The 54,011-nt window shown below is 66.3% G+C and carries 58 protein-coding genes and 1 pseudogene (1 of these 59 running past the window's edge); 18 read left to right on the top strand and 41 right to left on the bottom strand.

Features of this window, described 5'->3' with window-relative positions:
* Positions 1-195, top strand: partial view of a ferrochelatase gene (gene hemH / locus A6M56_RS15840; RefSeq protein WP_045787619.1) — the end only. The gene continues 921 nt to the left of window position 1, outside the view; only the last 195 of its 1,116 coding nucleotides appear in the window; the start codon falls outside the window, past its left edge; the stop codon is at positions 193-195.
* Positions 192-590 (top strand): RNA-binding S4 domain-containing protein, encoded by a 399-nt coding sequence (locus tag A6M56_RS15835; RefSeq protein ID WP_045787618.1) that lies wholly within the window; start codon positions 192-194, stop codon positions 588-590. The genes hemH and A6M56_RS15835 overlap by 4 nt, the downstream gene beginning before the upstream one ends.
* 21 nt (positions 591-611) lie before the next feature.
* On the opposite strand, the gene A6M56_RS15830 is transcribed toward A6M56_RS15835, so the two are convergent.
* Entirely contained in the window at positions 612-806 is a 195-nt protein-coding gene (locus A6M56_RS15830) for a hypothetical protein (protein WP_045787617.1), read from the bottom strand.
* A 261-nt stretch (positions 807-1,067) separates the two neighbouring features.
* On the opposite strand from A6M56_RS15830, the gene grpE reads away from it, so the two are divergent.
* The 3 genes from grpE to rnk all read left to right on the top strand — a co-directional run bounded on the left by grpE (position 1,068) and on the right by rnk (position 2,872).
* Positions 1,068-1,697, top strand: a complete 630-nt coding sequence (gene grpE, locus A6M56_RS15825) for a nucleotide exchange factor GrpE (RefSeq protein WP_062737915.1) — start codon at positions 1,068-1,070, stop codon at positions 1,695-1,697.
* A gap of 13 nt (positions 1,698-1,710) precedes the next feature.
* Positions 1,711-2,136: a thioredoxin family protein gene (locus tag A6M56_RS15820; protein ID WP_062737914.1), complete on the top strand. Its 426-nt coding sequence runs from the start codon at positions 1,711-1,713 to the stop codon at positions 2,134-2,136.
* Positions 2,137-2,464: 328 nt separating this feature from the next.
* Positions 2,465-2,872, top strand: coding sequence for a nucleoside diphosphate kinase regulator (gene rnk, locus A6M56_RS15815; protein WP_045787614.1), 408 nt, complete (start codon positions 2,465-2,467; stop codon positions 2,870-2,872).
* A gap of 16 nt (positions 2,873-2,888) precedes the next feature.
* On the opposite strand, the gene A6M56_RS15810 is transcribed toward rnk, so the two are convergent.
* Positions 2,889-4,184, bottom strand: coding sequence for a phospholipase A (locus A6M56_RS15810; protein ID WP_102080086.1), 1,296 nt, complete (start codon positions 4,182-4,184; stop codon positions 2,889-2,891).
* Positions 4,185-4,452: 268 nt separating this feature from the next.
* Between A6M56_RS15810 and dnaK the strand changes: the two genes are divergently transcribed.
* From dnaK to A6M56_RS15795, 3 genes are all read left to right on the top strand, one after another.
* Entirely contained in the window at positions 4,453-6,393 is a 1,941-nt protein-coding gene (dnaK, locus tag A6M56_RS15805) for a molecular chaperone DnaK (RefSeq protein ID WP_045787612.1), read from the top strand.
* Between the two features lie 140 nt (positions 6,394-6,533).
* On the top strand, positions 6,534-7,673 hold the full coding sequence (gene dnaJ, locus A6M56_RS15800) for a molecular chaperone DnaJ (protein ID WP_045787611.1): 1,140 nt from the start codon (positions 6,534-6,536) through the stop codon (positions 7,671-7,673).
* Between the two features lie 151 nt (positions 7,674-7,824).
* The gene (locus A6M56_RS15795; RefSeq protein WP_104610481.1) at positions 7,825-9,714 is read left to right on the top strand and encodes a bifunctional chorismate-binding protein/class IV aminotransferase; all 1,890 of its coding nucleotides are present in this window, start codon (positions 7,825-7,827) and stop codon (positions 9,712-9,714) included.
* Here the strand turns inward: A6M56_RS15795 and A6M56_RS15790 are convergent.
* The 9 genes from A6M56_RS15790 to A6M56_RS15750 form a co-directional block, all read right to left on the bottom strand.
* Complete coding sequence (locus A6M56_RS15790) at positions 9,658-10,344, bottom strand: ABC transporter ATP-binding protein (RefSeq protein WP_102080083.1); 687 nt, start codon at positions 10,342-10,344, stop codon at positions 9,658-9,660. The genes A6M56_RS15795 and A6M56_RS15790 overlap by 57 nt on opposite strands.
* Positions 10,341-11,048 (bottom strand): ABC transporter permease, encoded by a 708-nt coding sequence (locus A6M56_RS15785; protein WP_102080082.1) that lies wholly within the window; start codon positions 11,046-11,048, stop codon positions 10,341-10,343. Before A6M56_RS15785 ends, A6M56_RS15790 begins: the two co-directional genes overlap by 4 nt.
* Before the next feature lie 12 nt (positions 11,049-11,060).
* Positions 11,061-11,879, bottom strand: coding sequence for a 3-methyl-2-oxobutanoate hydroxymethyltransferase (gene panB, locus A6M56_RS15780; RefSeq protein WP_102080081.1), 819 nt, complete (start codon positions 11,877-11,879; stop codon positions 11,061-11,063).
* Positions 11,880-11,939: 60 nt separating this feature from the next.
* Positions 11,940-12,584 (bottom strand): deoxynucleoside kinase, encoded by a 645-nt coding sequence (locus A6M56_RS15775; protein WP_045787606.1) that lies wholly within the window; start codon positions 12,582-12,584, stop codon positions 11,940-11,942.
* 30 nt (positions 12,585-12,614) lie between these two features.
* Positions 12,615-13,130: a 2-amino-4-hydroxy-6-hydroxymethyldihydropteridine diphosphokinase gene (folK, locus tag A6M56_RS15770; protein WP_045787605.1), complete on the bottom strand. Its 516-nt coding sequence runs from the start codon at positions 13,128-13,130 to the stop codon at positions 12,615-12,617.
* On the bottom strand, positions 13,127-14,680 hold the full coding sequence (gene pcnB, locus A6M56_RS15765; protein ID WP_102080080.1) for a polynucleotide adenylyltransferase PcnB: 1,554 nt from the start codon (positions 14,678-14,680) through the stop codon (positions 13,127-13,129). Before pcnB ends, folK begins: the two co-directional genes overlap by 4 nt.
* Positions 14,681-14,691: 11 nt before the next feature.
* The gene (locus tag A6M56_RS15760; protein WP_045787603.1) at positions 14,692-15,366 is read right to left on the bottom strand and encodes a histidinol-phosphatase; all 675 of its coding nucleotides are present in this window, start codon (positions 15,364-15,366) and stop codon (positions 14,692-14,694) included.
* 71 nt (positions 15,367-15,437) lie between these two features.
* Entirely contained in the window at positions 15,438-16,139 is a 702-nt protein-coding gene (hda, locus tag A6M56_RS15755; protein WP_045787602.1) for a DnaA regulatory inactivator Hda, read from the bottom strand.
* Positions 16,140-16,182: 43 nt separating this feature from the next.
* Positions 16,183-17,253, bottom strand: coding sequence for an AI-2E family transporter (locus A6M56_RS15750; protein ID WP_045787601.1), 1,071 nt, complete (start codon positions 17,251-17,253; stop codon positions 16,183-16,185).
* A 164-nt stretch (positions 17,254-17,417) separates the two neighbouring features.
* Here A6M56_RS15750 and purM point away from each other — a divergent pair, with 164 nt between their 5' ends.
* Positions 17,418-18,473 (top strand): phosphoribosylformylglycinamidine cyclo-ligase, encoded by a 1,056-nt coding sequence (gene purM, locus A6M56_RS15745; RefSeq protein ID WP_045787600.1) that lies wholly within the window; start codon positions 17,418-17,420, stop codon positions 18,471-18,473.
* Between the two features lie 82 nt (positions 18,474-18,555).
* On the opposite strand, the pseudogene ada reads toward purM, so the two are convergent.
* The 7 genes and pseudogenes from ada to mutL all read right to left on the bottom strand — a co-directional run bounded on the left by ada (position 18,556) and on the right by mutL (position 25,270).
* A pseudogene (ada, locus tag A6M56_RS15740) lies at positions 18,556-19,631 on the bottom strand (bifunctional DNA-binding transcriptional regulator/O6-methylguanine-DNA methyltransferase Ada).
* 101 nt (positions 19,632-19,732) lie between these two features.
* A complete protein-coding gene (locus A6M56_RS15735; protein WP_045787598.1) occupies positions 19,733-20,377 on the bottom strand; it encodes a DNA-3-methyladenine glycosylase family protein in 645 nt (214 codons plus the stop codon).
* Position 20,378: 1 nt separating this feature from the next.
* The gene (alkB, locus tag A6M56_RS15730) at positions 20,379-21,035 is read right to left on the bottom strand and encodes a DNA oxidative demethylase AlkB (RefSeq protein ID WP_045787934.1); all 657 of its coding nucleotides are present in this window, start codon (positions 21,033-21,035) and stop codon (positions 20,379-20,381) included.
* 11 nt (positions 21,036-21,046) lie between these two features.
* Positions 21,047-21,787 (bottom strand): 2OG-Fe(II) oxygenase, encoded by a 741-nt coding sequence (locus A6M56_RS15725; protein WP_102080079.1) that lies wholly within the window; start codon positions 21,785-21,787, stop codon positions 21,047-21,049.
* A gap of 78 nt (positions 21,788-21,865) precedes the next feature.
* Positions 21,866-22,396, bottom strand: coding sequence for a GNAT family N-acetyltransferase (locus A6M56_RS15720; protein ID WP_045787596.1), 531 nt, complete (start codon positions 22,394-22,396; stop codon positions 21,866-21,868).
* Positions 22,393-23,364, bottom strand: coding sequence for a tRNA (adenosine(37)-N6)-dimethylallyltransferase MiaA (gene miaA, locus A6M56_RS15715; protein ID WP_045787595.1), 972 nt, complete (start codon positions 23,362-23,364; stop codon positions 22,393-22,395). Before miaA ends, A6M56_RS15720 begins: the two co-directional genes overlap by 4 nt.
* A 7-nt stretch (positions 23,365-23,371) precedes the next feature.
* Positions 23,372-25,270, bottom strand: coding sequence for a DNA mismatch repair endonuclease MutL (gene mutL, locus A6M56_RS15710; protein ID WP_045787594.1), 1,899 nt, complete (start codon positions 25,268-25,270; stop codon positions 23,372-23,374).
* 125 nt (positions 25,271-25,395) lie between these two features.
* Between mutL and A6M56_RS15705 the strand changes: the two genes are divergently transcribed.
* Positions 25,396-26,040 carry a VTT domain-containing protein gene (locus A6M56_RS15705; protein WP_102080078.1) on the top strand — a complete coding sequence of 215 codons (645 nt, stop codon included), beginning with the start codon at positions 25,396-25,398 and terminating at the stop codon, positions 26,038-26,040.
* A 3-nt stretch (positions 26,041-26,043) separates the two neighbouring features.
* On the opposite strand, the gene A6M56_RS15700 is transcribed toward A6M56_RS15705, so the two are convergent.
* Entirely contained in the window at positions 26,044-26,889 is an 846-nt protein-coding gene (locus A6M56_RS15700) for a SirB1 family protein (RefSeq protein WP_045787592.1), read from the bottom strand.
* Positions 26,889-28,442 carry a murein biosynthesis integral membrane protein MurJ gene (gene murJ / locus A6M56_RS15695; protein ID WP_045787933.1) on the bottom strand — a complete coding sequence of 518 codons (1,554 nt, stop codon included), beginning with the start codon at positions 28,440-28,442 and terminating at the stop codon, positions 26,889-26,891. Before murJ ends, A6M56_RS15700 begins: the two co-directional genes overlap by 1 nt.
* A 288-nt stretch (positions 28,443-28,730) precedes the next feature.
* On the opposite strand from murJ, the gene rpsT reads away from it, so the two are divergent.
* Complete coding sequence (gene rpsT / locus A6M56_RS15690) at positions 28,731-28,997, top strand: 30S ribosomal protein S20 (RefSeq protein ID WP_045787591.1); 267 nt, start codon at positions 28,731-28,733, stop codon at positions 28,995-28,997.
* A 143-nt stretch (positions 28,998-29,140) separates the two neighbouring features.
* Here the strand turns inward: rpsT and A6M56_RS15685 are convergent, their stop codons facing one another.
* Entirely contained in the window at positions 29,141-29,467 is a 327-nt protein-coding gene (locus A6M56_RS15685; protein WP_062737907.1) for a DUF3579 domain-containing protein, read from the bottom strand.
* A 368-nt stretch (positions 29,468-29,835) separates the two neighbouring features.
* Between A6M56_RS15685 and argF the strand changes: the two genes are divergently transcribed.
* Positions 29,836-30,762, top strand: coding sequence for an ornithine carbamoyltransferase (gene argF / locus A6M56_RS15680; RefSeq protein ID WP_045787589.1), 927 nt, complete (start codon positions 29,836-29,838; stop codon positions 30,760-30,762).
* A gap of 82 nt (positions 30,763-30,844) precedes the next feature.
* Here argF and argG read toward each other — a convergent pair whose 3' ends face one another.
* The 3 genes from argG to murB all read right to left on the bottom strand — a co-directional run bounded on the left by argG (position 30,845) and on the right by murB (position 33,829).
* Positions 30,845-32,182, bottom strand: a complete 1,338-nt coding sequence (gene argG / locus A6M56_RS15675) for an argininosuccinate synthase (RefSeq protein WP_045787588.1) — start codon at positions 32,180-32,182, stop codon at positions 30,845-30,847.
* Between the two features lie 152 nt (positions 32,183-32,334).
* Positions 32,335-32,652, bottom strand: a complete 318-nt coding sequence (gene ppnP / locus A6M56_RS15670; RefSeq protein ID WP_045787587.1) for a pyrimidine/purine nucleoside phosphorylase — start codon at positions 32,650-32,652, stop codon at positions 32,335-32,337.
* 148 nt (positions 32,653-32,800) lie between these two features.
* Positions 32,801-33,829, bottom strand: coding sequence for a UDP-N-acetylmuramate dehydrogenase (gene murB / locus A6M56_RS15665; RefSeq protein WP_286758240.1), 1,029 nt, complete (start codon positions 33,827-33,829; stop codon positions 32,801-32,803).
* Positions 33,830-33,934: 105 nt separating this feature from the next.
* Here murB and A6M56_RS15660 point away from each other — a divergent pair, with 105 nt between their 5' ends.
* Complete coding sequence (locus A6M56_RS15660) at positions 33,935-34,420, top strand: YajQ family cyclic di-GMP-binding protein (protein ID WP_045202696.1); 486 nt, start codon at positions 33,935-33,937, stop codon at positions 34,418-34,420.
* 93 nt (positions 34,421-34,513) lie between these two features.
* Here A6M56_RS15660 and A6M56_RS15655 read toward each other — a convergent pair whose 3' ends face one another.
* A complete protein-coding gene (locus tag A6M56_RS15655; RefSeq protein ID WP_145997199.1) occupies positions 34,514-37,357 on the bottom strand; it encodes a YadA-like family protein in 2,844 nt (947 codons plus the stop codon).
* Between the two features lie 56 nt (positions 37,358-37,413).
* Entirely contained in the window at positions 37,414-37,665 is a 252-nt protein-coding gene (locus tag A6M56_RS15650) for a hypothetical protein (RefSeq protein ID WP_045787585.1), read from the bottom strand.
* A gap of 684 nt (positions 37,666-38,349) precedes the next feature.
* On the opposite strand from A6M56_RS15650, the gene A6M56_RS15645 reads away from it, so the two are divergent.
* Positions 38,350-38,679 carry a helix-turn-helix domain-containing protein gene (locus A6M56_RS15645; protein ID WP_257984054.1) on the top strand — a complete coding sequence of 110 codons (330 nt, stop codon included), beginning with the start codon at positions 38,350-38,352 and terminating at the stop codon, positions 38,677-38,679.
* On the opposite strand, the gene plsY is transcribed toward A6M56_RS15645, so the two are convergent.
* The 7 genes from plsY to queG form a co-directional block, all read right to left on the bottom strand.
* Positions 38,676-39,299 (bottom strand): glycerol-3-phosphate 1-O-acyltransferase PlsY, encoded by a 624-nt coding sequence (gene plsY, locus A6M56_RS15640; protein ID WP_102080075.1) that lies wholly within the window; start codon positions 39,297-39,299, stop codon positions 38,676-38,678. The genes A6M56_RS15645 and plsY overlap by 4 nt on opposite strands.
* Before the next feature lie 70 nt (positions 39,300-39,369).
* Positions 39,370-39,861 carry a Cys-tRNA(Pro) deacylase gene (gene ybaK, locus A6M56_RS15635; protein WP_062737904.1) on the bottom strand — a complete coding sequence of 164 codons (492 nt, stop codon included), beginning with the start codon at positions 39,859-39,861 and terminating at the stop codon, positions 39,370-39,372.
* A gap of 20 nt (positions 39,862-39,881) precedes the next feature.
* Entirely contained in the window at positions 39,882-40,817 is a 936-nt protein-coding gene (gene xerD, locus A6M56_RS15630; RefSeq protein ID WP_045787582.1) for a site-specific tyrosine recombinase XerD, read from the bottom strand.
* Positions 40,814-41,290, bottom strand: a complete 477-nt coding sequence (locus A6M56_RS15625; protein ID WP_045787581.1) for a methylated-DNA--[protein]-cysteine S-methyltransferase — start codon at positions 41,288-41,290, stop codon at positions 40,814-40,816. The genes xerD and A6M56_RS15625 overlap by 4 nt, the downstream gene beginning before the upstream one ends.
* A gap of 58 nt (positions 41,291-41,348) precedes the next feature.
* The gene (locus A6M56_RS15620; protein ID WP_045787580.1) at positions 41,349-42,326 is read right to left on the bottom strand and encodes a tripartite tricarboxylate transporter substrate binding protein BugE; all 978 of its coding nucleotides are present in this window, start codon (positions 42,324-42,326) and stop codon (positions 41,349-41,351) included.
* Between the two features lie 105 nt (positions 42,327-42,431).
* Complete coding sequence (locus A6M56_RS15615; RefSeq protein ID WP_045787579.1) at positions 42,432-43,094, bottom strand: chalcone isomerase family protein; 663 nt, start codon at positions 43,092-43,094, stop codon at positions 42,432-42,434.
* A gap of 252 nt (positions 43,095-43,346) precedes the next feature.
* Positions 43,347-44,504 (bottom strand): tRNA epoxyqueuosine(34) reductase QueG, encoded by a 1,158-nt coding sequence (queG, locus tag A6M56_RS15610; protein WP_102080074.1) that lies wholly within the window; start codon positions 44,502-44,504, stop codon positions 43,347-43,349.
* Between the two features lie 16 nt (positions 44,505-44,520).
* Between queG and tsaE the strand changes: the two genes are divergently transcribed.
* From tsaE to A6M56_RS15595, 3 genes are read left to right on the top strand one after another with little or no spacing between them, the layout of a single operon-like run.
* The gene (tsaE, locus tag A6M56_RS15605; protein WP_045787577.1) at positions 44,521-45,099 is read left to right on the top strand and encodes a tRNA (adenosine(37)-N6)-threonylcarbamoyltransferase complex ATPase subunit type 1 TsaE; all 579 of its coding nucleotides are present in this window, start codon (positions 44,521-44,523) and stop codon (positions 45,097-45,099) included.
* Positions 45,093-46,613 (top strand): N-acetylmuramoyl-L-alanine amidase, encoded by a 1,521-nt coding sequence (locus tag A6M56_RS15600; protein ID WP_045787576.1) that lies wholly within the window; start codon positions 45,093-45,095, stop codon positions 46,611-46,613. Before tsaE ends, A6M56_RS15600 begins: the two co-directional genes overlap by 7 nt.
* A gap of 3 nt (positions 46,614-46,616) precedes the next feature.
* Positions 46,617-47,162, top strand: coding sequence for a GNAT family N-acetyltransferase (locus A6M56_RS15595; protein WP_045787575.1), 546 nt, complete (start codon positions 46,617-46,619; stop codon positions 47,160-47,162).
* A 13-nt stretch (positions 47,163-47,175) separates the two neighbouring features.
* Here the strand turns inward: A6M56_RS15595 and A6M56_RS15590 are convergent, their stop codons facing one another.
* On the bottom strand, positions 47,176-48,195 hold the full coding sequence (locus tag A6M56_RS15590; RefSeq protein WP_102080280.1) for a bile acid:sodium symporter family protein: 1,020 nt from the start codon (positions 48,193-48,195) through the stop codon (positions 47,176-47,178).
* Between the two features lie 120 nt (positions 48,196-48,315).
* Between A6M56_RS15590 and A6M56_RS15585 the strand changes: the two genes are divergently transcribed.
* Positions 48,316-49,209, top strand: a complete 894-nt coding sequence (locus tag A6M56_RS15585; RefSeq protein WP_102080073.1) for a LysR family transcriptional regulator — start codon at positions 48,316-48,318, stop codon at positions 49,207-49,209.
* Between the two features lie 14 nt (positions 49,210-49,223).
* Here the strand turns inward: A6M56_RS15585 and A6M56_RS15580 are convergent, their stop codons facing one another.
* The 7 genes from A6M56_RS15580 to A6M56_RS15550 form a co-directional block, all read right to left on the bottom strand.
* Positions 49,224-49,982: a 3-hydroxyacyl-CoA dehydrogenase gene (locus A6M56_RS15580; protein ID WP_045787572.1), complete on the bottom strand. Its 759-nt coding sequence runs from the start codon at positions 49,980-49,982 to the stop codon at positions 49,224-49,226.
* 161 nt (positions 49,983-50,143) lie between these two features.
* Entirely contained in the window at positions 50,144-50,812 is a 669-nt protein-coding gene (gene adk / locus A6M56_RS15575; RefSeq protein ID WP_045787571.1) for an adenylate kinase, read from the bottom strand.
* A gap of 325 nt (positions 50,813-51,137) precedes the next feature.
* Entirely contained in the window at positions 51,138-51,944 is an 807-nt protein-coding gene (kdsB, locus tag A6M56_RS15570) for a 3-deoxy-manno-octulosonate cytidylyltransferase (RefSeq protein ID WP_102080072.1), read from the bottom strand.
* A 16-nt stretch (positions 51,945-51,960) separates the two neighbouring features.
* The gene (locus A6M56_RS15565; protein WP_004631803.1) at positions 51,961-52,149 is read right to left on the bottom strand and encodes a Trm112 family protein; all 189 of its coding nucleotides are present in this window, start codon (positions 52,147-52,149) and stop codon (positions 51,961-51,963) included.
* A 69-nt stretch (positions 52,150-52,218) separates the two neighbouring features.
* Positions 52,219-53,268: a tetraacyldisaccharide 4'-kinase gene (gene lpxK / locus A6M56_RS15560; RefSeq protein ID WP_102080071.1), complete on the bottom strand. Its 1,050-nt coding sequence runs from the start codon at positions 53,266-53,268 to the stop codon at positions 52,219-52,221.
* Positions 53,269-53,290: 22 nt separating this feature from the next.
* Positions 53,291-53,722, bottom strand: coding sequence for an ExbD/TolR family protein (locus A6M56_RS15555; RefSeq protein ID WP_045787568.1), 432 nt, complete (start codon positions 53,720-53,722; stop codon positions 53,291-53,293).
* A 28-nt stretch (positions 53,723-53,750) separates the two neighbouring features.
* The coding region (locus A6M56_RS15550) for a MotA/TolQ/ExbB proton channel family protein (protein ID WP_286758239.1) at positions 53,751-54,011 on the bottom strand (261 nt) is incomplete at its 5' end.

The following is a 54,011-nucleotide window of genomic DNA, read 5'->3' as shown; positions in this document are numbered from 1 at the left end:
GGGCAGTCGACCTTCCGTGTCGCGGGTGGCAAGGAATTCCATTACATCCCGTGCCTCAACGACAACGAGGCGTGGATTGCCGGCATGGCCGACATTGCGCTGGCGCATCTGCAGGGCTGGCCGCTCAAGCTGACACATCCGCATGTGTTGGAAGCGAGCCGCACGCGCGCCCAGAGCAAGGGAGCCGCGGCATGAAGGTGAGCACCGACGCCGCAGACCGCGTGCGCATCGACAAGTGGCTCTGGGCGGCGCGTTTCTTCAAGACGCGCTCGCAGGCCACCGACGCCGTGGAGCGCGGCCGCGTGCACATCAATGACCAGCCGGTCCGCCCGTCCAGGGACGTCAAGATTGGCGACCACGTGCGGGTGCACGCGCATGAACAGCAGTGGGAAGTGCAGGTGCTGGCGCTGGCCGAAGTGCGCGGCCCCGCGTCCGTTGCGCAAACGCTCTACGCCGAGACCGACGCGAGCCGCCTCAAACGTGAAGCCGATGCCGACAGGCGCCGGCTGTATCGTGAGCCGGCCACGCAGATCGCCGGCCGCCCGACCAAGCGGGACCGGCGCCGCATCGACAAGCTCGGCGGGCAATAACGCATGCGGCGCGAGTGTGTGCTAACTTGACAGGCTCAGGGCGCGCGGCAACTGCTGCATCTGCGGCGGCTTGACGATGTAGTGCTTGAAGAACGCCTTGCCGCTGCCGTATTCCGTATAGCGCGGCGTTACGGCGCCAGACAGGCAGATGAACGTCGTGGCTGCGGTCAGGGTCAACAGCAGGAGCACGGTCAGGACAGGCAGTTTGTTATGCATGGTACGAACCCTCGTAGAAGCTCGCGCCCCCCAGTTTTTTCTTGCATCATAGGCAGCCGATTGTGGTGCCGCAATTGCCGTGCCGTTGCAGGCGGATGAAAGTTGTAACGCGGTATTTCGTGATGCACGGCGCACAGATGCCGGGCATCCTGCGCCCTTGAAAGGCGCCTCAAATGCCCCATATCGGGGAGAAATTGTTCGTAAAAATCCAGTGGATCCTGTCGCGGCACGTGCCGTGCGTCGGTCCCTCTATCCAGCGCTATGAAACACACTTCGGAAACCCCATCGCAACCGGACACGCAAGCCCAGCCGACCGACCCGGCCAGCCAGGCCGCCAACGCCTATTCGAGCCAGGCAGAGCGCGCGAGCGCCGAGGCCCAAGCCGTCGCCGGTGATGAAGCCGCGGTGGCCGAAGCCGTGGCGGACGTGGATGTCGCCGAACTGCGCCGTCAGCTGGAAGCCGCTGAAGAGAAAGCGCGCCAGAACTACGAAAACTGGGCTCGCGCCACCGCGGAGGGCGAGAACATCCGCCGCCGCGCGCAGGAAGACGTGGCCAAGGCGCACAAGTTCGCCATCGAAGGTTTTGCCGAGTACCTGCTGCCTGTGATGGACAGCCTGCAGGCTGCACTGGCCGACACGTCGGGCGACGCGGCCAAGCTGCGCGAAGGCGTCGAGCTCACGCTCAAGCAACTCTATGCGGCGTTCGAGAAAGGGCGCGTGACGGAACTGAACCCCGTGGGCGAAAAGTTCGACCCGCATCGTCACCAGGCCATCTCGATGGTGCCGGCCGAGCAGGAGCCCAACACCGTCGTGACAGTGCTGCAGCGCGGCTACACGCTGGCTGACCGCGTGCTGCGTCCGGCCCTCGTGACGGTGGCTGCGCCCAAGTAAGGCCAGGCGCCGCATGATCCAGAACACGTCCACTTCGCATGGCACCCGCGCCGCTACGCCGGTCGATACGACCGCGTTCGCGGCGTTCGGCATGCGCGAAGTGAATGGCGAGACCATCGATGCGGCCATCGCGGCGGCGGGCGACGACCTCGTGTGCGTGTTCTTCTGGGGCGTGGACTGCTTCAACTGCGAGATGGCCAAGAAGGCCATGCTCGCCCAGCCTGCAGCCGTGCGCGAACTCGGATTGCGCTGGCTGCACGCCGACGTCTATGCGCATCCGGAACTGGGCCAGCGCTTCGGCCTGCATGGCATTCCGGTATTCATGTTCTTCCACCGTGGCAAGAAGCTTGGCCGGGCGACCGGCTGGCACGGCCACGCGCAGTTTGCCGCTGCCGTTGCCAATGCGCGCAACAAGCTGGCAGGCAAGCCGATCGCCTGAGGCAGCGTGTCGACCATGATCACGCCGATGCCTATGCCGATGGCTGCGGCCTTCCTCGTTGCTTCGTCTTCCCGTGCCGCACGCCCCAAGCGCGTGCAGCTTACCCTGCCGCGCGCCGCCCAGGCGATGACCGCGGCCCTTGCCGCCGCCCGGCGGTCGTCATAGTGCCCTTGCGGCACGTTGCCGCCGGGCCACCCCACCGTTGTTCTGAGTCGAATCCCCGCCGGCGGGCGCGATGCCCGCCGGCCTCTATGCCGCTGCACGGTCCCGGAAAGCCCGTCGGCAGCGGCTCTGCCTAACGTTGACCCTTGACCCGCAGGAGATCGCCATGTCACGAACTGCCGCCATCTACTTGACCGAACTCGACCTTACCCGCCTCGAAAAGGCCGCCGGACGCGCCGGCAGCCATTCGTCGCTGGCCGATCTGGTGGATGACCTCATCACCCGCGCCAATGTCGTGCCGAGCGACAAGATCCCCGCCGACGTGGTGACGATGAATTCGGCCGTGCGCGTCGTCGATGACGCCGGCGTCGAGCAGGAGTGGACGCTCGTCTACCCGGAAGAGGCGAACGTGGCGTCGGCCAAACTGTCGGTGCTTTCGCCGATGGGCGCGGCGCTGCTGGGGGCGCGGGCGGGCAAGTCGGTCAAGTACACGGCGCCCAACGGCGCCCAGCGCACGCTGACCGTCAAGGCGGTCGTCTTCCAGCCCGAGGCAAGCGGTCAGCACACGCTGTGAGCCGCCTGCCGCGCGGTCAGCGCGAGAGGCTGTAGCCGATGCGCAGCTGAGATCCGAGCTTGTGGTTGTAATCGAGCAGGCTCTCGCCGTAGCCGGTGAAGTACTGGATGAACAGGTAGCCGGCCGTGCCGCTGAAGATGCGGCTCATGGGGTAGCTGAACTGCGCATCGACGCTGCCATAGCCCTTGCGCGTGCCCTTGCGCAGCGTGGCGGCCAGTTCCCAGCCGTTTGGCGCGCCGTACGACACGCGGAAATCGCCAAAACCGCGGTAATGCGCGATGTCCGTGTTGCCGGTGCGCGTGAGGTAGGCATACAGCTTCGGTTCGAACTTCCAGTGGTAGTCGGTCAGGTCGCCGAAGTGGAAGGTCGGACGCACGAATACGGTGTTGATGGCGCGTGAGGCGTCGCCGTCGCGGCCGTTCGATTCGTGTTCGATGCCGCCCGCGAAGGACAGCCGCGTGAGGGCGCCGCCGCGAATGCCGGTATCCGGCCGGTAGTAAAAGAGGCTGGGCCGGTAGTTGGTATCGCGGAACGGGGCCGACTCCTTGCCGAGGTCCCACAGCGAGAACTGCGTATAGCCGAAGTAAAGATTGTCGAGCAGCCCCGTCGAGGCCGGGTTCTCCGGCTCGAGGAGGCGGAACTTGAAGCTCAGCTGGAATTTGACGTTCAGCCCTTCGTGCGCACCGACCGCCGCGAACATCGGCTCGTGAAAGGTCAGGCGTGACGTTTCTTCCTGCGGCCGAGGCGTCTCTCCGATGCCGGCCACTGCCACCGGAGCGGCCGGTGTGGCGTTCGGATCGGTGGCCGGGGCGCTCGGATTGGTGCCCAGCGCGCCGCCCGGGCGCGTCGCCGCCGCGGCGGCATTGCGGACAGCACCCGCCGGTGCGCCCTCCGCGGCGATCTGCGGTGCGTCCGCCCCGCGCACGAGCGTGACGAGCACGGGCGCCGCGTCGAGGTCGGGCGCATCGAGGCGGACCGTGCCGCGCAACACCTCCGGCAGCGTCCCCGAGTAGGCAACGGTGCGGACCTGGCCCGGCCGCAGGTGCAGCGTCTCGGCGCCGCCACTGTGCCGGTTGAGCGTCACTTCAACGAGGCCTTGCAGGTCCGCCGAAGCGGTGACGCGCAATGTGGCTGGAACGGCATAACTGCGCTGGTTGGCATCGCCGGAAATGACGAGCGTGAGCGTGAACGGCTGGTTGGCATCGACGCGCCGCGAGGGCTGAAGCAGGGCGACGGCGGCGTTGGCGGGGGGCACGGCGCATGCGGCGAGCAGACTGGCGCCAAGGAACGATCGAAAGCGGGGCACAGGCATGGGCGCGGGGGCCAGCGGAGGATTCCGATGGCGGATGGCAATGGGCGCAAGGGTACCATCCCCGCCTGGCGCGCCGGCGCTGGCGCTGCGGAGGGTCCAAACGCGCGTTTTTGCCAGGCAGCGCACGTTTTCGGGTGCTTTCTCGAAAAAAACCGGCCAGAATGCTCAACTTTTCAAAAATCGGCCTTGAAAAGCCGGGCGGCACTCCCACATCCGACCCAAGTTTGTATTCAGTGCAGTCCTGACACCAGATTCGAGGAGTAACAACATGGGCAAAATCATCGGTATCGACCTGGGTACCACCAACAGCTGCGTGGCCATCATGGAGGGCAACACGCCCAAGGTGATCGAGAACGCGGAAGGCGCACGCACTACCCCGTCGATCATCGCGTACATGGAAGACGGCGAGATTCTGGTCGGCGCTCCGGCCAAGCGCCAGGCCGTCACCAACCCGAAGAACACCCTGTACGCCGTCAAGCGCCTGATCGGCCGCAAGTTCGAAGAGAAGGAAGTCCAGAAAGACATCGGGCTCATGCCGTACGCCATCACCAAGGCCGACAACGGCGACGCCTGGGTGGAAGTGCGCGGCCAGAAGCTGGCTCCGCCGCAAATCTCGGCCGAAGTGCTGCGCAAGATGAAGAAGACCGCCGAGGACTACCTGGGCGAGGAAGTGACCGAGGCCGTGATCACGGTGCCGGCGTACTTCAACGATTCGCAGCGCCAGGCGACCAAGGACGCCGGCCGCATCGCTGGCCTGGACGTCAAGCGCATCATCAACGAGCCGACCGCGGCTGCGCTGGCATTCGGCCTGGACAAGAACGAGAAGGGCGACCGCAAGATCGCCGTGTATGACCTCGGCGGCGGTACGTTCGACATCTCGATCATCGAGATTGCCGACGTGGACGGCGAGAAGCAGTTCGAAGTGCTGTCGACCAACGGCGATACGTTCCTGGGCGGTGAAGACTTCGACCAGCGCATCATCGATTACATCATCGGCGAGTTCAAGAAGGAGCAGGGCGTCGACCTGTCGAAGGACGTGCTCGCGCTGCAGCGCCTGAAGGAAGCTGCCGAAAAGGCCAAGATCGAGCTGTCGAGCTCGCAGCAGACCGAGATCAACCTGCCGTACATCACGGCCGATGCCTCCGGTCCGAAGCACTTGAACCTGAAGATCACGCGCGCCAAGCTCGAAGCGCTGGTCGAAGACCTGATCGCCCGCACCATCGAGCCGTGCCGTACCGCCATCAAGGATGCCGGCGTGAAGGTGTCGGACATCCACGACGTGATCCTGGTCGGCGGCATGACGCGCATGCCGAAGGTGCAGGAGAAGGTCAAGGAGTTCTTCGGCAAGGACCCGCGCAAGGACGTGAACCCGGATGAAGCGGTTGCCGTGGGCGCGGCAATCCAGGGCCAGGTGCTGGGCGGCGACCGCAAGGACGTGCTGCTGCTGGACGTGACGCCGCTGTCGCTGGGCATCGAAACGCTGGGTGGCGTGATGACCAAGATGATCGGCAAGAACACGACCATCCCGACGAAGTTCTCGCAGACCTTCTCGACCGCCGACGACAACCAGCCGGCCGTCACGATCAAGGTCTACCAGGGCGAGCGCGAGATGGCGTCCGGCAACAAGCTGCTGGGCGAGTTCAACCTCGAAGGCATCCCGCCGGCACCGCGCGGCACGCCGCAGATCGAGGTGACGTTCGATATCGACGCCAACGGCATCCTGCACGTGTCGGCCAAGGACAAGGCGACCGGCAAGGAAAACAAGATCACCATCAAGGCGAACTCGGGTCTGTCGGAAGAAGAGATCCAGCGCATGGTGAAGGACGCCGAAGCCAACGCCGAAGAAGACAAGAAGGCGCGCGAACTGGTCGACTCGCGCAACCAGGGTGAAGCGCTGGTGCATTCGACCCGCAAGGCGCTGGGTGAGTACGGCGACAAGCTGGAAGCTGGCGAGAAAGACAAGATCGAAGCCGCGATCAAGGAACTTGAAGAAGCCGTCAAGGGCAACGACAAGGCCGCGATCGATGCCAAGGTCGAAGCGCTGGCGACCGCGTCGCAAAAGCTCGGTGAGAAGGTCTACGCCGACATGCAGGCCAAGGGCGAAGCCGGCGGTGCGCAGCAGGCGGCCGGCGCCCAGCAGGCGCAAGGCGCGCCGCACGACGATAACGTCGTCGACGCCGAGTTCAAGGAAGTGAACGACAAGAAGTAACAGTGAACCGAATCGTCCGCCTGGCGGACGTGAGGGTACGCCGGGCAGTGGCCATCGGGTTGTGCGGGACGCACCTGGGGCCACGCTCGGCTTTTTTGCTATTCGATCAAGCAGCAATCAGGCGATTTTTTTAAGCCACCATGGCAAAACGTGATTACTACGAAGTGCTCGGGGTGGGCAAGAACGCGAGCGACGACGAAATCAAGAAGGCTTATCGCAAGCTCGCGATGAAGTACCACCCGGACCGCAATCCGGACAGCAAGGAAGCGGAAGAGAAGTTCAAGGAGGCCAAAGAGGCCTACGAGATGCTCTCCGACCCCGAAAAGAAGGCCGCTTACGACCAGTATGGCCACGCGGGCGTCGACCCGAACATGGCCGGCGGCTTCGGCGCAGGCGCGCAGGGCTTCGGCGGCTTTGCCGAGGCCTTCGGCGATATCTTTGGCGACATCTTCGGTCAGGCCCAGGGCGGCCGGCGCGGCGGCGGCCCGCAGATGTACCGCGGTGCCGATCTGCGCTACAGCATGGAGATCACGCTCGAGCAGGCCGCGCACGGCTATGACACGCAGATCCGCGTGCCGCATTGGGACGAGTGCGACCACTGCCACGGCAACGGCGCCGAGCCCGGCTCGAGCGTGGAGACCTGCCCGACCTGCCATGGCGTCGGCCAGGTGCGTGTGTCGCAGGGCTTCTTCACGATGCAGCAGACCTGCCCGAAGTGTCACGGCAGCGGCAAGTACATCCCGAAGCCGTGCAGCAAGTGCCACGGCCAGGGCAAGCTGAAGACGCAAAAGACGCTGGAAGTGAAGATTCCGGCCGGTATCGACGAAGGCATGCGCATCCGCTCGTCGGGCAACGGCGAGCCGGGCATCAATGGCGGCCCGCCCGGCGACCTCTATGTGGAAATCCACATCAAGCCGCACCCGGTGTTCGAGCGCGACGGCGACGACCTGCACTGCCAGATGCCGATCTCGTTTGCGACGGCGGCCATCGGTGGTGACATCGAAGTGCCGACGTTGGGCGGCCGTGCATCGTTCACGGTGCCGGAGGGCACGCAGGCCGGCAAGACGTTCCGCCTGCGCGGCAAGGGCATCAAGGGCGTGCGTTCGGGCTACGCCGGTGATCTCTATGTGCATATCAACATCGAGACGCCGGTCAAGCTGACGGAGCACCAGAAAGACCTGCTGCGCCAGTTCGACAAGTCCGTGCACGAAGGCGGCTCGCGGCACAGCCCGCAGGAGCAGTCGTGGATGGACAAGGTGAAGAACTTCTTCTCCTCGTAAACTCTGCAAAGCTACTGCGCGCCCCGATCTTGGTCCTGCGATGCTCGCCGTACCCATGTACGGCTGCGCTTCTTGAACCAACCTCGGGGCGCTCGCTACGCTTTTCAGAGCTTCCGAAAGCGTCAGATTATTGATAACCGAGGACGTCGTCATGCAGTTGCCAGAAGCCGGCGCGCCGTTCGCGCTGCTGGACGATGCCACCTCGGGCGGCGCGCCGTGCTCGCGCTGGTACACCGGTTATGCCGGCGAGTTCTTCCGGCCGGCGGGCATCCTGGATGGGCTGGACGATGACCTTCGTGCCGCCTGGCGCCAAGGCTTGCATGCCCTGATCGTTGCGCCGTACGAGTTTGGCGAGCCGCTGGTCGGTCTGCCGGCTTCCACTGAAATCTCTTCGTCCTTGCCCGGCCACGATGGCCGCCTGCGCGTGCTGCTGTTCCGTACGATGCAGGTGCTGTCGCCCGCAGAGGTCGACACGCTGTTCGGAGCTTGGCCTGAAGCGGCCGGGGCCGCCGGTCTGTTCGACTGTGCTGCCAGCGTTGATCACGCCACCTATACCAACGCCATCGCACGCATCCACGACTGGATCGCGGCGGGCGACACCTACGAAGTCAACTACACCTATCGCCTGCGCATGACGGCGTTCGGCGCGCCGGCCGCGCTGTACCGCCGTCTGCGGGCGCGCCAGCCGGTGCCATACGGCGCGTTCATCGGACTGCCGGAAGGCAGTGCGATCCTGTCGTGCTCGCCGGAGCTGTTCTTTTCGCACCACGCCGGCAAGCTCCTGGCACGGCCGATGAAGGGCACTGCGCCGGCCTCTGGCGACGTGGAGGTCGACGAAGCCCGCGCCATCGCGCTGGCCGCCGATGAAAAGAACCGCGCCGAGAACCTCATGATCGTCGACCTGCTGCGCAACGACCTCGGCCGGCTCGCACGTCCGGGTTCGGTGCGCGTGCCGGCACTGTTCGAAGTGACGCCTTTCGGCAGCGTGCTGCAGATGACGTCGACCGTGGAAGCAGAGATTCCGCCGGCCACGGGCCTGGCCGATTGCCTGCGCGCGCTGTTTCCGTGCGGCTCCATCACCGGCGCGCCCAAGCGGCGAACGATGGAGATCATCGACGCGCTGGAGCCGGACCCGCGTGGTCTGTACACCGGTGCCATCGGCTGGATCGATGCGCCTGCCAACGATCAGGCGATGGGCGACGCGTGCTTTTCCGTGGCGATCCGCACGCTGGTTCTCAGTGCCCCTGGCGCCGACGGCTTGCGCATGGGCGAGTTGGGCATCGGCTCGGGCATCGTGCACGACAGCGTGGCCGACGACGAGTACACGGAATGCCAATGGAAAGCGCGCTTCGTGACGGCGCTGGACGTGGGGCTCGCGCTGTTCGAGACCATGCGTGCCACCCGCGATGGCGTGCCGCTGCTGGCTCGGCACCTGGACCGGCTTGAGCGGTCTGCCGCCGCCTTCGGCTTTCCGTTCGTCCGGACGGCGGTGGCCGATGAGGTGGTGCGCGCGTGTGCAGCGCTGGAAGGCGAGGGCGCGTATCGCATGCGCCTGTCGCTGGGGCCGGATGGAGTTGCGGGCGTATCGGCTGCGCCTCTGCCGCCGCTGCATGCCACGTGGGATGCGCCGGTGCGCCTGGTCGTCGCCGCGCAAACGCGCGAAGCCACGCACGGCCTGCCCGGGCACAAGACCACGCTGCGCGCCGGCTACGATGCCGCCTGGCAGGCCGCCGAGCGCGAGGGGGCATTCGACGCCGTGTTCTTCAACGCGGACGGCACGCTGGCCGAAGGCGGGCGTTCCACGGTGCTGGTGAAGCTCGACGGCGCGTGGTGGACGCCGCCACTGTCCGCGGGTGTCCTGCCGGGCGTGATGCGCGCCGTGTTGCTCGAAGACGCAACGCCGTGGCTCGACGGGCCGCTGCGCGAACGCCTGCTCACGCGCGCCGACGTGGCCCGCGCCGAAGCCGTCGCCGTCTGCAATGCCCTACGCGGCGTGATGCCCGCGCATTTCGAGCCGCCCGTGGCCGTCGACGTGCTCTAGCTTCCAGCGCGCGACGCCGGGCAGGTTGATGAGCTCGCGGTCGTGGCAGACCATCAGCAGCGTGCGGCCCTCGGCGGCCAGTTCTTCGACCAGGGCGATGACCTGCTCGCGCGCAGCGCCATCGAGGTTCGAGGTCGGCTCATCGAGCAGCAGCACATCGGTGTGCAGCGCGCGGGCGCGGGCGAGCGCGAGCCGCTGCGTCTCCCCGCCGGACAGGCGCTCGGGGGGCACGTCCACCACGTGCTGGAGCCCAGCCCACTCGATGGCCTCGTCCACGCGTGCGGCGAGTTCCGTGCGCGCCACGCGGTGCGGGCCCGTGGTCAACCCATACGCGAGATTGGCCCGCACCGATGTGCGGAACAGATACGGATGCTGGTGCACGTAAGTCAGCCGCGCGCGCAATGCCGCCGGATACGGCGACAGCCGCTGCGGACCGCTGCCGAGATCGACGGTCGCGCCGTGGGCGGGAATGAGCCCGGCCAGCATGCGCAGCAGCGTGGTCTTGCCGACGCCGTTGGCACCGGTAATGACGATCGCATGCCCGGCCGACAACGCCAGCCGCGGAATCTCGAACAGCACGCGTGCGCCATGCCGGCAGCGCAGCTCTTCAAACACCATCGTCCGGCTCATGCCGCGCCCCCGCGATAGCTGCCGGCCCCTTGCAGCCATGCCAGCACGAGGTTGACGAGCAATGCCAGCGCGATGAGCACGATGCCCAGTGCAATGCCCTGGGCGAATTCGCCTTTGCTGGTCTCCAGCGCAATCGCCGTGGTCATGGTGCGCGTGACGCCCTCGATATTGCCGCCCACCATCAGTGCCGAGCCGACTTCAGCGATGACGCGGCCAAAGCCCGCCACCACCGCCGCCATCAGGCCGAATCGCAGCTCGCGAAAGACCGTCAGCAGCAGCCGCGCACGGCCGGCGCCGAGCACGCGCGCCGTTTCTGCCAGGCGGGGGTCGGCGCGTTCGAACGTGGTCAGGGCAAACGCGACGATGACGGGCAAGCCCAGCACGGCCTGCCCGAGAATCATCCCGCTCTGCGTGAACAGCAGCCCAAAGCCCCCCAGAGGCCCTTGCCGCGAGAGCAGCAGATACAGCAGCAGCCCGATCAGCACGGTCGGAAACGACAGCGACGCCTGCGCCAGCACCACCAGCGCGCGGCGCCCGACAAAGCGGTGCATGGCGATGGCGTAGGCCATGAGCAGGCCCGCCGGCGCAGCCAGCAGCAGCCCCGCGAGCGCGACCTTCAATGACGTCCATACGATCAGCCACAATGCCGCATCGCCGTTGGCGAGCAAGACAAAGGCGTCAGCGGTGGCCGACCAGATTTCCATGCGCAAGGGCGCTCAGGCGAACGTATGTTCGGGTCCGGGGAACGTGCCGTCCTTGACGGCCGCCACATACGCTGCGACTGCGCCGTCGATGGTCGTCTGCCCGTCCATAAAGTTGCGCACGAACCTGGGCCGGTGACCGGGAAACACGCCCAGCATGTCATGCATGACGAGCACCTGCCCGGAGCATTCGAGCCCGGCACCGATTCCGATGGTCGGAATGGCCAGCAGGCGCGTGACCTTGCCGGCCAGCGCGGCCGGAATGGCTTCCATCACGACGAGCTGGGCGCCCGCCTCCTGCACGGCCAGCGCGTCGGCCTTCAGCTGCGCGGCCGCTTCATCGCCACGGCCCTGCACCTTGAAGCCCCCGAACGCGTGCACCGATTGCGGCGTGAGGCCGATATGCGCACACACCGGAATGCTGCGCTCGACGAGGAACTTGATGGTCGGCGCCAGCCACACGCCGCCCTCCAGCTTGACCATCTGCGCGCCCGCCTGCATCAGGCGCACGGCGCTGTGGAAGGCCTGCTCCGGTGTGCCGTACGTGCCGAACGGCAGATCGGACACGAGCAGCGCCTTGGTTGTCCCGCGTGCAACGCATTCGGTGTGATACGCGATGTGTTCCAGCGTGACGGGCAGGGTGGTCTTCTGGCCCTGCACGACATTGCCAAGGGAATCGCCGACGAGCAGCACGTCGACGCCGTTGCGGTCCATCAGGGCGGCGAAGCTGGCGTCGTAGGCGGTGAGCATGGCGATGCGCTCGCCGGCGGCGCGCATGGCCTGCAGCGACGTCACCGTGACGGCCTTGCGGTTCGATTCCTGGAGGTAGCTCATGGACTGAGACTCGTTGGGGCATCGCGAGCGCCCACGCAGACCATGCGGTGCGTCGACTGACTAGCGCGTTGCCAGCTTGATGAATTCCTTGGGTCCGCGCATCGCGTCGATGCGGGCGAGCAAGGTGCGGAAATCGTCGTCGTTGCCCGCGGGGTCGAAGGCGGCGATGTCGACGATAAGCGTCGGTGCGGCATCGTAATACAGAAACAGCTCGCCGTATGCGGCGCAGATGCGCTGCAGGTACTCGGCATCGATACCCGTTTCGTAAGGAACGGCGCGCTTGGCGATGCGCGGCAGCAGATCTTCGGCGCGCGTCTGCAGGCAGATGACGAGGTCGATGCGCTGCTGCGGCAGCGCCAGTGCATTGGCCATCGCGTCGTACAGCGCGAGTTCATCGGCGGGCAGCGTGAGCTGGGCGAAGAGGCGGTCGCGCGGCAGAAAGCTGTCGCCGACGATGCGCTCGCCGGCAAGCGTCGCCTTGTGCCAGGCCTTGAGCCGCTCGGCACGCTGCAGCAGGAAGCGCAGCTGCACCGGCAACGCATAGCGGGCCGGGTCTTCGTAGAAGCGGGGCAGGAAGGGGTTCTCGTTCGGCGTCTCGAACGATGTGCTTGCGCGCAGGTGATCGGCCAGGCGCTGGGCCAGCGCCGTCTTGCCGACGCCGATGGGCCCTTCAACAACGATGCGACGCAGGTGATCCAGGGCCATCGGCAGGTGTGTGAGGCGTGATGCGAGTGATCAGGCAGCGGGCTGCTTGGCGCGCATGCATTGGCACATCGTGGTTTTTTCGATGCGCTGGTCGGCCACGCCGGGCAGCAGGTCCGCCACCGCGCCGATGCCCGGAATCACGAGGTCCGGCGCCAGCTCATGCAGCGGCAGCAGCGTGAAGGCGCGCTGGCCAACGCGCGGGTGGGGCACGGTCAGCTCGGGCGACGTGAGGACGTGGTCGCCGTAGAGCAGCAGGTCCAGGTCGAGCGTGCGCGGCGCGTTGCGGAACGGGCGTTCGCGGCCGAACTGGTCTTCGATGTGGTGACAGATGCGCAGCAACTGGTCTGCCGTGAAAGGCGTCTCGATGCGCACGACGGCGTTGATGTAGTCGTCGCCGCTGGATTCGACCGGCGCGCTGCGATACAAGCTCGATTTGCCGGTCACGGTGATGCCGACCTGCTGCGCGAGGCAGACCACGGCGTCTTTCACTGCCTGGCGTGCGTCGCCCAGGTTGGCGCCGATGCCGATGTACGCCACTGTCTTCACGTTTCCTCCGAACTTCCCGGATTGACGTCACCGACTGTATCCGATTTCGCCGGACCACGCCGGCGGCGACGGCGCTTGCCGGAACCCGCCGTGCTGGTGCTTGCGGCGGTGCTCGGCGCCTGCTTGGCTTGCGCCATGAGCGCTTCGCGGGTTTCGCCGTCACCGCTCTGGAAGGCGGTCCACCAGTCGGCCAGTTCCTGCGGCAATTCGCCCGAGGCGCAGCGCAGGACGAGGAAGTCGTACCCGGCGCGAAAGCGCGGCGATTCCAGCAGGCGATACGGCATGCGGCCCGAGCGTTTCTCGAAGCGCGGCTGCATGCTCCAGATTTCCTTCATGTCGGCGGTGAAGCGGCGCTGGATGGCGAGCTGCTCGGTCTGGCGGTCAAGCACTTCGTCCATGGCGGTGTGCAGCGCGGGGATGAGCGGCTCGCCGGCCGCGCGGCGGCGGTTCCAGTGCTCCACCACGTGGTGCCACAGCAGCGAGGCGAACAGGAAGCCCGGCGAGACCGGCTTGCCGGCCTTGACGCGGTCGTCCGTGTTGTCGAGCGCCAGCTGCACGAAGCGCTGGCCCATCGGCTGCTCGAGCGCGACATCCAGCAGCGGCAGCAGGCCGCGGTGCAGACCGGCCTTGCGCAGCTCCTGCAGCGATGCCCACGCGTGACCGGACATCAGCAGCTTCAGCATCTCGTCGAACAGGCGGGCGGCCGGCACGTTGTGGATCAGCGGGCCGAGCTCCGCGATCGGCGCGCGCGTGGCGGGGTCGATGTCGAAGCCCGTCTTGGCCGCAAAGCGCACCACGCGCAGCATGCGCACCGGGTCTTCGCGGTAGCGCGTGTGCGGGTCGCCGATCATGCGCAGCGTGCGGGCGCGCATGTCTTCCATGCCGTGGTGGTAGTCGTGCACCGTCTCGTTGGACGGGTCGTAGTACATCGCGTTGACGGTGAAGTCGCGGCGCGTGGCGTCTTCGGCCTGGGTGCCCCAGACGTTGTCGCGCAGCACGCGGCCGCTGGCGTCGACGGCATGCGTGTGGTGGTCGAGCTCGGTGCGCTTGACGCGCTTGCCGGCGGGCACCTGCTCCGCGTCGACCGCGTCGACGAGTGCACGGAACGTCGACACCTCGATGATTTCCTGGTCGCGTCCGCCGTAGAACGTCACGTGCACGATCTGGAAGCGCCGGCCGATGATGCGCGAGCGGCGGAACAGCGCCTGCACCTGCTCCGGCGTGGCGTTGGTGGCAACGTCAAAGTCCTTTGGCTTGATGCCGAGCAGCAGATCGCGCACCGCGCCGCCGACGATGAAGGCGGCGTAGCCGGCTTCCTGCAGCGTGGACGTGACCTTGACGGCGTTGCGCGAGAGCAGCTTCGGGTCGATGCCGTGCTCTTCGACGCTCCACACGCGCGCCTGGCGCGGCACGCCGCCGGCGGCCTTGCTGCGCGTCTTGGGCGTCTTGGGCGTGCGGGTCTTTCTGCCAGCCGGGATGCCGGGATCGGCCGCCGGGGCGGGTTCTGCGGCGGTCTTGCCGAGCAGACGATTGATGAGTTTCTTGATCACGCCGCGCCTGCTCAGAAGAGATCCATGATGCGCCAGTTGCGCGCGGCTGCGAGGTGGCGCAGCGTGTCGTCCGGGTTGGTGGCGACGGGGTCGGTCACCTCTTCGAGCAACGGCACGTCGTTGGCCGAGTCGCTGTAGAAGGTGCTGCGCTCGAAGTCGCTCCAGCCGCGGCCCATGTTGGCGAGCCATTCGTGCACGCGGGCGACCTTGCCTTCACGGAAGCTCGGCGTGCCGGACACATCGCCGGTGAAGGGGCCGTCGGGCGTGCCGTCGGCGGTGGCCGGCTCGGTGGCGATCAGGTGCTCGATGCCGAAGGCCTTGGCGATCGGCCGCGTGACGAAGCTGTTGGTGGCGGTGACCACGCAGCACAGATCGCCGGCTTCGAGATGCTTGTAGACGAGCGCCTGGGCCTGCGGCGTGATCTTCGGAACGATGACCTCGCGCATGAATTCGGCGTGCCATTCGGCCAGCGTGTCCCGCGGATGCGCGGCCAGCGGCGCCAGGGCAAAGCGCAGGAAAGCGTGGATATCCAGCGTGCCGGCCTTGTAGTCGGCATAGAACTGATCGTTCTTGCGCTGGTATTCGGCTTCATCCACCACGCCGCGGCGGATGAGGAAACGCCCCCACTCGTGGTCGCTGTCGGTGGGGATCAGGGTGTGATCGAGGTCAAAGAGGGCCAGATTCATGGGGCGCGATTTTACCCGAAGGTGTGGCATCCAATCGCAGTCGCCCCTGGGCGGCGGCCTGCGCCCACTTCTCACTTCATCAGGGCGAGCATCTCCCGCACGAGCGGCAGGGTGACTGCGCGCTTGCGTGCGAGCGAATAGGTGTCCAGCGCGTCGAGCAGCGCCATCAGGCTCGGCATGTCGCGGTAGGAGTGCGTGACGAGCCACTGCGGCACGTCGGCCGAGAGCTGCATGCCGCGTTCGCGGGCGGCCTGGCGCAGGGCTTCGATCTTGTCGGCGTCGGACAGCGGGCGCAGCCAATAGACGAGTCCCCAGCCGAGCCGGGTGCGCAGATCTTCACGCAGCGGCATCGACATCGGCGCGGCCGCCCCGGCGATGAGCAGCGCCGCATGCGGATGCGCGCGCACTTCGTTGACGAGGTTGAAGACGGCGATCTGCGCCCATTCGTCGAGGCGTTCGGCGTCGTCGATGGTCCAGAGCGTGATCGCGGGGTCGAATTCGAACGCTTCGGCCGGGGCGTCCGGCTCCAGGGTGCGGATCTCGAAGCCGCCGGCCTCGGCCTGCGCGCACACGGCGTGCAGCAGGTGGCTGCGGCCGCTGCCCGGTTCGCCCCACAGGTAGACCAGCCGGTCGGTGGCCGTGCCGTCCACCACCTGCGGGATCAGCGCGCGCAGGCGCAGCACCGCCTCTTCGTTGCCGGTGGCGACGAAGTTGTCGAAGGTCGGGGCGGGTGTCGCACCGAGTTCGAGCGGGAGCTGTTCAGGTGTGGCCATGAAACGTCGGGAGGATCGCCGTGGTTCTCGGTTGCGCGCGCGTTCAGTCCTGATAGAGCCGGCTGTCGAGATACAGCTGCCGGATCTGCCGCAAACCGACCAGCAGCACCGCGCTGATCGGCAGGGCGAGGAGGATACCGAAAAATCCGAACAATTGGCCAAAAGCCAGCAAGGCCAGGATGACCGCCAGCGGGTGCAGGCCAATGCGCTCCCCCACGAGGCGGGGCGTCAGGTAGAAGCTTTCGAGGAACTGGCCGATGCCGTACACCACGGCCACCGCCAGCAGGCCGTACAGGTTGCCGAACTGCAGCAACGCCGCCAGGATGGCCAGCGACAGCCCCACGCCGAAGCCGATGTACGGAATGAACACCGCCAGCCCCGTAAAGATGCCGACCGGCAGCGCCACGTCAAAGCCGGCCAGCGCGAGACCGGCGGAGTAATACACCGCCAGCACCAGCATCACGATGATCTGCCCGCGCAGGTATTGCGACAGCAGCCCGTCCGTTTCCGCGGCCAACTCGCGCGTTTTTGGCAGCCACCGCCGCGGCACCGCGGTTTCGATGCGCCGCATGAGCATGTTCCAGTCCATCAGCAGGTAGAACATCACGATCGGTACCAGAAAGGCGATGCCAAGCAGCTGGATCGCCGCTGAGCCCGACACGCGCAGGTAGTTCAGCGCCCGGGCCATGACATCGTCGGGGCTGGCGGCGAGCTGCTCGGTCAGCAGCTTGCGCAGGCCCGGAAAATCAAAGCTCACATGCAGGCCCATCTCCGCCAGGCGCGGTGACAGCGCCGCGTTGAGCCTGGCCAGCATGCCGGGCAATTGCTCGCGGATGGCCGGAACCTCCCGCTGCAGCACGGCCAGGATCAGCAGCATCAGCGCCACGCCGACCACGGCCAGCACGAGGATCATCAGGAACACGCCGAGCACGCGCGGCACGCGATGGCGCTGCAGCCATTCGACGCCCGGGTGCAGGATGTACGACAGGATGAAGGCGAACACGAACGGCGTGAGCGTGGGCGCCAGCAGCTTGAGCAGGGCCAGGAAGACGATCGCCACGGCGATCCAGGCGAGCGTGCGCTTGGTTTCCTGCGACAGCACGGGGGCGTTCATGAGCGGGCGACGATTCCGAAGGCGGGTCAGGGAGTCGGAAAAGCGGCCATCGGGGTGCCCGCATCCGGTAAAATCGCGATTTTACTGGACCGGCGGGTCCGATTTTTGTGACTTCCCGCCGCCGTCTCGCTTTCTTTCCCGGTTTTTTCAATTCAGACGACTGTATGAGCGCTTCCGAAACCCCATCCGCATCGACCGGCCTGTCTTACCGCGACGCGGGCGTCGACATCGAGGCGGGTGACGCCCTGGTCGACCGCATCAAGCCGTTTGCCAAGCGCACCATGCGCGAAGGCGTGCTGGGCGGCATCGGCGGCTTCGGCGCGCTGTTCGAGCTGTCCAAGAAGTACCAGGAGCCGGTGCTGGTCTCGGGGACCGACGGCGTGGGCACCAAGCTCAAGCTGGCCTTTGCACTGAACCGCCACGACACCGTCGGCCAGGATCTGGTCGCCATGAGCGTGAACGACATCCTCGTGCAGGGCGCCGAGCCGCTGTTCTTCCTCGACTACTTCGCCTGCGGCAAGCTCGACGTCGACACCGCCGCCACCGTGGTCAAGGGCATTGCCCAGGGCTGCGAACTGGCCGGCTGCGCCCTGATCGGCGGCGAAACGGCTGAAATGCCGAGCATGTACCCGGACGGCGAATACGACCTGGCCGGCTTTGCCGTCGGCGCGGTCGAAAAGCGCAAGATCATCGACGGCACCACCATTGCCGAGGGCGATGTGGTGCTGGGTCTCGCCTCGTCGGGTGCGCATTCGAACGGCTACTCGCTGGTGCGCAAGATCATCGAGGTGGCGCGCCCGGACCTGAACGCCGATTTCCACGGCCAGCGCCTGCAGGACGCCATCATGGCGCCCACGCGCATCTACGTGAAGCCGCTGCTGTCGCTGATCGAGAAGCTGCCGGTCAAGGGCATGGCCCACATCACAGGTGGCGGCCTGACCGAAAACGTGCCGCGCGTGCTGCCGGAAAACACGACCGCCGTGCTGCACCGCGACGCCTGGACGCTGCCGCCGCTGTTCCAGTGGCTGCAGAAGGCCGGCAATGTGGCCGACGACGAAATGCACCGCGTCTTCAATTGCGGCATCGGCATGGTGGTGATCGTGTCGGCCGCGGATGCGCTGGCGGCCATTGCGCACCTGAAGGACGCCGGTGAGACGGTCTACCGGATCGGCGAAATCCGCGCGCGCCAGGCCGGCGAAGCACAGACGATCGTGGTCTGACGCACCGCCCGCCCTCCACAAAAGCCGCCGACGTGTTCGGCGGTTTTTTTATGCGTGTCGCCGGCCTCGGGGGCCTTGAGCTTTACGACTGCGCCTCGCGCTCCAGCAGCGCCAGCTTGCGTTCCACGCCCCAGCGGTAGCCCGACGCATTGCCATCGCGGCGGATGACGCGGTGGCACGGAATGGCCACGGCGATGTGGTTGGCTGCGCAGGCCTGCGCCACCGCCCGCACCGCCTTGGGGGCGCCGATGCGCGCGGCGATCTCGGTGTAGCTGGTGGTGCTGCCGGGCGGCACTTCGCGCAGCGCTTGCCACACGCGCTGCTGGAAGGCGGTGCCGCGGACGTCCAGCGGCAGGTCCAACCCGATGGATGGCACTTCGATCAGTCCCACGACCCTCGCGACGAGGTCTTCGAAGCCCGCGTCTCCGCCGATGAGTTCGGCCCTGGGGAACGTGTCCTGCAAGTCCCGTACGAGGGCGTCCGGGTCGTCGCCCATCAGGATCGCGCAGATGCCGCGGTCGCTCTGCGCCACCAGGATCGAGCCGAGCGAGCATTCGCCCACGGCAAAGCGGATCGTGGTCTGCGCGCCGCCGGCGCGATAGCGGCTGGGCGTCATGCCGAGCACGCTGTCCGACGCCTCGTAGAAACGGCTGCTGGCGTTGAAGCCCGCATCGTAGATGGCCTCGGTGACGGTGCTGCCGCGCTCCAGTTGCGCACGCAGCTTCCGGGCGCGATGCGCGTCGGCGTACGCCTTGGGTGTCAGGCCCGTCACGCTTTTGAACAGGCGGTGGAAGTGATACGGGCTCAGGTCAGCCTCTTCGGCCAGCATGTCGAGCGTCGGCGGTGTGTCGGCGGCTTCCATGCGGCGGCATGCACGGGCGACCAGCGCGGCCTGCTGGGCGCGTACCGTGGTCTGGTCGGGACCGGCGCGACGGCTTGGGCGGTAGCCGGCGGCCTCCGCTTCGGCGGGCGTGTCGAAGAACTCGACGTTCTCGGGCCGCGGCAGGCGCGACGGGCTGCTCGGCTGGCAGTACACGCCGGTGGTCTTCAGGCATAGACGAATTGCCCGTCGGCGGAAGGATCGCGCGCGAGCACGCGCGCCCAGCGCGGGTCGTGCTCGACAGAGGTGGCCGGTCTGGCTTGGACGGTGATTGGCATGGCGTCATCCGGTAGGACTGTGATGACTGTACTGTAGGTACGGGCGGCGGGCCGGGCACTCCGGGTCTTGCGGTCAAATTCGGAGCGATGCGTGGGTCACCCTAGGCCGCGGCCGGCACGCGCCATAAGTACCAGGTGGCGACGGTGCGATATGGGCTCCACGCATGGCCGATTTCGGTCATCTGCCCGCGCGTGGGCGTGGCATCGAGCCGCTTCAGGCGCCGGTAGCCGTCGCGCACGCCAAAATCGTCGGCGGGCAGGATGTCGGAGCGCTCCAAGGTGTAGATCAGCAGCATTTCTACCGTCCAGCGGCCCACGCCGCGCAGCGTGACGAGCCGTTCGATCAGCGCTTCGTCGTCCATGGCAAGCGCCTGCGCGCGCGTCGGAACGATGCCATCCAGCGCCGCTTGCGCGATGCCGCGGAGGGTCGCCAGCTTGGTCGCCGAAAAACCGCAGCCGCGCAGGGCGGCTTCGTCGGTGGCGAGCACCCGTTCCGGCGCCGGGAAGGCCGCGCCCGGGTACAGCGCGAGGAAGCGCCCGAGGATGGCGTCGCCCGCCTTGGCGTGCAATTGCTGGTAGGCGATGGCGCGCACCAGTGCCTCGTACGGCTCGCGAGCGGGTTTGGCCGCGTGCCGGCATGGCCCGATGGCGGCAATGTGGCGCGCCCAGTCGTCGTCGAGCGAGGACAGGAATTCGGCGGCCCGCCGATACGCAGCTTCCGAGAGGTCGTTTGCGATGCGCGTCATGTCAGCCCGCTTTGCGGAAGGTCAGGTTGATGCGCTGGCTGCCCAGCACCGCGTGCGGATGTTCCTTCAGTGGCGCGATGCCGTGATACCGCAGGCGGTCTGGTCCGCCCCAGACGGCCACGTCGCCGTGGAACAGCGGAATGCGCTGGGTTTTGTCTGCACGCCTGAGCCCGCCAAACAGGAACACGGCTGGCATGCCGAGCGACACCGACACGATGGGCGCGGCGTAGTCGTGTTCGTCCTTGTCCTGATGCAGCGACAGGCGTGCGCCCGGCACATAGCGGTTGATGAGGCAGGCGTCCGGTATGAAATCGGGGAAGCCCGCTTCGGCTGCCGCATGACCGGCAAGCCGCAGGAAGACGTCGGGCAGCGGTGGCCATGGCTCGCCGGTCAGAGGATCCTGCGTGGCGTAGCGATACCCGCGCCGGTCCGACGTCCAGCCCAGCGTGCCGCAGTTGGTGAGTGCGACCGACATCTCGAAGCCGCCCGGCGTGACCATATGGCGAAACGGCGCCCGCTGCGCAATGGCGTCGACGGCGGCCAGCAGCGCGGCAGCGTCGGCCAGCGCGAAGCCGCGCAGCACGAACGCCGCCTCGCCGAGCGCGATGCGTGCATCGTCTGCGGGTGCGTGATCGGCAAAGAGGTCGCCCGTGACCATGGCGGGGTCCATCACGTTGCGTCGTGGAAGATGATGCCCACAGTATGCCGCCGGCCCGAACGCAGGCGGCTCACCCCGTGGCGCATGTTGACGCGATAGGTGCCGCGCGTTCCCTGCCCGGGCCGGTGGTGCACGGCAAAGACCACCGCGTCGCCCCTGTGCAGCGGCACCACCTCGGGCCGCGACTGCATGCGCGGACGCTGCTCCGTCATGACGAATTCGCCGCCGGTGAAATCGACGCCCGGCTCGGACAGCAGGATGGCCACCTGCAATGGGAAGACGTGCTCACCGTAGAGATCCTGGTGCAGGCAGTTGTAGTCGCCGGGGCCGTATTGCAGGATCAGCGGCGTGGGGCGCAGCTGGCCGGCTTCGTGGCAGCGGCGCAGGAAATCGGCGTGCCTGGGTGGATAGCGCACGTCGATGCCCATGGCCGCGTTCCAGCGGTTGGCGATGGTGGCCAGCGGCGGATACAGGCCGGTGCGCAAGTCCGCAATCAGGTCCGGCAGCGGATAGGCGAAATACTGGTATTCGCCTCGCCCGAAGCCGTGGCGCTCCATCACCACGCGCGAGCGGTACAGGCGCTCTTGCGGGTACAGCGCGGCCAGCGCGTCGCAGGCGCCGTGCGTGAGCAGCGCTGGCAGCACGGCGCTGCCGACGTCGTTGAGGGCGTCTTCAACGGCGTGCCAGTCGATGCGTGCGAGGTTGGGATGGTGCTCCGCGCCGGTCTGCGCGTTGGCGGTGGAAGGCGGCATATCCGTTCTGTCTGCGAATCCGATATGCCAAGCGTACGCTTGTCGGAATGCGCCGCACTCCGGAGCTTGCGGTCAAATTCAGCGCGCCGCAGCCAGCGCCGGCGGCATGGGAATGGCTGCCAGCTTCGTCAGGGCATCGCCCGTGGTGCGGCAGATGCGCCACTCGGGCAGCACGTCGGCGCCCATGGCTTCGTAGAAGGCGATGGACGGGGCATTCCAGTCGAGCACGCTCCACTCGAAGCGGCCGCAATCGCGTTCCTGCGCCAGGCGGGCGAGGTGGATCAGCAGCGCCTTGCCGATGCCCAGGCCGCGATATTCCGGCTCGACGAACAGGTCCTCCAGATACAGCCCCGGCTTGCACAGGAACGTCGAGAAGTTGTGGAAGAACAGCGCAAAGCCCACGGCGCGGCCGTCGACTTCCGCCAACACCGCCTCACAGTACGGGCGCGGCCCGAAGAGCATCGTGGCCAGCGCCTCGGGCGTGGTCTGCACGAGGTGCGTGAGCTTCTCGTACTCGGCCAGCGCAGAGATCAGGCGGACGAGCGCGGCGCAGTCCTCCGGTGTGGCGGGGCGCAGCGTGAACGTGGTGGCGGTGTCAGTGGTCGTCATTGCGATTCCAGTGAGGTTTGGACCAGGCGCGCGACCTGGTCGACGTAATCGGGGGCAAGGCAATCCACCACGTGCCGCTCCGGTGTGCTGCGCAGCCACGTGATCTGGCGCTTGCAGAGCTGGCGCGTGGCGGCAATGCCCTGTTCGCGCAGGCCGGTCATGTCGATCTCGCCGTCGAGATACGCCCATGCCTGGCGATAACCCACGCAGCGGATGGACGGCAGTGCGGGCGACAGGTCGCCGCGTTTGCGCAGAGCCTCTACCTCGTCGAGCAGACCGGCCGCCAGCATCGCGTCGAAGCGTTGCGCGATGCGCGCATGCAGCACGAGGCGGTCTGACGGCTCCAGCGCAATCGTCAGGTACGGCGCCGCGGCATCGTGCTGCCGGAATGCGTTCGCGCCCACTTCACGCGCGAGCAACGCAGACATCGGTCGGCCGGTCAGCCGGTACAGCTCAAGCGCGCGCTGGATGCGCTGCGCGTCGGTCGCGTGCAGCCGCGCGGCGGTGATCGGGTCGACCAACGCCAGCTTGGCATGCAATGCCGGCCAGCCTTGGCGTGCGGCTTCGGCGTCGATCTCCGCGCGGATCGCCGGATTGGCGCCGGGCAAATCCGAGAGGCCCTGCGTGAGCGCCTTGTAGTACAGCATCGTGCCGCCAACGATCAGCGGCAGCCGGCCGCGCGCCCGGATGGCGTCGATCAGGACGTTCGCATCGTTGGCAAACTGCGCGGCCGAATAGGCATCGCGCGGATCGATGATGTCGATCAGGTGATGTGGCGCGACGGCCTGTTCTTCGGCGCTGGGCTTGGCGGTGCCGATGTCCATGCCGCGATACACCAGCGCCGAATCCATGCTGATGATCTCGACCGGCCAGCGTTCGGCCAGCTTCAGCGCGGCGGCGGTCTTGCCCGACGCCGTCGGGCCCAGCAGGCAGACGGCGCGTGGCGCGGTTGCAGATGAGGCGGTCATCGCGAGCTTACTGGCCGCGCAGGAACAGGCGGTCGAGGTCAGCCACGGTGAGCTGGATCCAGGTCGGCCGGCCGTGGTTGCACTGGTCGGCGCGCTCGGTGGCTTCCATCTGGCGCAGCAGCGCGTTCATCTCGTCGAGGTTCAGGCGGCGGTTGGCGCGCACGGCGGAGTGGCACGCCAGCGTGGCGAGCAGCTCGTTCTGGCGTTCGGCCAGCACGCGCGAGCCGCCGTAGGCGTGGAGGTCGCGCAGCACGTCGCGGGCGAGGGCCTGTGCATCGGCCTTTTGCAGCAGCGTCGGCACCGAGCGCACGGCGAGCGTCGTCGGCGAGACGGCAGAGATGTCGAAACCGAGCAGCGCGAGCGTGTCGCGGTATTCCTCTGCGGTGCCGATCTCCACCGCGCTCGCGGCAAACGTAACCGGGATCAGCAGCGGCTGCACCTCGACGCGCTTGGCTTCCAGCGCCGTCTTCAGCTGCTCGTACAGGATGCGCTCGTGCGCCGCGTGCATGTCGACCAGCACCATGCCGCGCGCGTTCTGCGCCAGCACGTAGATGCCGTGCAACTGGGCGATGGCGAAGCCGAGCGGGTGGTCGTCGTCTTCGTCGGCCTGCGCTGCAGCGGCGGGCTCTGCCACGGCGGTGGCCGTGTCGGCAGTCGCGGTGCCGCCGTCGAACAGCGTGGCGGCGCTCGGCACGTCGGCCATCCATGCGGGACGCGACGCCGGCATCGGCGTGCTGTCACCGCGCATCATCGACAGGTATTCCGCGCGCGGCTGCGCAATGCCGAGCGACGTCTGCCGCGCCGCCATCTGGTTGATCCACCGCGTGGTGTTGTCCGCCGGCGAGGGCACGGCCGGCACTTGCGCCGCATCGCCGATATCGGTGCGCAGGCTGTCGCCTTGCTCGCCCGCGTGGCGCGCCAGCGCGCGCTGCACGGCGTGGTAGACGAACTGGTGCACCGCGCGGCTGTCGCGGAAGCGCACCTCGATCTTCGAGGGATGCACGTTCACGTCCACAGCCTCGGGCGGCAGTTCGAGGCACAGCACGTAGGCGGGAAAGCGGTCGCCGTGCAGCACGTCTTCGTAGGCGCTGCGCACGGCGTGCGTGAGCAGGCGGTCTCGCACGAAGCGGCCGTTGACGTAGAAGAACTGGTGGTCTGCGCGGCCGCGCGAGGCCGTGGGCAGGCCGGCAAAACCGAAGATGCGGAGTTCGCCCGCCTGCTCTTCGAACGGCAGTCGCGCGCGCGCGAATTCGGTGCCGAGCACGGCCGCCGTGCGGACATCCGCTTGCGTGGCGTTCCAGTGCTCCAGCGGCTTGCCGTTGTGATGCACGGAGATCGCCACGTCGGGCCGCGCCAGCGCGGTGCGGCGGATCACCTCCAGGCAGTGGCCCAGCTCGGTTTGTTCGGTCTTGAGGAATTTGCGGCGCGCCGGCGTATTGAAGTACAGATGCTGCACGTCGACCGTCGTGCCGACGCCGCCCGAAGCCGGCTGCACGCGTCCGGTCTGGGCGATGATCTGCGTCGCGTGCGCGTCGTTGGCGGTGCGCGAGGTGAGCGTCAGCTCAGCCACCGAGGCAATCGAGGCCAGCGCCTCGCCGCGAAAGCCTAGCGTCGCCACCGATTCCAGCTCTTCCAGCGAGCCGATCTTGCTGGTCGCATGCCGCATCAGCGCAACGGGCAGTTCATCGGCCGGAATGCCGCCGCCGTTGTCGGTAATGGCAATGCGCCGCACGCCGCCTTCTTCGAGCTTGATCTGCAGCTGCGTGGCGCCCGCATCAAGCGCGTTTTCCAGCAGCTCCTTGACCACGGATGCGGGCCGCTCGACCACCTCGCCGGCCGCGATCTGGCTGATCAGCTGGTCGGGGAGCGGGCGGATGGGGCGGCGGGACGTGGCGGCGGAATTCATCGCGGCATTATAAATGTCACGCCCTGTGCGTCGCAGCGCCGCAAGCCCTGCCAGGGATAAGGGGAAATCGAAGTCACATCCGGTATCATTTCCCGCTCGCTTAGGGGGATGGTTTGGATATCGTGATGCAACTGGTCGACATCGTGCTGCATGTCGACAAATCGCTGGGCCTGCTGATTCAGCAATATGGCGCGTGGGTCTACGTGCTGCTGTTCGCCATTGTGTTTGCCGAAACCGGCCTGGTGGTGTTGCCCTTCCTGCCAGGCGACACGCTGCTCTTCATTGCCGGCGCCATGTGCGCGACCGGCCAGATGGACGCGTGGCTGCTCATCGTGTTGCTGGTGATTGCCGCCACGACAGGCAATACCGTCAACTATTTCATCGGCTCCTGGATCGGCCCCAAGGTGTTCGACGGTCACATCCGCTTTCTCGATCACCAGGCGCTGATGAAGACGCACGGCTTCTACGAGCGCCACGGCGGCAAGACGCTCGTGATGGCGCGCTTCATCCCCGTGGTGCGGACGTTTGCTCCGTTCGTCGCCGGCGTGTCGAAGATGACGTTTGCGAAGTTCCAGCTCTTCAACATGATCGGCGCCGTGCTGTGGGTGGTGATCCTGGTGCTGTCGGGCGAAGCGTTCGGCAACGTTCCGGTGATCCGCGATCACCTGAACACGATCGTGCTGATCGGCCTGGGCGCGGCGATCGTGCCGCTGGCGCTGGGCGGGGTGTGGAAGCTCCTCAAGCGCCGCCGTGCCGCGGCGCCGAAGTGAGCGTCAGTTCAGGTTCTTGCTCATGGCGCGCAGCGTCGGCATGCGCTCCTTGAGCTTGGCGGCGTCGGCCGCATCGGGCCGCGCATCGACATAGGCTTCCAGGTCGGCCAAGGCCGGCCGGAAGCATTCCAGGTTGGCGTAGGCGAGCCCCCGGTCACGCACTTCCTCAATGGAATCCGGCAGCAGGATCACCAGCCGTTGCTGCACCGCCAGCAGTCGCTGCCAGCGCGACTCCTGCAGGTAGATCGCCTTCAGGTTGCGCAGCATGCGCGCGATGATCTCGCGGTGCGTCGCCACCTGCAGGAATACCCCGAGCGGCACCGTGTTCGGGTCTTCGATGCCTTCCTTTTCCAGGTACGGGTCGAGCATGTCCTGCAGCTCTTCCTTCGACAGCGTCTGCCCAGTGAGCGGATCGATCACGACTTCACCGGCCGGAATGCTCATGCGCACCAGGAAGTGGTTCGGGAACGACACCCCCTTGAGCGGCAGCCCGATCTGCTGGCCGATCTCCATCAGCAGCACCGCCAGCGAGATCGGAATGCCGCGCCGGGTTTGCAGCACCGCGTTCAGATACGAGTTCTCGGGGTCGTAGTAATCGTTTGCATTGGGCCCGAAGCCCAGCTCGCGATAGAAGAACTGATTGAGCAGGCGCAGGCGCTGGATGGCCGGCGTGCCGTCGGCGATGCGGTTCTTGATGCGCGCGACGAGCACGTCGATGGCGGCGAGCTCGGCCTGCAGGTCCAGGTCGGGATACGCGTCCTGTGCGATGGACAGCGCCGTTTCGGTGAGGGGGATGCTGTCGTCGTCCGCGACCAGGGCCGAAAAATAATCGAGGACTTTCGTGGTCATCAGATGGCCTTTTTGCGGAACGTGGAGAACTTCAACCCGGTCAGCCACAGTGTACCGAAATACACCACCGCGCACAGGACCAGGCAAGCGCTCAACAGCGCAATGCGCACCAGGGGCTTGGCACCGAGCGCCACCCAGTCGAAATTGTGCGCGAGCCACAGCAGCAGCGCCCAGAGCAGCAGCACGGCCGACGTCACCTGTGCGAGAAACAGCCTCCAGCCCGGCAGCGGGTGGTAATAGCCGCGGCGGCGCAATCCGAAGAACAGCAGCGCCGCATTGATGGTCGCGCCAAAGCTGATCGACAGCGCCAGCCCCGCGTGCCCGAACACCGGCACGAAGAAGTAGTTGGAGAGCTGCGTGGCTGCCAGCACCACCAGCGCGATCTTCACCGGCGTGCGGATGTCCTGCCGCGCATAAAAGCCCGGCGCCAGGATCTTGATGACGATCAGCCCGATCAGCCCCACGCCGTACGACACCAGCGCCTGGCGTGTCATCTCGACGTCGATGCCCGTGAACTTGCCGTAGTGGAACAGCGTGGCCGTGAGCGGCGCACCGAAAACGAACAGCCCTACGGCCGACGGCACCGCCAGCAGCACCGTCAGGCGCAGGCCCCAGTCGAGCAGCGACGAGTATTCCTCACGGTTGTCGTCCGCGCTGGCCTTCGAGAGGCTCGGCAGCAGGATCGTCCCGAGCGCCACGCCCAGCAGCGCGGTCGGGAATTCCATCAAGCGGTCCGCATAATTCAGCCACGACACGCTGCCGGTCGGCAGGCGCGACGCGATGTTCGTATTGATGATCAGGCTGATCTGTGCCACCGATACCGACAGCGTGGCCGGCAGCATCTGCTTGAGCACGCGCCGCACGCCCGGGTGGTGCCACGCCGCACGCACGTTGAACGACACGCGCGGCAGCATCCCGACCTTGCGCAGCGACGGAACCTGGATGGCCAGCTGCAGGATGCCGCCCACCATCACCGCGTAGGCCTGCGCGTAGATGGGCGTCTCGAGATGCGGCGCGACGAACACCGCCGCCACGATGAACGATAGATTGAGCAACACCGGCGTGAACGCAGGCACCGCAAACTGCCGCCACGTATTCAGGATGCCTGAGGCCAGGGCCACCAGCGACACCAGCCCAATGTACGGGAACATCACCCGCGTCATGAAGACGGCGGAGATGTACGCCTGGCTCTCGTGCTCCTTGAAGCCGGTTGCCACGGCCGTGACGATCAAGGGCGCGCCGATCACACCCAGCGCCGAGACGATCACCAGGAACCACGTCATCACCGTAGCGACGGAATCGACCAGTGCGCGGGTCTCGGCTTCGCCCTGGCGGTTCTTGAACTCGCCCAGGATCGGCACGAACGCCTGCGAGAACGCCCCCTCGGCCGAGAGCCGGCGCAGCAGGTTCGGGATGCGGAAGGCCACGTTGAAAGCGTCGGTGTAGACCGAGGCGCCGAAGGCGCGGGCGATCAGCGTTTCGCGGATGAGCCCCGTGATGCGCGAGAGCATCGTCAGGCCGCTGATCGTGGCGAGGGTTTTGAGCAGATTCAAGATGAATGCGTGGTTGGGCGCAGGGCGATCACGATGGCGGTCTGACTGCATGCGGGTGCCACGGTTCGCGGCGGGCGCTGCGCAATGCGGCCGTATTATAGGGATGGCCCCGCCACATGCCTAAAAGTGAAGCAAGCGTCGCAGAGCAGTCGTGTCGGGGCGATTTCGCAACACGGTTTGCATCCGCCTGAGGAATCTGCGTATAATTGCCGTTTCTCACGCATTCGCGCGCTTCGGCCTTCCGTGTCTCCCGGGGCGCTTGCAACAGTTTTCTTCAGGAAATTTTCCATGGCAAACACCGCACAAGCACGCAAGCGCGCACGCCAGGCCGTCGTTCTGAACGCCCACAACTCGGCTCTGCGTTCGCGTCTGCGCACCGCGATCAAGGGCGTTCGCAAGGCCATCGCCGGTGGCGATAAGGCTGCGGCAGCCGCTGCATTCAAGACGGCGCAAAGCACCATCGACAGCATCGCCGACAAGAAGATCGTCCACAAGAACAAGGCTGCACGCGCGAAGTCGCGTCTGTCCGCTGCCATCAAGGCAATGGCTGCCTGATTTCGGTGGTGCCGGCTCTGCCGGCACGGCGTGGCGGTCGACGTCACGCACCGACGATAAAAAAGCCTGTCCGAGGACAGGCTTTTTGCTTTTGTGCGCCGGTGTTCTTCGGCGCTGGAAGCGCGGGCCCGAGGCCCTGCGCGCTAGCCTTTCGGGGCAGGGGCCCCTGCGTCGGGCAGGATGCAGGCTTCCACGAGCTGGAGATTGTTGTCGTGCGCGAAGTTCAGCACGAAATCCAGCGCTTTGGGTTCAATCTCGCGCAGCCGCTCGTCGACGAAGACGCTCTTGACGCCTCCGGACATGACGGGGCGCACGTAAGGGGAATAGGTAAAGCGTGGGTCTCCGGTATCGCCGGGGGGGCGAAACTGCGCCATCACACCGCACAGCCGGTCGGCCCAGTCGCTCGGGCGGAAGGTCTTTCCGTCACGGGTGACGCCCTGGATGAAGAATTGGCGGGGGTTGGCTGCCATGGACTGCGTGGGGCTGTGGAGATTTGCAAACGACTTCGACCGCGCGTGTGCCGCAACGTTCGAACGGGTGCACTTGTGGTGCGGATGATGCGCTTGCCCGGTTGCCGCTTGATGAACATGCAGGCCCGTTCTATTGCGCGGGATTGCAGCGGAGCAGGACTTCCGGGGTAGCCAGTATTATATCTTATATAAGACTTTCATCGGCCTTTCACCGGCGCACGCGCGAGGCGCGCGGCTGTCCGGCGTGAAGCTCGCCAAACGGGCAGTGATCCCGTATGATGGACCGAATCTTCACCAAGACAAGGCGGCTAGGGCGGTGTGCCAGGAAGGTTTCCGGTGCGCCATCTGCGGGCCGCCTTCGTTGTTTTATGAACCCACCAAGCTCGATCAAGCACTACCTGCAGTTCAAGGACTTTTCGCTGGAAGAGTACGAGTACCTGCTGGACCGTTCCGCGATCCTCAAGGCCAAGTTCAAGAACTACGAGACGTGGCACCCGCTGCACGACCGCACGCTGGCCATGATCTTCGAGAAGAATTCCACGCGTACGCGCCTGTCGTTCGAAGCGGGCATTCACCAGCTCGGCGGCCACGCGGTCTTCCTCAACACGCGCGACTCTCAACTGGGGCGCGGCGAGCCGATCGAAGACGCGGCGCAGGTCATCTCGCGCATGACCGACATCATCATGATCCGCACCTTCGGGCAGGAGATCATCGAACGGTTTGCCGCGCATTCGCGCGTGCCGGTCATCAACGGGCTGACCAACGAATACCACCCGTGCCAGGTGCTGGCCGACATCTTCACCTTCATCGAGCACCGCGGCCCCATCAAGGGCAAGACGGTCACCTGGGTGGGTGATGCCAACAACATGGCGTACACGTGGATCCAGGCGGCTGAGATCCTCGGCTTCCGGTTCCACTTTTCCGCGCCGAAGGGCTATCAGCTTGACCCGGCCATGGTGGCGGATTCCAGCCTGCCGTTCGTGCATGTGTTCGAAAACCCGCTCGAGGCCTGCGAGGGCGCCCATCTCGTGACCACCGACGTGTGGACCAGCATGGGCTACGAAGCCGAGAACGAAGCGCGCAAGAAGGCCTTTGGCGACTGGATGGTGACCGAGGCGATGATGCAGCGTGCGCAGCCGGATGCGCTGTTCATGCACTGCCTGCCTGCGCACCGCGGCGAGGAAGTCGAAGCGGCGGTCATCGACGGCAAGCAGAGCGTCGTGTGGGACGAGGCGGAAAACCGTCTGCACGTGCAGAAGGCGCTGATGGAATACCTGCTCTGCGGCCGGTACTGAAAGCTGCCTGCAGCCGAGGCCATGAAAAAAAGGCCGCTCCGATGCACTTCGGAGCGGCCTTTTGCTTTGAGGCGACGGTCGGTTACTTCTTGTCGCCGCCAAGCTGCGGCAGTGCGTTGCTGGTGCCGAGCGACAGCAGGCCGGCCTTCGCGTAGATGGCCAGCTTGTCGCGCGTGTCCATCAGGTCGAGGTTGCGCATGGTCAGCTGGCCGATACGGTCAGCCGGGCTGAACGGCGCGTCTTCCACCTTCTCCATCGACAGACGCTCCGGCGCGTAGGTCAGGTTGGGCGACTCGGTGTTCAGGATCGAGTAGTCGTTGCCGCGACGCAGTTCCAGCGTGACGGTGCCGGTCACGGCGCGGGCCACCCAGCGCTGGGCGGTTTCGCGCAGCATGATCGCTTGCGGGTCGAACCAGCGGCCCTGGTACAGCAGACGGCCCAGGCGCAGGCCGTTGATGCGGTACTGCTCGATGGTGTCTTCGTTGTGGATGCCGGTCACCAGGCGCTCGTAGGCGATGTGCAGCAGCGCCATGCCCGGGGCTTCGTAGATGCCGCGGCTCTTGGCTTCGATGATGCGGTTCTCGATCTGGTCGCTCATGCCCAGGCCGTGACGGCCGCCGATGCGGTTCAGCTCGAGGAACATCTCCACCGGGTCGGCAATCTCGCGGCCGTTGACGGCGACCGGACGGCCTTCGTCGAACGTGACCGACACTTCTTCGGCCTTGACCTCGACTTCCGGCTTCCAGAACGCCACGCCCATGATCGGGTTGACGATGCGGATGCCGCTGTTCAGGTGCTCCAGATCCTTGGCCTCGTGCGTGGCGCCCAGCATGTTGCTGTCCGTCGAGTAGGCCTTTTCGGCGCTCATCTTGTAGCCGAAACCTTCCTTCGTCATGAAGGCCGACATTTCGGCGCGGCCGCCCAACTCGTCGATGAAGGCCTGGTCTAGCCACGGCTTGTAGATCTTCAGCGCCGGGTTCGTCAGCAGGCCGTAGCGGTAGAAGCGCTCGATGTCGTTGCCCTTGAAGGTCGAGCCGTCGCCCCAGATGTTGACGTCGTCTTCCTTCATGGCGGCGACCAGCATGGTGCCGGTCACGGCGCGGCCCAGCGGCGTGGTGTTGAAGTACGTAATGCCGCCGGTGCTGATGTGGAACGCGCCGGACTGGATAGCGGCAATCCCTTCATTGGCCAGCTGCGGGCGGCAGTCGATCAGGCGGGCCTTCTCTGCACCGTACTCCATCGCCTTGCGCGGGATGGCATCGTAGTCTTCCTCGTCGGGCTGGCCGAGATTGGCGGTGTAGGCATAGGGCAGCGCGCCCTTGTTCTTCATCCAGCGCAGCGCTGCGCTGGTATCGAGACCGCCCGAGAAGGCAATGCCGACCTTCTGGCCGACGGGAACGTGTTGCAGGATGGTTTCCATAATCTTTCTCTTCAAATAGCCGTTCAGGATTCAAACCGGCTCACGATCTGTAGCGAGCGCTCCGAGGTTGGTTCGAGAAGCGCAGCCGTACACGGGTACAGCGAGCATCGCAGGGCCAAGATCGGAGTGCGCAGTAGGATCGCGAGCTGGTTTCAGGCGTAGTGGCAGATGTAGTGGTAGGCCTCGGTCACTCGAATGTCGAACTTCGAGTTGGCCGGAACCTGGAAGCTCTCGCCTGCGCCGGACGTCTTCCATTCATCGGTGCCGTCGAGCTTGTATTCGCACGAACCGCCCACGCATTCCATGATCTCGGCGGCGGCCGTGCTGAAGGTCAGCGTGGCCGGCAGCACCACGCCCACGGACTTCCTGGTGCCGTCGGGCAGGGTAAAGCTGTGGCTGACGCACTTTCCGTCAAAGTACACATTGGCCTTGGTGGTCAGGCGGACGCCGTCAAAGGTTTCGGTGGTCATGAAATGGAACGCGAAAAGGGAGGTCGTGGGGTCAAACCAGCCATTTTAGGCCATTGGATCGACCGCGGGTACGTCAGGCGGAGGCTGCCCGAATCCAGGCACGGGGCATGTGGCGCAAGATGCCCAGCGCGCCCATCCGGTCGCCTGTTTACACCACGACGGGTTCAGGTTCGATGCGCACGCCAAAGCGCGCATGAACCGCGTCCTGGATCTCGCGCGCCAGCGTCATCAGCTGGACCGCGCTGCCGCCGCCTCGGTGCACCAGCACCAGCGCCTGTTTTTCGTATACACCCACCGCGCCGCTCTGCCGGCCCTTGAAGCCGCACTGATCGATCAACCAGCCGGCGGCGAGCTTGTACGTGCCGTCGGGCTGCACATATCCGACCAGATTCGGGAAACGCTCGGCGAGGGCATCGCGCGTGGCGGCATCGACGATGGGGTTCTTGAAGAAGCTGCCGGCGTTGCCGATCTCGGCTGGGTCGGGCAGCTTCCGGCGGCGGATGGCGACCACCGCATCGAAGATGTCCTGCGCCGTGGGGCCGGCGATGTTTTGCGCGGACAGCTCGCGCGCGAGTTCGGCGTAATGCGTGTCGGGCTGCCAATCGACCGGCAGGGCGAAGGTGACCTCGGTGATGACGTAGCGATCGGCGCCGGCACGCTTGAAGAGGCTGTCGCGATAGCCAAAGGCGCAATCGGTGGCGGCGAGGGTGACGAATTCGCCGGCGTGGCGGTCGTAGGCGCGCAGGGAATGGAAGCGGTCCTTGATCTCGACACCGTATGCGCCAATGTTCTGGATGGGCGCGGCGCCCACCGTGCCGGGAATCAGCGCGAGGTTTTCCAGCCCAGGCAAGCCATGCGCCACCGTGTGGGCGACCAGGCCATGCCACGATTCGCCGGCGCCTGCGGTGACGGTGTGGACTGCGCGGCCATCGACCATGCTTCGGCCGGTCGCGATGCCCGGAATCTCCATCAGCAGCACCAGGCCTTCGAAATCGCGTGTGAGCACGACGTTGCTGCCACCGCCCAGCACCAGCACCGGCAAGCCCTGCACGCGCGGGTCGGCCAGCGCGGCGGGAATGTCGTCCGGCGTGCGAACGTGGGCGGCATAGCGCGCAGTGGCCTCGAAACGGAACGTGTTGTGCTGGCCTAGGGGATAATGCGTGTCGAGCAACGCCATGGCGCCAAATCTGCTGGGAAAGCCGAGATTATAGAAGCCATGGCGCACGCGGCCCCCGCACACAGGCGCCGCAGCAACCCGATTCAAGTCTGCAAGGAGAACACGATGCCGTCGTTTGACGTGGTATGCGAAGCCAACATGGTGGAAGTGAAGAACGCCGTGGAACAGGCCAACAAAGAAATTTCGACGCGATTCGACTTCAAGGGCTCCGACTCCCGCGTCGAGCACAAGGAGCAGGAACTCACGCTGTTTGCCGACGACGATTTCAAGATCGGTCAGGTCAACGACGTGCTGATGAACAAGCTTGCCAAGCGCAACGTCGACGTGCGCTTCCTGGACTACCAGGACAAGCAAAAGATCGGCGGCGACAAGATGAAGCAGGTCGTCAAGATCAAGAAGGGCGTCTCGGGCGACCTGGCCAAGAAGATCGTCAAGACGATCAAGGACAGCAAGATCAAGGTGCAGGCGAGCATCCAGGGCGACGCGGTGCGCGTGACCGGCGCCAAGCGAGACGACCTGCAAAGCGTGATTGCCATGCTGCGCAAGGAAGTGAGCGACACCCCGCTGGATTTCAACAACTTCCGCGACTGACCGGCTCGCCGACTTCAACCAAACCAAGCAAAAACGCCCCGCACATGCCATACGGGGCGTTTTGCTTTGGACTGCGTGGAGGCTAGGGGCGGCTTACCACTGGTACGACGCACCCGCGCCCACGGTAGTGGCGGCGCTGGACATGCCCACGCCAGCCTTCACCTTGATGTTGGCGTTGATGCGCGCCTCGCCGCCCAGCGCCACGGCCTGGTAGCCTTGGTAGTTGGCCGTGCCGATGCCCAGCGACAGGGTCTTGCCCGGGTCCACGCCTGGAATCATCGACAGCGCGGTGGCTGCAGCGATACCGGCGTAGGCCGTGCGCGACACGTCGGCAATCTGGTTTTGCACGCCGCCAATCGCACGATCCATCTGACCCTTGTTCACGGCATCGGTATCGCGCACGCCTTCGGCTACGTTGCCGAGAACGCGCTCATTGCCTGCCGAGCCGAACGACACCTCGTTGTCACGCGTGGCCATCGAACCGGCACCGATGGCCACCGAGTTGTTGCCCGTTGCCGTGGACCCCTGACCCATTGCCGTGCTGTTCTTACCCGTTGCGATGGCACCCGCGCCGACAGCCGTGCTGTTGTCGCCCGAGGCCACGGAGCCCGCACCAACGACGGTCGAACCGGGGCCGCCCGTGCCCTGCGCATCCGAGCCACCACCCGTGCCGCTGCCCGAACCCACGACGGACTCCAGACCCGACACGCGGCCATCCAACGCAGCGATCTTCTCGTTGGTGGCGAACAACTGGCTGCCGTTCACGGCGTCCTTGCTGTCTGGCGTAATGGCGCCCATGCCCACGTTGTGCAGCACCGTACCGAACAGCGGGTCGCCGCCAAACGTAACGGACTTCATGTCCGCGCTGTCATAGCGCGTCGCCATCAGCGGGTCGAGCGGGTCAACCATGTTGTAGCCGATCACTGACTTCAACTGTCCGACGCTCACCGCATCGGTGTTAGCCACGCCAGCGCCCACGCCGCTGAGCACGCGCACGCCATCCGTGCCGGCAAAGTTCACCGACGTACCACCCGCGGCAGCCGCCACGTTGATGGCGTGGGTGGTCGCATCCTGCTGCACCAGGCCGATCGAGCCCGAGCCGATCTTCGTTTGCAGATCGGTGATGTTCGTCTCGCTGGCCGTCACGCGCGTGCTCAGGGCACTCACGTTGCTGTTGGTTGTGTTCAGCTGATCGCCCGTCACTGCGTCCTTGCTGCCCGGCGCCACGGTGCCGTTGGCCAGGCCCGTGAGCTTGCGGCCGGCGCCGCCCTTGCCGGTGAAATCCACCTCCGTGCCATCGGCGTCCTTACCGACCGTCAGCTTGCCGCCCCCAGCGGCTTGCTGCACCAGGCCCACCGTGCCCGAGCCCACGGCCTTCTGCAGATCGGTGATGCTGGTTTCATTGCTCGTCACACGGCCATTCAGGTTCGTCACCACAGCGCCCACGTTGTTGACCGTGGTCGTGCCGCCCTTGCCATCACCCACGGTGAAGCTCGGAGCCTCGATCGAACCGTCCGCATTGACGCTCGCACCGCCGCCCATGGCCGAAGCCACGCTGTCGGCCACGCCATACAGCTGGCCGCCGTTGATGGCATCCTTGCTGGTGGACGAGACCGTGCCGGCAGCCATGTTGACGATCTTGCGCTTGGTGGTGGCGTTACCCACCGACACGGTGTTGGCCACATCCGCCACCGAATCTGCACCCAGGGCGACGGCGCTATTGGCCGTAGCCGATGCCTGGTACCCGAGCGCCAGCGAGTTTGAGTTGGTCGCCTGGGAACGAAGTCCCATGGCAACGGCGCTCTGCCCGGACGCTACGGTGGCTGCGCCGATGGCAATGGAGCTTGCATCGCCGTTGGCTTTGGCCAATTCGCCAATGGCGACTGTGCCGCTGTTGCCCGCGGCGCCCGTCGATTCAGAACCGGCGCCAATGGCAATGTTCGTTGAGCGGCCGCTGACCGTTGCCGCGGCGGCACCGCCGATCTTGACGAGCGTGTTGTCTACCTTGGTTGCCAGCGCCGCATTCATTTGGCCGAAGTTGACGGCGTCATTGTCTTTCGTGCCGGCGGCCACATTGGTGATCTGGCGCGTCATGCCGAGGCCGGCATTACCAACAGAGACCGACAGGTCGCGATCCGTAACGGAGCCGTTGCCCAGGGCAACGGAAGCCGCGTTGTTTGCTTGAGCATCGGGCCCCAGCGCCACGCTTCCATAGTCGGCCGCAGACCTTCGCCCCATAGCGATCGAGGTGTTGGCCAGGCCCGGAATTCCTACCAATCCGCTCGTAGTTCCCGTAGGACGATCCGTGGCACTGGTGTCGCGTCCAATAGCGATGGCACCTGCAACCTGCCCGGCCGAATAATCCGTCGTCTTCGATGCTTCGCCAATAGCGACATCCGAGGTTCCTGCTGCGGCCCCCCATTCGTTTGCGACCCTGATTCCAATCATGCTGTTCGTACCAATCGAACGCGGCGCTAAGGTGCTCACCACCGGCTTGTCCTCGTCGGTCTCGTCTTCGTCATCGGCGTCAGCCGCTAACGCAGTGCCCGAGATCGACAGCATGGCGGCAGCCACCAGCGCCAGGGCAGTCTCGCCCTTCTTGCGGCCACGGGCCAGTTCCGAAGCGGCGACATACGTTCCGGTGGCGGTGTTGAAAACAGTGCGATAGGTCTTGTTCATGATCCTCGTCCTTCCCGTGAATTGATCATTGGTGACGGATTCAGCATAAGGATGGAGGGGTGTTTCCTGAATAAGAAAAGTCTTAAAGGAAATGCGTCCACAAACCAGAAAACCGCACCGTAGCGCCAATTGCGCGGCGTCAAAAACACTAAACCCCCGCACCGGGCGGGGGTCTTGCAAGCGCCGTACAGCGTTATTCCGCTTCTTGGCCGCGCGGCCGGTAAGGCGTGCCGACAACGCTTTGCGTGCCGAATCCAACGCTTCACCCTGGCCCGAGACCTAGAGCAAGGCATAGCCCTCCAGCGATGCGGGCATCAGATCGCTGCCCAGCGCAAGCTGCAAGCTGCGCATCTTTTCAACAGGCGTTCGACCCGGGGCAGGCGGGTTCGTAGGGTGTCGAAGGCCGCCAGTTGGGCGCGAAGGTGTGACCGCACTGAGCTGGCGCTGCCCGGCCTCGCGGCAAGGGTGATGGTGACGTCGTTGCTGATCACCTTATAGGCGATCTCGTTGACCACTTCCGGGATCATCGGGTTGACCTTGCCTGGCATGACAATGCGAGTGGCCATGGCTGGGTGTCTGTCTCGATAGGTTGTTGTGCGCCGAATGCACCAAAAGAAACGGCCCGCGACGAACGCGGGCCAGCTCGGGTGATACGGGAAATGCACGGTGCCTTCTGGCAAGAGTGGCTTAAGCAGGCGGAATCGTCCGGATGCGCGGCAAAGGGACGCGCCGCTGCATCGCACGGCCGCCGGTCTCAGCGCTTGGCCGAAAGCCGCGCATCTGGTCGAACGCATGCGGCGAGGCGGGGCGGTCGATTCACCGTAGGTAAGAAGCGCATCCGCCACCGGCCCTGATCGTCGAACGTAACCGGCTGGATGTAGCTCGTGCCGAAATACACCTGCAAGCCCTTCGGCAGGCCGCCGCGTGGCATCGCCCTTCACGGGGGTGGCGATGTTGGCCGACGTGCTGCCGCCCGGCCAGCGCCTGACCGTCATGTGGCTGATTGCCGGGTGGGTGCAGGGCAATGTCCCCAGCCTGAAGGTGGTGCCCGCACAGGCGATTGTCACCAGTGGCAACGTCATCACCGCACGGGCGATGGAGCATGGCGTGGCGCTCGCACACCGGTTGGTCGCGCGATTGGCGGATGCGCGGCTTGCCCGCACCGTGGGCAATGCGGTACTCGATCACCCTCGTGCGGCGAGGCGATCGGCATCTGGCTGTGCAGCAAACCGGCCATCCGCGACAGCGTTGTGCTGCGGGCGCGGCGATACCTGCAGCAGCATCTGCGCGAACCGTTTGATCTGGAAAAACTTGCGGCCGCGGCCTCAACCAGCGAGCGGACGCTGCTGCGGCATTTCGCGAAAACAGTGGGGACGTCGCCGCTGCAATTGCTGCACCGGTTGCGCGTGGAGCGCGCGTGTCACCTGCTCGAAGTCAGCACGCTGAGCCTGACGGCGATTGCCGAGCAGTGCGGCTATCAGGACATGTCTGCCTTTCGGCGATTGATCCGGCGGCACACGGGGCGGCCGCCCGGAGAACATCGGCGCGCGCATTCGGTGCGCGCCGAGCTGCGGAATTAGGCCGCTTTTTTCTTCTCGCCGATGCGGCTTTCCTTGCCGGCGAGCAGCTTGGCGATATTGGCGCGGTGGCGCGCGATGAGCAGTACCGCCATCAACGCAACCGCCCCCGCAATCCAGTCGAAGCCGTTCATCAGCACGTAGAAGAACGGCGCGAACACCGCCGACACCAGCGCCGCCAACGACGAATAGCGGAAGAACACGGCGATGATGAGCCAGGTGGCCAGCGTGGCCAGCCCCAGCCACACGTTCAGTGCGAGCAGGATGCCAGCTGCGGTGGCCACACCCTTGCCGCCGGCGAAGCGGTGAAACACCGGATACAAGTGGCCGAGGAACACGGCGATCACCACCAGCGCAATGCCGACCTCACCCACGCCGAAGCGCAGTGCCAGCAGTTGCGCCAGCCATACCGCCAGCCACCCCTTGGCGGCATCGCCGAGCAGCGTGAGGATGGCCGCCTTCTTGTTGCCCGAGCGCAGCACGTTGGTGGCGCCGGGGTTGCCCGAGCCGTAGGTGCGCGGGTCTGCCAGACCCATCGCGCGGCTCACCACCACGGCAAACGAGATCGAGCCGATCAGGTAGGCGGCCACGGCAAAAATGACGGTTGCGACGACTGGGGACATAGGAAATCGGTGAAATCAGGCTGCGGGATTGTAGCGCGCCGCGTAGGGTGCCCCAGCCGCCGCGTTCGTTTCAATCGGGGTTTGCACAGTTGACGGGCTGCGCATTCAGCACGGTGGTCAGCACGCTGGGCGCGATGCTGACAAGAAAGCCGCGCCTGCCGCCGTTGATGTAGATGCGCTCCAGCTCTAGCACGCTCGCTTCCACATACACCGGCATCGCCTTGCGCACGCCAAACGGCGACGTGCCGCCCACCAGGTAACCGCTGTGCCGCTGTGCCACCTCGGGCTTGCAGGGCTGTACGTTCTTGCGCCCGGTCTGGCGCGCGAGGTTCTTGGTGGAGACCGAGCAATCCCCGTGCATCAGCACGATCAGCGGCTTGGCGTGCTCGTCTTCCATCACCAGCGTCTTGACGACGTGATGTTCATCGACGCCAAGCTGGCGCGAAGACTCGGTCGTGCCGCCCTTGTCGACATAGTCGTAGGTGTGTTCGGTGAAAACGACGCCATGTGCCTTGAGGAACTGGGTGGCCGGGGTCTCGGAGACGTGCTTGGACTTGCTCATACGGGGCAGGGGAACGATCGCTATCCGCGCGGATGGTGCTGCGCATGCAGTGTGCGCAGACGCTCCCGCGCGACGTGGGTGTAGATCTGCGTGGTCGAAATGTCTGCGTGGCCGAGCAGCATCTGCACGACGCGCAAGTCTGCGCCGTGATTGAGCAGGTGCGTGGCAAACGCGTGCCGCAATGTGTGCGGCGACAGCGGCGCGTGAATGTCGGCCAGCAGCGCATAGCGTTTGATGAGATACCAGAACGCCTGGCGCGTCATGCCTTCGCCGCGCGCGGTGACGAACAGCGCGTCAGCGGTGCGCTCGCCGAGCAGCGCCGTGCGGCCATCGCGCAGATAACGCCGCAGCCAGTCGCCCGCTTCCGCGCCGAACGGTACGAGGCGGTCCTTGCCGCCCTTGCCGCCAACCACGCGCACCACGCCTTCATTCAGGCCGACTTCCACCGTTTTCAGCGCGACGATTTCCGACACGCGCAGCCCGCTCGCATACATCAGTTCGATCATCGCGCGGTCGCGCAGGCCGAGCGGCGTATCGACATCCGGCGCGTTGATGAGGGCCTCGACCTGCGCTTCGGACAGCGTCTTCGGGAAGCGCGGCGGCTGCTTGGCGGTGGGCAGCAAGCGCGACGGATCGGTGCTCACAACATGCTCGCGCAACGCCCATTGAAAGAAACGCTTGAACACCGTGCGGCGCCGGTTGGCGGACGATGCGCGGCTCTCGGCGTGGCGTGCGGCAAAGTAATCGGCCAGGTCGCCGTCTTCGGTCTCGGCGATGGATTTGCTGCGCTCGGCGAGCCACTGCGCGTACAGCGTCAGGTCGCGCCGGTATGCATCGAGCGTGTTGCGGGCGAGGCCGTCTTCGAGCCAGAGCGCATCGCAGAAACGCTGGATGGCATCGGCGCTTTGCGGGGGTAACGCCGGGGCGCCGGCGTCCTTCAATGCAGCGTTTCTCATATCAGCATCACGCCTTCGTGGCGCAGCAGCCAGTGCTTGATGTCGAGCAGGTAGCCATCCGTGTGGTGCGAGAAGCCGCCGATGCCCGACGCGCTGACCACGCGGTGGCACGGGATGACGATCGGGAACCCGTTGTCGCCGCACGCCTGGCCCACTGCACGCGGCACGCTGCCGATCTGCCGGGCGATGGTCCCGTAGGTGATGACGCTGCCGCACGGGATGGCGCGGATGGCGTTCCAGACGCGGTGCTGGAAGCCGGTGCCGGCGGGCACAAGCGGGATGTCGAACGTGGCGCCGGGGTCGCCGTAATACGCGTCGAGCTGGCGCGCCAGCTTGCGGATCAGCGCGTCGCCGGAATCGAGGGTCGGCGTGCGCTCCGGCAGGTAGACGAGTTCACGCAACGCGCCGCCGGCCACGCGCACGCCCAGCTTGCCGAAGGGCGCGGCGAGAACGGCATCGAAGGGGGAGGGCATGACGGGGGCCGGTGCAAGACAACGATCCTGCGAATCTAGCACAGGCCCCGCGGCCGGATTACTGGTCCAGCTTGATGTTCTGCTGCTTGACCAGCGCACGCATCTTGTCGAACTCGCGCTTGATCTCGGCCGAATATTGCTGCGGGCTGTTGCCGACGGGCTCCGCCCCGGCGCCGCGGAAGCGGTCGACCAGGCCCGGATCCTTCAGCGCCTTGACCGATGCCTCGTTGAGCTTGCGGATGATGTCGTCCGGCGTGCCGGCCGGCGCGACGAGGCCGTACCACGCCGGGTCGTTCGCATCCTTCAGGCCGACTTCGGCAAAGGTGGGCACATCGGGCAGGCTCTCGATGCGCTTGTTCCACGCCACCACGATCGGGCGCAGCTTGCCGCCCTTGATGAACTGCATCGACGAGGGCAGGTTGTCGACCATGATCGGCACCTGGTTGGCCAGCACATCGTTCAGTGCCGGACCGGCGCCGCGATACGGCACGTGCACCATCTGTGTCTTGGTCAGCACCTTGAATTCTTCACCGAGCATGTGGCCGATGCCGCAGGTGCCCGATGTCGCGAACGAATACTTGCCCGGGTTGGCGGTGAGCACGGCCACGAACTCCTTGTAGTTCTTGGCCGGAAACGTCGGGTTGACGGCAATCACGTTGGCGACGGTCGCCAGGTTCGTGATCGGCTTGAAATCCTTGAGCGGGTCGTACGAGAGCTTCGGGTTGCATGCCGGGTTCACGGCATGCGTCGAGACGGTGGCGATGCCGATGGTGTAGCCGTCGGGCGCCGATTTGGCAATGGCGTCGGCGCCGATCGAACCGCCGCCGCCGCCCTTGTTCTCGACCACCACCGGCTGGCCGAGCACCTTGGCGAGCTGGTCGGCTACGCCGCGCCCCACGATGTCGGTCGTGCCGCCGGGCGGGAACGGAATGATCAGCTTCAGCGGCTTGGCCGGATAGTTGTCGGCCATCGTCGGCCCGCACAGCAGCGTTCCAACGGCGGCGATCAGACCGGCAGTCAGGCGTCCCTTCATCATCGTCATCCTCCTTGTGGTTTTCTGTGCTGTTCTTTGGAAACTGCTGAATAACACAACGGCAACCAAGAATCGGGTGACAGTGCGGGGCGCCCGGAAAGCCGATCGTCAGCTGCCGAGCAGCCCGTTTTTCAGGTCGCGGTCGACGGGGTTGTCGCCGATGAAGATGCGCAGCACGGCCTGGTACAGGTCTTCGCCCGGGATCGGCCTGCTGCGGGCCACGCCGTTGACCGTGATGGTGGTGCCGGCGTCGGGCATGTAGTCAAAGTTGATGGTGTCGCCGCGCTTGGTGGCGCCGATCTGGCGCATGGTGTCTTCGAGCTGGGTCAGGCGATCGGCCAGCCGCTGCATCTGGATCTCGGTCTGGTTGCGGTGGATGCCGTCGTTCAGCGCGCGGATGAACGTCTCGGCGCCCACATCGCGCAGCGGGTGAATCTGCAGCCGCTTCGGCCCTTTCATGCCGAGGATCACCGCGGCGTTCTTCGCGCGCTCGGGCAGGTACAGCCCGGCCACGTAGCCCTTGATCACGAACACCGAGCGCAGGCCCGTGCCGTTGAGCAGCAGTTCGCGCCCCGCCACGCGCGCCGCCTCGTCGAACGGCACGCCTTCCACGTTCACGGTAGCCCATGCCGGCACGGCACCCGCGACGCACAGCACGACCGCCGCCACGCCGTTGCGCCACGCACGTCGCACGACATGCAGGCGGACGGACGAGCGGACACGCACGGTCATGCGCAGTGCGCGACGGAGGTCGACAGGAGCGGAGAACATCGGAATGGGCGGCCTGGGATTGAGCCGTCATTTTCCCGACGTTTTATTTCCAAACAATCGGTATCTGCCCTGATGCGCAAGCGTTTGCTGCGAGGCGGTATAAGGCCCGGCTGGCTGCCGTGTTATGGCGACATTCCTTGCCTGGTATATGCACGGCGCAGCGTGTTTCTGACGTTTTTAAAACGCGCCATTTGCAAATCGATTAAGGACATGCGGGCCTGAAGTGGCCGATCTTGCCAGCCGAGCGAGGGCTCACGTCTTCTGCGCGAGCGCCCAGGCGACGTGTTCGCGCACCAGTGCCGATGGGTCGTCGGCGCGTGCATGCAGGGCAGCGGAGAGCTGCGCGCGCGTGTCGTCGGACAGCCGCTCGCGCAACGCATTGCCGATCGCCACGGCGATATTGCGCAGCCAGCGCTCGTGCCCGATGCGGCGGATCGGACTGCCTTCCAGCCGCTGGTTGAACTCCGCTTCCGTCCAGGCGAACAGCCCGGCCAGCGTGGCGGCGTCCAGGCCGTTGCGCACGTCAAAGTCGGGCACATTGGCCGGCACGGCAAACTTGTTCCATGGGCAGATGAGCTGGCAGTCGTCGCAGCCATAGACGTGGTTGCCCATCGCCGCACGCAGCTCGACGGGAATGCTGCCCTTGTGCTCGATCGTCAGGTACGAGATGCAGCGGCGCGCGTCCACCACGTACGGCGCGACGATGGCCTGCGTGGGACACACGTCGATGCAGCGCGTGCAGTTGCCGCAGTGCGGCTCCACGGGCGGGTCTTCGGGCAGCGGCAGGTCGATCAGGATCTCGCCGAGGAAGAACATCGAGCCCGCATCGCGGTCGAGCAGCAGCGTATGTTTGCCGCGCCAGCCCAGGCCGCCGTTGCTGGCAAGCGCCACCTCCAGCACCGGTGCCGAATCGGTGAACACGCGAAAGCCGTACGGCCCGACGGCGGCGGCGATCTTTTCCGCAAGCCTTTGCAGACGCTGGCGCAAGACCTTGTGATAGTCGCGGCCGCGTGCGTACAGCGAAATGGTGGCGTCCTGCGGGCGGCGCAGGCGGTCCCATTCGATGGTGCGCCAATCCTCGGCCGGCGCGCGCTCGCGCGTCGGATGTGGCAGATACGGCATCCGCGCGACGATGGCGCGTACCGTTCCGGCAACAAGTTCGGCGGGGCGTGCGCGGAGCATGCCATGGTTCGCCATATAATCCATGTCACCGTGAAACCCCTGCGCAAGCCACGTCTGGAGCCCTTCTTCAGCGTGCGACAGGTCGATGCTCGCAATGCGGATCGCATCGAAACCGAGTTCGGCGCCCCAGGAACGGATCTGCGCCACCAGCGCGTGCATGTCGGCTTCGTTGGCCGGCAGGCGCGCATCCAGGTTGGTTTGGAGTGAAGACGTGGGGGTGGCGGACATGCCTAAATTGTACGCAATGCCCACCGAGCTTCCCGCCGACTCGCCCTCCGGATCGACCGCCCTGCCTGCCGAGCGGGCGCTTTCGCTCGCTGACGAGGCGGCCACCTCGGCGTTTGGCGCGGCGCTCGCGCAGGCCGTGCTGGCGCTGGGCCCCCGGCCCGTGCAGGTGCAGCTCTCGGGCGATCTGGGAGCGGGCAAGACCACGCTGTCGCGCGCCATCCTGCGCGGCCTCGGGCATACCGGGCGCGTGCGCAGCCCCACCTATACGCTGGTCGAGCCGTACGAGGTGGCCGGAACCTCCGGCACGCAGAAGGTCTATCACTTCGACCTGTACCGCTTTGCCGATCCGGAAGAATGGACCGACGCAGGCTTTCGCGATTGCTTTGCCGAACCAGCGCTGTGCCTGGTCGAGTGGCCGGAGAAGGCGCAGGCGCTGCTCGGCACACCGGACCTGCATGTCATGTTGTCGGTCGATGTTGTGCACGAAACCTATGACGACGGCGTTGAGCATGCACCGCGTCTGGCGCGCCTCACCGCGCGCACGCAGACCGGTCTCCAACTCCTCCAGTCGCTTTCCATGTTGCTTCCATGCTGATCAAGCATCTGCCGACCGATCAACCGGATGATCCGCACCTGCCCAGCCAGGCCCGCCGCCAATGGCTCGCGCGCATGGCCAAGGCCGGCGCCGGCACCATCATCCTGAGCCTGGCCGGCACGCAGATCGCGCGCGGCGCGAACATCGTCGCAGTGCGCGTGTGGCCGGCCGAAGACTACACGCGCGTGACCATCGAGTCTGACGTCGCGCTCAAGGCCACGCACCAGCTCATCAAGGATCCGGACCGGCTGATGGTGGACATCGACGGGCTCGATCTGAGCCCGACGCTGCGAGAACTGGTGGCGAAGATCACGCCGAACGATCCATATATCCGCCAGGTGCGGGTGGGCCAGAACCGCCCGAGCGTAGTGCGCCTCGTGTTTGACCTGAAGGAAAGCGTCAACCCGCAGGTCTTCACGCTGCTGCCGATTGCCGGATACCGCAACCGGCTCGTCTTCGATCTGTATCCGACCAATCCGCCCGACCCGCTGATGCAGCTGGTGCAGGCCACCGAAGCCAAGCAGGAGCGCTTTGCCGCATCGGGCGGCACCCCAATGCCCGAACCGTCGGACGACGACGATCCGATCGCCGCGCTGGCTCGCCGCGACAGCAGCAGTGGCCCGACCAAGCCGCCGCTCGAAGACTCCCGCCCGGCGCTGGCCAACCGCACGCCGCCGCGCAAGACGCCGCCTGCCGCGTCGGCGAATCCGCCATCGACGCTTGCCAATGCGCCGAATACGCCGCCGCTGGACGTCGTGCCCGAGCCGCCGGTATCGCACAGCCCATCGAACGGGCCGCGCATGCGCCGGCTGCTGACCGTGGCCATCGACCCCGGCCACGGCGGTGAAGACCCCGGCGCCACCGGCGGCGCCGGCACGCACGAGAAAGACGTGGTGCTGTCGATAGCCCGGCTGCTCAAGGCCAAGATCGACGCGCAGCCCAACATGCGCGCCATGATGACGCGCGATTCCGACTACTTCGTGCCGCTGGGCGTGCGCGTGCAGAAGGCCCGCCGCGTGCAGGCCGACCTGTTCGTCTCGATTCACGCCGACGCGTTCCTGTCACCGGAAGCGCGTGGGGCGTCGGTGTTCGTGCTGTCCGATCGCGGGGCGTCGAGCGCGCAGGCAAAGTGGCTCGCCAACAAGGAGAACGCGGCCGACATGATCGGCGGTGCCAACCTCGGCTCGAAAGACGCGCAAGTCACGCGCGTGCTGCTGGACCTGTCGACCACCGCGCAGATCGCCGACAGCATGAAGGTCGGCCGCGCGGTGCTGCAGCAGATCGGCGGTATCAACCGGCTGCACAAGGGGCAGGTCGAGCAGGCCGGGTTTGCGGTGCTCAAGGCGCCCGACATTCCGTCGATCCTGGTGGAGACGGCCTTCATCTCGAACCCCGAGGAAGAGGCCAAGCTCAACGATCCGAACCACCAGAACCAGCTGGCCGAAGCGATCCTGCGCGGCATTCGCTCGTACTTTGCGAAGAACCCGCCGCTGTCGCGCAACCCCGGTGTCTGACGCATGACGACGGTCGTGCTGCGCGAGAGTGTTATGGCTGACGCCGACATCATCGCCGACATCCATACACGCAGCTGGCAAAGCGCGTATCGCGGTCTGGGCATTCTGTCCGACGCGTATCTCGATGGCCGCGCAGCGACCGACATACAGGCGAAATGGCGCGAGCGCATGGCCGCACCCACGGCCGGACAGCGCGTGTGGTGCGCCGAGCTGGACGGCCAGGTCATCGGCTTTCTGTGCGCACTGCGCGAAGACGGCACGCCGTGGGGTGTGCTTGTCGACAACCTGCACCTGCTGCCGGCCTCACGCGGCCACGGCGTCGGCAAGCGCCTGATGGGCGAGGCGGCGCGTTGGGCGATGGCCCAGTGCGTGAGCCAACTTCATCTGCTGGTGTACGAGGCCAACACCGCGGCCATCGGCTTCTACGAAACCCTGGGCGGTGTGCCGGTCAGCCGCGATCGGCTGGAGACCGCTGACGGCGGCCACGCCTGGGTGCGCACCTACCACTGGCCGGAATCGCAGCTCGCCGGTCTGACGGCGTTGGCCTGAGCGGAAAGGATCGTCAGGCCGGCCGGCTGGCCGGGGCGCTCGCCTGGGCTTCGGCGTGCGCGACGCGGTCGGCATACCTGCGCGCCAGCGCGGAGCACACGATCAGCTGCAACTGGTGGTAGATCATGGTCGGCAACACGATGAGCCCGAGCGCGGCATTGCCCGCAAACAGGATTTTCGCCATCGGGATGCCGTTGGCCAGGCTTTTCTTGGAGCCGCAGAACACGGCGGTGATCTCGTCAGCGAGCCCGAAATCGGCACGCCGCGACAGCCATGTCGTCGCCGCCAGCACCACGAACAGCAGTGCGCCACTCATGATAGCCACGGCCACGATGGTCTCCCACGGGTACTTCGACCACACGCCCGCGTGCGTCGAATCGGCAAACGAGTTGAACACGATCAGCAGGATCACCACGCGGTCGACCTTGTTGATGATCGCCTTGTACTTCGTGATCAGCCCGCCGATCACGGGGCGCAGCAGCTGTCCGAGCACGAATGGCAGCAGCAGTTGCTCGGCCACGCCCAGCAGCGCCTTGCCCACCGACAGTTCGGCGCCCGACGCGTGGATGACGAAGCTCATCAGCAGCGGCGTGGCGATCATGCCGATCAGGCCCGAGATGGTCGCGTTGAAGATCGCGGCTGGCACGTTCCCCTTGGCCATCGCCGTCATCGCCACGGACGACGACACCGTGGACGGCAGCGCGCACAGGTAGAACACACCCAGCAGCAGCTCGGCCGGAATGAACGGCTTGCACGCGAACAGGATGACCGCGCCGATCAGCGGGAACAGGATGAACGTGCAGGTCTGCACGAACAGATGCAGGCGCCAGTTGCGCGCGCCTTCGATGATCTTCTCGCGCGAGAGCGCCGCGCCGTGCAGAAAGAACACCAGCGACACGCCGACGATGGTGACGACGTCGAGGTGCAGCGGGCCATCGCTGGCGCCCAACGCGGGGAAGAACAGCGCCAGCAGCACCATGACGAGCATGGCCTGGATGAACCCGTCGATGCGAGATAACAGCGGAATCTTCATGTGCGTGCGCCATACCATGACGTGATGGCGCCCCGGGGAAGTTGCAGGGAAACCGTTATTGCACTACAGGCCTATCTAGAATACAAATGCATTGATCGAATCAATTCATACGGGGCCAGCATGAATGTGACCCTGCGCCAGTTGCGCGTCTTCCTGGCCGTGGCGCGTGCGCACAGCTTCAGTCGCGCGGGCGACACGATCGGCCTGACGCAGCCCGCGGTGAGCCGGTCGATCTCGGAGCTGGAAGGGGAGTTGGGCCTGAAGCTGCTCGACCGCACCACGCGTGAAGTGGTGCTGACCGAGGTCGGGCGTTCGCTGGCGACGGCGCTTGACCGCCTCATCGCCGATCTGGACGACACGCTGCATCAGGCGCGCCAGGTCAGTGAGCAACGGCGTGGTCGCGTGGTCGTGGCATCGAGCCCGACGGTGTCGACGCGGCTGATGCCCGTGTACGTGGCCGAGTGCGCGGCCCGCTACCCCGACATCCGCATGATCGTGCGGGACTCCGTGCAGGTCGACACGTTGCAGTTGATCCGCACCGGCGGCGCGGACTTTGGCGTGGTGGTGGAGCCGCTCGATACCGAGGGCCTGTGGACCGAGCCGCTGCTCACCGACCCGTTCTGCCTCGTCTGCCGCAAGGATCACCCGTTTGCCGAGCGCAGCAGCGTGCGCTGGAAGGACCTGCACCGCACCGCCGTCGTGCTGCTCGACCACGCGTCGGGCAGCCGCCCGCTGATCGATCGCATCTTCCTGCGCCACGGCGTGCAGCCTGACGTGGCGCAGGAGATGGGCCACAGCAGTGCGGTGTTCGGCATGGTGGAAGCGGGCATCGGCGCGGGCGTGGTGCCGTCACTGTCGTTGCCGCTGCCGTCGTCGTCGGCGCTGGTGGCGGTGCCGCTCACGCCCAAGGACACGCGCGCCATTGTGCTGGCGCGGCGGCAGGACCGGTCGCTCTCGCCGGCGGCCGAGGCAGCGTGGCAGATGATCCGCCGCATGGCGCTGCCGACCGCCTGATCGCCGCGCGGCGCTTACTTCGGCTGCATGCGGATGGCGCCATCCAGGCGGATGGTCTCGCCGTTAAGCATCGGGTTCTCGATGATCGCGCGGGCAAGCTGCGCATATTCGGCGGGTTTGCCCAGGCGCGGCGGGAACGGCACCATCTTGCCCAGCGCGTCCTGCACGTCCTGCGGCATGCCCAGCAGCATCGGCGTCTCGAAGATGCCCGGCGCAATCGTCATCACGCGGATGCCGTCACGCGACAGGTCGCGCGCAATCGCGAGCGTCATCGCCACCACGCCGCCCTTGGACGCCGCATAGGCCGCCTGCCCGATCTGTCCATCGAACGCCGCCACCGAGGCCGTGTTGATGATCACGCCGCGCTCGCCGCCGGCGTTGGGCGCATTGCCCGCCATGGCCGTCGCAGCGAGCCGGATCATGTTGAACGTGCCGATCAGGTTGATGTTGATGACGCGTGTGAACTGGTCCAGAGGATGCGGCCCCGTCTTGCCCACTGTGCGCGAGGCCGTGGCGATGCCCGCGCAGTTCACCAGGCCGCGCAGCGTGCCCAGCGACGTGGCGGCCTCCACCACGGCCTGGCCATCCGCTTCCGACGCGACATCGCAGCGCACGAAGCGCCCGCCGAGTTCCTGCGCCAGGGTGTTGCCGGCGGCCTCGTTCAGGTCGGCAATCACCACCTTGCCGCCAGACTCGGCCAGCGCGCGCGCCGTGCCGGCACCCAGCCCCGACGCGCCCCCGGTGACGATGAATACCTGGTCGCGAATCTCCATGTCGTGTCTCCTTGATTGTGGTCGGTGAGTTACTTGACGTTTACGTTCACGTAAATTCCAGCGCCATATGGTAGCGCGAAGCGGCCTGCGATCGGGCAAAAAAAAGCGCCTCATAGTCGAGGCGCTTTCTGCTTTCTCTTTTGGCGGATGGCCGGTGCTGCTCAGTCCCGCAGGGCACCGAACACGCGGGCCGTGATCTCGTCGACACTGCCCACGCCGCTGATCTTGCGGTACTTCGGCGGTGCGACCTTGGCGGCGCCGTTGCCGTTTGCAGCCCACTGCGAGTAGTAATCCACCAGCGGACGCGTCTGGTTTTCATACACGTCCAGGCGCTTGCGCACCGTCTCTTCCTTGTCGTCGTCGCGCTGGATCAGCGGCTCGCCGGTTTCGTCGTCCACCCCTTCGGTCTTGGGCGGGTTGTACTTGACGTGGTACGTGCGGCCCGAGGCCACGTGCACGCGGCGGCCGCTCATGCGCTCGATGATGTCTGCGAACGGCACGTCGATTTCCAGCACGTAGTCGATCGGCACACCGGCTTCCTTCATGGCTTCGGCCTGCGGGATGGTGCGCGGGAAGCCGTCGAACAGGTAGCCGTTCTTGCAGTCGGGCTGCTGGAGGCGGTCTTTCACCAGGCCGATGATGATGTCGTCCGACACCAGGCCGCCCGCATCCATCACCTTCTTGGCCTCGATACCCAGCGGGGTGCCGGCCTTGACGGCGGCGCGCAGCATGTCGCCGGTGGAGATCTGCGGAATGCCGAATTTCTCGCAGATGAATTTGGCTTGCGTACCTTTGCCGGCGCCGGGCGCGCCCAACAGAATCAACCGCATGGTGACGAGTTCCTCAAGTTTTCGAATCTTGTCGCGCTATCGAGCAGCGGTGAAGCGCGTTGGGGATCGGTCCGGCGGGCCGATTCCCAAAACGCCTTGGCGACGCAAACAGGCAGCCTAGCGGGCGAAGTTGACGCCAGCCTTACCGGGACACGGGGGTAGTGGCATCCGCCGGACGGCGGCACCGATGACTCGACTTGTCTCCCTGTTGCCGCCGCGCGGCCTTGCGTGGGCCTGCGCATGCGGCTTGTCGTCCTCGCGATTATGCCATGGCGGCGCCGGGGTTTTGGCGCCCGGGGCCGCAAACTTGCGACAAAACGCGTGCTCAGGGGCCGTCCTGCGACAACAGGGCGCTCCACGCTGCACGCACGCGCGCGAGATCGTCGGGCGTGTCGACGCCGGCCGCCGGAGCGTCGTCGGTGGTGAGCACGGCGATGCGCTCGCCGTGCCACATCGCGCGCAATTGCTCGAGCTGCTCCGTCTGCTCGATGGGCGCGGTGGCCAATTGCGGAAAGCGCCGCAGGAAGCCGGCACGATACGCGTAGATGCCGATGTGGCGCAGCACGGGCATCGACGGCAGCGGGCGCTCCGCCACCGAACGCGCCATCACGGCGGGCGTCCAGGTGTCGCGCGCCCAGGGCAGCGGCGCACGCGAGAACAGCAATGCGCGGTCCGCCGCGTCAAGCACGACCTTGACGACGTTGGGGTTGAACACGTCGGCGGCGTCGTGGATCGGGTGCGCGGCGGTCGCGATGGCGCAGTCCGGGTGGTCGCGCAGGTGGGCGGCCACGTTGTCGATCAGCGTCGGGGCGATCAGCGGTTCGTCGCCTTGCACGTTGACGACGATGGCGTCGTCGGGCAGCGCGAGCACGGTGGCGACTTCAGCGAGGCGGTCGGTGCCCGAGGCGTGGTCGGCACGGGTGAGCACCGCTTCGACGTGGTGCTGCATGCAGGCGTCGGCCACCGAGACGGCGTCGGTCGCTACCACCACGCGTGCGGCGGACGACTGGTGCGCACGTTCGGCCACGCGCACGACCATCGGTTTGCCGTCGATGTCGGCCAGCGGTTTGTTGGGCAGCCGCGTGGACGCCAGCCGCGCGGGAATGACAGCGATGAACGGCGCGTGCGACATGGGCGGAACCTTCGTATCAGGCCGGGTCGACCGGCGTGCCTTCGACGGTCTGGCGCGCCTCGTCGGCCAGCATGACCGGGATGCCATCGCGGATCGGATACGCGAGCTTGTCGACGTGGCAGATCAGTTCGTTGTTGGCGCGGTCGTGTTGCAGCGTGCCCTTGCACAACGGGCAGACGAGGATTTCCAGCAGGCGATTGTCCATGGCGGTAGAGGCTCCGTGGCGGCTGCCCCCAGGGTGGGGCAGCGCGCCGGTACAGCGGATGGGGTGGCGTTATTGTGCGCCGGCTTTGGCGGTGGCGCGATCGGCCAGGGCGCGTACGCGCTGGCAGACCTGTTCGACCAGTGCCGGGTCGACCACCGGCGTGGTCGGCACCACCCAGATGCGCGGGTCGTCGAGATGGCCGCATTTTACGGCATCCTTTTCGGTGATCAGGATCACCTCGGCATGGCTGCCGGCGAACGGGTTGTCGGCGAAATCGTAGTGGTCGGGCAGCGGCAGGGTGCTCGGCTTGAGACCGGCGGCGCGCAGCGAGGCGAAGAAGCGCTCGGGGTTGCCGATGCCGGCGGCGGCCAGCAGCTGCCCTCCTTCGAAGCGGGCAAACTCACCGAGCGGGCGGCGCAGTGCCGCGTCGACGAGGTTGTAGGCGTCCTGCAGCTCCAGCCGCATGCCGAAGATGCCGGGCCGGTCGGGTGTGGTGCGGTAGTTGGGGTCGTTGATGAGCGTGGCGTCGCGGCGGCGGCTCATCGGCTCGCGCAGCGGGCCGGCCGGCAGCAGGAAGCCGTTGCCGCCCATGCGGGCGTCGAACACGATGATCTCGATGTCGCGGCGCAGGCGGTAGTGCTGCAGGCCGTCGTCGCAGACGATCACGTTGCAGCCCGGGTGCGAGGCCAGCAGCGTCTGCGCGCACAGCACGCGGTCGGGGAAGACCCACACGGGCAAGTCGGTGGCGCGCGCGATCAGCAGCGGTTCATCGCCCACGTCTTCCGCGCGCGAATGCTCGCGCACCGGGCGCGGGTGCTTGAGCTGCGCGCCGTAGCCGCGCGAGACGATGCCCGGGCGCAGGCCCGCTTCGGCCAGCGCGGAGGCCAGCGCAATCACGGCGGGCGTCTTGCCCGCGCCGCCCACGGTGACGTTGCCGATGACGACCACCGGCATCGGCAGCCGCACCGAACGCAGCCAGCCCATGCGATACAGCAGCCGGCGCAGTGCGCTCACGCCGCCAAACAGCCACGACAGCGGCCACATCGTCCACGCAAACCAGCCGCGCTGCTGCCATTGGCGGGTGACGAAGCTGGCGAGGCGGTGCTGGGCGACGGGCATGCAGTGCGGGAAGGGAGGTTGTTTAACGGCCTGGCTTGCCGGTCTGGGTGGCAAACGTCAGGTGCGAGAGGCCCGCCACGCGCGCGGCTTCCATGACATTGACGACCGCCTGGTGCGCGGCCTGCGCATCGGCGTTGACGATGACGATGGGCTCGCGGCCGCCGGCGCTGCCCGCGGCGCTGCGCAGCGCATCGGCCAGGCTGGTGACGTCGCGCGTGTCGAGCACCTGCTTGTCGACGGAGTAGATGCCGTTCGCGGTGACGGACACGACGATCTGGCCGGGGCGCTCGGTGGCCTTCTCGGCCTCGGCGGTCGGCAGGTTGACCTTCAGTTCGGTGTAGCGGGAATACGTGGTCGTGATCATCAGGAAGATGAGGATCACGAGCAGCACGTCGATCAGCGGGATCAGGTTGATCTCCGGCTCTTCGCGGGCGCGGCGCGGGCGGAAGCGCATGGCTGTTTCCAGTGTGGCGTTGCCCGGATCAGCCGCGCCGCGGCGGAAGGATCGCGTCGAGGTAGGTGGTGGACAGATGCTCCAGCTCCACCACGTAGTTGTCGACCACGCCACGGAAGTAGCGCCAGAAGATCAGTGTCGGGATGGCCACGACCAGGCCCAGCGCCGTGTTGTACAGCGCGACGGAGATACCGTGCGCGAGCGTCTGCGGGTTGGTGCCGGCGGCGGTCTGGCTGCCGAAGATCTCGATCATGCCGACCACGGTGCCGAACAGGCCCATCAGCGGCGC

Origin of the sequence: Ralstonia sp. RL (assembly GCF_001683835.1) — a bacterium.
Classification (GTDB): Bacteria; Pseudomonadota; Gammaproteobacteria; order Burkholderiales; family Burkholderiaceae; genus Ralstonia; species Ralstonia mannitolilytica.
Note: the sequence above shows the minus strand (reverse complement) of the source record. Positions and strands in the feature narration are given on the sequence as shown.

What these genes read in the sequence shown, in the direction of transcription:
- A6M56_RS15820 (WP_062737914.1), top strand. Translation starts at nt 1,711, where the DNA reads ATGATCCAGAACACGTCCACTTCGCATGGCACCCGCGCCGCTACGCCG.
- adk (WP_045787571.1), bottom strand. Translation starts at nt 50,812, where the DNA reads ATGCGGTTGATTCTGTTGGGCGCGCCCGGCGCCGGCAAAGGTACGCAA.
- rnk (WP_045787614.1), top strand. Translation starts at nt 2,465, where the DNA reads ATGTCACGAACTGCCGCCATCTACTTGACCGAACTCGACCTTACCCGC.
- A6M56_RS15555 (WP_045787568.1), bottom strand. Translation starts at nt 53,722, where the DNA reads ATGCGCTTCCGCCCGCGCCGCGCCCGCGAAGAGCCGGAGATCAACCTG.
- A6M56_RS15565 (WP_004631803.1), bottom strand. Translation starts at nt 52,149, where the DNA reads ATGGACAATCGCCTGCTGGAAATCCTCGTCTGCCCGTTGTGCAAGGGC.
- purM (WP_045787600.1), top strand. Translation starts at nt 17,418, where the DNA reads ATGAGCGCTTCCGAAACCCCATCCGCATCGACCGGCCTGTCTTACCGC.
- argG (WP_045787588.1), bottom strand. Translation starts at nt 32,182, where the DNA reads ATGGAAACCATCCTGCAACACGTTCCCGTCGGCCAGAAGGTCGGCATT.
- A6M56_RS15775 (WP_045787606.1), bottom strand. Translation starts at nt 12,584, where the DNA reads ATGGCCCTGGATCACCTGCGTCGCATCGTTGTTGAAGGGCCCATCGGC.
- A6M56_RS15650 (WP_045787585.1), bottom strand. Translation starts at nt 37,665, where the DNA reads ATGGCCACTCGCATTGTCATGCCAGGCAAGGTCAACCCGATGATCCCG.
- miaA (WP_045787595.1), bottom strand. Translation starts at nt 23,364, where the DNA reads ATGACCGCCTCATCTGCAACCGCGCCACGCGCCGTCTGCCTGCTGGGC.
- A6M56_RS15830 (WP_045787617.1), bottom strand. Translation starts at nt 806, where the DNA reads ATGCATAACAAACTGCCTGTCCTGACCGTGCTCCTGCTGTTGACCCTG.
- mutL (WP_045787594.1), bottom strand. Translation starts at nt 25,270, where the DNA reads ATGAATTCCGCCGCCACGTCCCGCCGCCCCATCCGCCCGCTCCCCGAC.
- dnaK (WP_045787612.1), top strand. Translation starts at nt 4,453, where the DNA reads ATGGGCAAAATCATCGGTATCGACCTGGGTACCACCAACAGCTGCGTG.
- A6M56_RS15750 (WP_045787601.1), bottom strand. Translation starts at nt 17,253, where the DNA reads ATGAACGCCCCCGTGCTGTCGCAGGAAACCAAGCGCACGCTCGCCTGG.
- A6M56_RS15585 (WP_102080073.1), top strand. Translation starts at nt 48,316, where the DNA reads ATGAATGTGACCCTGCGCCAGTTGCGCGTCTTCCTGGCCGTGGCGCGT.
- dnaJ (WP_045787611.1), top strand. Translation starts at nt 6,534, where the DNA reads ATGGCAAAACGTGATTACTACGAAGTGCTCGGGGTGGGCAAGAACGCG.
- ybaK (WP_062737904.1), bottom strand. Translation starts at nt 39,861, where the DNA reads ATGAGCAAGTCCAAGCACGTCTCCGAGACCCCGGCCACCCAGTTCCTC.
- A6M56_RS15660 (WP_045202696.1), top strand. Translation starts at nt 33,935, where the DNA reads ATGCCGTCGTTTGACGTGGTATGCGAAGCCAACATGGTGGAAGTGAAG.
- rpsT (WP_045787591.1), top strand. Translation starts at nt 28,731, where the DNA reads ATGGCAAACACCGCACAAGCACGCAAGCGCGCACGCCAGGCCGTCGTT.
- A6M56_RS15705 (WP_102080078.1), top strand. Translation starts at nt 25,396, where the DNA reads ATGCAACTGGTCGACATCGTGCTGCATGTCGACAAATCGCTGGGCCTG.
- A6M56_RS15835 (WP_045787618.1), top strand. Translation starts at nt 192, where the DNA reads ATGAAGGTGAGCACCGACGCCGCAGACCGCGTGCGCATCGACAAGTGG.
- A6M56_RS15735 (WP_045787598.1), bottom strand. Translation starts at nt 20,377, where the DNA reads ATGACGCGCATCGCAAACGACCTCTCGGAAGCTGCGTATCGGCGGGCC.
- A6M56_RS15720 (WP_045787596.1), bottom strand. Translation starts at nt 22,396, where the DNA reads ATGACGACCACTGACACCGCCACCACGTTCACGCTGCGCCCCGCCACA.
- A6M56_RS15615 (WP_045787579.1), bottom strand. Translation starts at nt 43,094, where the DNA reads ATGTTCTCCGCTCCTGTCGACCTCCGTCGCGCACTGCGCATGACCGTG.
- kdsB (WP_102080072.1), bottom strand. Translation starts at nt 51,944, where the DNA reads ATGTCGCACGCGCCGTTCATCGCTGTCATTCCCGCGCGGCTGGCGTCC.
- A6M56_RS15590 (WP_102080280.1), bottom strand. Translation starts at nt 48,195, where the DNA reads ATGAAGATTCCGCTGTTATCTCGCATCGACGGGTTCATCCAGGCCATG.
- A6M56_RS15790 (WP_102080083.1), bottom strand. Translation starts at nt 10,344, where the DNA reads ATGAGCCGGACGATGGTGTTTGAAGAGCTGCGCTGCCGGCATGGCGCA.
- argF (WP_045787589.1), top strand. Translation starts at nt 29,836, where the DNA reads ATGAACCCACCAAGCTCGATCAAGCACTACCTGCAGTTCAAGGACTTT.
- grpE (WP_062737915.1), top strand. Translation starts at nt 1,068, where the DNA reads ATGAAACACACTTCGGAAACCCCATCGCAACCGGACACGCAAGCCCAG.
- A6M56_RS15725 (WP_102080079.1), bottom strand. Translation starts at nt 21,787, where the DNA reads ATGCCGCCTTCCACCGCCAACGCGCAGACCGGCGCGGAGCACCATCCC.
- A6M56_RS15795 (WP_104610481.1), top strand. Translation starts at nt 7,825, where the DNA reads ATGCAGTTGCCAGAAGCCGGCGCGCCGTTCGCGCTGCTGGACGATGCC.
- alkB (WP_045787934.1), bottom strand. Translation starts at nt 21,035, where the DNA reads ATGGTCACGGGCGACCTCTTTGCCGATCACGCACCCGCAGACGATGCA.
- queG (WP_102080074.1), bottom strand. Translation starts at nt 44,504, where the DNA reads ATGTCCGCCACCCCCACGTCTTCACTCCAAACCAACCTGGATGCGCGC.
- A6M56_RS15810 (WP_102080086.1), bottom strand. Translation starts at nt 4,184, where the DNA reads ATGCCTGTGCCCCGCTTTCGATCGTTCCTTGGCGCCAGTCTGCTCGCC.
- A6M56_RS15760 (WP_045787603.1), bottom strand. Translation starts at nt 15,366, where the DNA reads ATGAATCTGGCCCTCTTTGACCTCGATCACACCCTGATCCCCACCGAC.
- A6M56_RS15785 (WP_102080082.1), bottom strand. Translation starts at nt 11,048, where the DNA reads ATGGAAATCTGGTCGGCCACCGCTGACGCCTTTGTCTTGCTCGCCAAC.
- xerD (WP_045787582.1), bottom strand. Translation starts at nt 40,817, where the DNA reads ATGAGAAACGCTGCATTGAAGGACGCCGGCGCCCCGGCGTTACCCCCG.
- lpxK (WP_102080071.1), bottom strand. Translation starts at nt 53,268, where the DNA reads ATGCCCGTCGCCCAGCACCGCCTCGCCAGCTTCGTCACCCGCCAATGG.
- A6M56_RS15700 (WP_045787592.1), bottom strand. Translation starts at nt 26,889, where the DNA reads ATGACCACGAAAGTCCTCGATTATTTTTCGGCCCTGGTCGCGGACGAC.
- murB (WP_286758240.1), bottom strand. Translation starts at nt 33,829, where the DNA reads ATGGCGTTGCTCGACACGCATTATCCCCTAGGCCAGCACAACACGTTC.
- ppnP (WP_045787587.1), bottom strand. Translation starts at nt 32,652, where the DNA reads ATGACCACCGAAACCTTTGACGGCGTCCGCCTGACCACCAAGGCCAAT.
- plsY (WP_102080075.1), bottom strand. Translation starts at nt 39,299, where the DNA reads ATGTCCCCAGTCGTCGCAACCGTCATTTTTGCCGTGGCCGCCTACCTG.
- A6M56_RS15600 (WP_045787576.1), top strand. Translation starts at nt 45,093, where the DNA reads ATGCTGATCAAGCATCTGCCGACCGATCAACCGGATGATCCGCACCTG.
- A6M56_RS15620 (WP_045787580.1), bottom strand. Translation starts at nt 42,326, where the DNA reads ATGATGAAGGGACGCCTGACTGCCGGTCTGATCGCCGCCGTTGGAACG.
- A6M56_RS15580 (WP_045787572.1), bottom strand. Translation starts at nt 49,982, where the DNA reads ATGGAGATTCGCGACCAGGTATTCATCGTCACCGGGGGCGCGTCGGGG.
- panB (WP_102080081.1), bottom strand. Translation starts at nt 11,879, where the DNA reads ATGAGCTACCTCCAGGAATCGAACCGCAAGGCCGTCACGGTGACGTCG.
- tsaE (WP_045787577.1), top strand. Translation starts at nt 44,521, where the DNA reads ATGCCCACCGAGCTTCCCGCCGACTCGCCCTCCGGATCGACCGCCCTG.
- A6M56_RS15625 (WP_045787581.1), bottom strand. Translation starts at nt 41,290, where the DNA reads ATGCCCTCCCCCTTCGATGCCGTTCTCGCCGCGCCCTTCGGCAAGCTG.
- A6M56_RS15595 (WP_045787575.1), top strand. Translation starts at nt 46,617, where the DNA reads ATGACGACGGTCGTGCTGCGCGAGAGTGTTATGGCTGACGCCGACATC.
- A6M56_RS15685 (WP_062737907.1), bottom strand. Translation starts at nt 29,467, where the DNA reads ATGGCAGCCAACCCCCGCCAATTCTTCATCCAGGGCGTCACCCGTGAC.
- hda (WP_045787602.1), bottom strand. Translation starts at nt 16,139, where the DNA reads ATGGCCACACCTGAACAGCTCCCGCTCGAACTCGGTGCGACACCCGCC.